We start from the raw sequence: 57,671 nt of genomic DNA on the forward strand, positions 1-57,671 counted from the left end.
GTAGATTCGAATGTAGATTCGAATGTAGATTTAACTTTCACTTCAAACTCTAAGCATCTAAGCATCTAAGCATCGAAAATCGAATCGAGTTAGAACAAGTCGAAGATAGTGGCAGCACGTTGCTGAATAAACTCAATAAACAATTTTACTTTTAAGGGTTGCTGGCGACGTTGATGATACAAAATACTGATCCGCCGATGCTCACCAGCCCAATCTGCTAACACAGGCACTAGCTCTTGATTCAATAGTTGTGGTTTAACAAATAATTCTGGTCCGTATAAAATCCCGCCATCACCGACAGTTGCCCGAATTGCGCCGTGTAAATCCCCTAGGGTTAATTTAGCGGGTCCATCGTAATAATACTGCTCACCACTGTGATGTTTTAAGGTCCAGTTAAATAGCGGCCACACTTTAATTAACTGATAATCAACTAGCTGCTGCGGGTGGCGAAGCTCAATGAGTTGCTTGGCATACTCAGGTGATGCATACAGGCCGTAATTTAATACTCCCAACGATGTTGATACCCAAGATGAGTCTGGTTGTGCGCCACCGACAATGGCGACATCGACTCCTTCATCTATCAAATCAATGGTGCTGTTATTTTGGGTGATGTGCAGTTGAATGTGCGGATGTTGTTTGGAAAAGTCATTGATGGCCTCAATTAATATCATCGAGGTTATCGAAACGGGTGTCGATATCCGTAAGGTACTTTGCGGCTCATTAATAGTTTGACCACAAATACGATCAAATTGCGCCACCACATTATAGTAACGGTCAAATAATGCCCCACCTTCTTCAGTTAATCGAAGTTTACGGGTGCTGCGCATTATCAACTGAGTATTGAGGCTTTGTTCTAATTTGCTAATTTTGCGGCTAACAGTGGCAATGGGCAACTTTAACTCTTGTGCTGCAGATGAAAAACCACCGGCATTAACGACATGGACAAACAAATGGATCAATTCAAGTTGGCAGGCTAAATGTTGGCTCATCAAGAGACCCTTATTGTATTTATTGCTCTATTTATTGTTGGATTAATCGATGTCTCAATCACTTTATAAAGAGGAGTGTAACCCAACATAGTGTGTACAGATAGCTGAGTAATCATCGAACCACAAAGGCGTGATGAGTTATACCGTGGTGGCTAATATTAGCATGGGCTGACTTAAGGTTTATTGAGTGGTGTCATAAATTGGTAATAGCTAACGCTTTATGATGAATTGGATTAATTGTCGACAAAAAGTGCATTTTGGGGTTGTTATACGATTTAAAGGTGCTATATTGTCGACAACTTGTTTTGTGTAGCTGTTTTTTAATGTCAGTTTTTATTATCCAAGGTATGAATATGATCCAGCCGATTACTTCTGCAGATAAGACCTTTGTAGCCCTTAGAGACGATATAGTCGAAGGTCGTATTCAGGCCGGCTCTAAATTGAGCGAAACTGAATTGTCGACAAAGTATGCAGTGAGTAGAGCCGTGATCCGTGAAGCCATTAACCGCTTAGAGTCGTGTCATATTGTTGAGCGTAAAGCCAACGTAGGCGCTCGTGTGGTGGCGTTATCTCCACAAGGGTTGATAGAACTGTATCAAGTGCGTGAATCACTCGAAGGCATGGCGGCACGTTTAGCGGCAAAGAACATGACCGATGACGAAATTGCCGATTTAAACCGTTTATTACAATCTCACTTTGACGAGGTCAAAGGGGGCGAGTCTTATTATCAAGAAGCCGGTGATGTTGATTTTCATTATCGAATTATTTTAGGCAGTAAAAACAAACACCTAATTTCAATGCTGTTTGATGGCATTTATCATTTAGTGCGCATGTATCGCGTACAACTTGGCATGGCGGGTCCGCGTGTGACCACCGCTTATGATGAACACAAACACATTGTTCAGGCCATTTTAAACCGTGATGCAGAATTGGCTGAAATGCTGATGCGTCGCCATATTATGTATTCTAAAAATAATATCGAACACAAATTATCGTAATGTCTTGCGTGTGGCGTGTTACGCCCACGGTCATAATTGCATATAAGGAAAATATCATGAGCGCAGGTAAAAAATTTCGTCAAGCATTAGCTAACAACAAACCACTGCAAATTGTCGGTACCATTAATGCTTATGCCGCCATGATGGCAAAGCAAATTGGTCATCAAGCCATTTACTTGTCTGGTGGCGGAGTGGCTAACGCCTCTTATGGTTTACCCGACTTAGGCATGACATCGTTAAATGATGTGTTGGTTGATGTGCAACGTATTACGTCAGCCTGTGATTTACCTTTGTTGGTGGACATTGATACGGGTTGGGGCGGGGCATTTAACATTGCCAAAACCATTCGTGATATGGAAAAGGCTGGCGCAGCAGCGGTACACATGGAAGACCAAGTGGCGCAAAAGCGTTGTGGTCATCGTCCAAATAAAGAAATAGTGCCAGTAGAAGAAATGGTCGACCGTATTAAAGCGGCGGTTGATGCCCGTACTGACCCAGACTTTTTCATTATGGCGCGCACAGACTCGTTTGCTCAAGAAGGGTTAGAAGCCGCTATCGAACGTGCTAAAGCGTACGTGGCAGCGGGTGCTGACGGTATTTTTGCTGAAGCAATTAAAACTGAAGAGCATTACCGCGCCTTTGCTGAAGCATTAGATGTGCCTATTTTGGCTAACATTACTGAGTTTGGCCAAACTGAATTATGGAATAAGCAACAATTAGGCGAGTGGGGCGCGGCAATGGTGTTATACCCATTGAGTGCATTCCGTGCGATGAACAAAGCAGCTGAAAATGTTTACAGTGCTATTTTAACCGATGGCGACCAAAAAGCAGTGGTAGATACCATGCAAACTCGTATGGATTTATACGACTATTTGGGTTATCACGATTATGAACAAAAATTAGACAGTTTGTTTGCCGAAGGCAAAAATAAATAACGGCCTCAGTACGACAGCAAGACTCGATTACAACTAAAATAACAATACCCTACAATCGCGATTTAGCATGGTTAAATCGCGAAAAGCATAAGAAGGAAGATATCATGGTAGACAAGAAATTATCAGGCGCAGGATTACGCGGTCAGAGTGCTGGCGAAACAAAATTATGTACTGTCGGTAAATCAGGTTCAGGCCTAACGTACTGCGGTTACGATGTATCTGATTTAGCTGATAACGCTACCTTTGAAGAAGTCGCTTATTTATTATTTAACGGCGAGTTACCAAACCAGGCTCAGCTAACTGCATATAAAGCAGAATTAAAAGCGCAGCGTGATTTACCCGATGCACTAAAAGCGGTATTAAAATTAATTCCTGCTGATGCTCATCCAATGGATGTTATGCGAACTGGTTGCTCGTTTTTAGGTAACCTTGAGCCAGAAGTCGATTTCACTCAGCAACACAAAGCGTCGAACCGCTTATTAGCCGCATTTCCGGCCATCATGTGTTATTGGTACCGTTACACTCATGACGGTGTTGAGATTGATTGCACCACAGATGAAGATTCTCTGGGTGGACATTTTCTTAAACTGCTTCGCGGTGAAACGCCGTCAGCGCAACATCGCCGTGTAATGGATGTGTCGTTGATTTTGTATGCAGAGCATGAGTTCAACGCATCAACCTTTACCGCGCGTGTATGTGCCTCAACTTTATCGGATATGTATTCTTGTGTTACTGGTGCGATTGGTTCATTACGTGGTCCACTGCACGGTGGTGCTAATGAAGCGGCGATGGACATGATCCAAAAGTTCAGCTCGCCAGCCGATGCTAAAGTGCAGATGGCATTAATGTTAGAACGCAAAGAAAAAATCATGGGCTTTGGTCATGCTATTTATAGCGAGTCTGATCCTCGTAATGTGATTATCAAAAAGTGGTCTGAAAAGCTGGCCCATGAAAACGGTGACACCTCTTTATATGACATTTCTGTCGCGTGTGAAGAGTTTATGTGGGACACCAAAAAGTTATTCTGCAATGCAGATTTCTTCCATGCCTCTGCTTATCATTTTATGGGCATTCCAACTAAGTTATTTACGCCAATCTTCGTTTGTTCACGTTTAACCGGTTGGGCTGCACATGTAATGGAGCAGCGATCGAACAACCGCATTATTCGTCCAAGTGCAGATTATGTGGGCAGTGAGCCTCGTAAAGTGGCGCCTATTAGCCAACGTTAATCAGCATGCCGAGTCTCGTTATGATGACTCGGCTTTTTTCGATATAGATTAGCGCTTATTCCTTTCATATTTATTGTGGATGAAGTTATGAATACTCAATACCGTAAAGCCTTACCTGGCACCCAATTAGATTATTTTGACACCCAAGAGGCTGTAGATGCGATTGAAGCTGGAGCCTACGCCAAACTACCTTATTGTTCTCGTGTGTTTGCCGAGAACTTAGTCCGTCGCTGCTCACCTGACATGCTTACTGATTCGTTAAAGCAGCTGATTGAACGTAAAAATGACCTTGATTTTCCGTGGTATCCAGCCCGTGTGGTTTGTCATGATATTTTAGGCCAAACCGCATTAGTCGACTTAGCGGGTCTGCGTGATGCGATTGCTGAAAAAGGCGGTGACCCCTCAAAAGTGAACCCAGTAGTACCGACTCAATTGATTGTCGATCACTCGCTGGCGGTTGAGCATGCCGGTTTTGAAAAAGACGCGTTTGAGAAAAACCGCGCCATTGAAGACCGCCGTAATGAAGACCGTTTCCATTTCATCAATTGGACCAAAACGGCATTTAAAAACGTTGATGTTATCCAACCGGGTAACGGCATCATGCATCAAATTAACTTAGAGCGTATGTCGCCAGTGGTGCATGCTCAAAATGGTGTGGCGTTTCCTGACACCTTAGTCGGCACCGACAGTCATACACCTCATGTTGATGCGTTAGGCGTTATAGCCATTGGTGTGGGCGGTTTAGAAGCCGAAAGCGTCATGCTCGGCCGTGCCTCATACATGCGTTTACCGGAAATTGTTGGTGTTGAAGTAACGGGTAAGCCACAACCTGGCATTACTGCTACCGATATTGTTCTGGCGTTAACTGAATACTTGCGAGCGCAAAAAGTTGTGTCATCGTATCTTGAGTTTTATGGCGAAGGGACCACCCATTTAACCCTTGGCGATCGCGCTACTATTACTAACATGACGCCTGAATACGGCGCCACCGCGGCGATGTTTTATATCGATAAACAAACTATCGATTATCTAACGTTAACCGGTCGTGAAGATGCACAAGTTAAACTAGTTGAAACCTATGCCAAACAAGCGGGCTTATGGGCTGATACCTTAACTAATGCTGTGTATGAGCGAGTATTGCACTTTGACTTGTCATCTGTTGGCCGTAACATTGCAGGCCCGTCTAATCCACACAGTCGGGTGCCGACATCTGAATTAGCGGCGCGTGGCATTAGTGGTGTGGTTGAAAACGAACCCGGTAAAATGCCCGGTGGTGCAGTGATTATTGCCGCTATTACCAGTTGTACTAACACCAGTAACCCGCGCAACATGATTGCTGCCGGTTTATTGGCTCGCAATGCCAATGCCCGTGGATTATTACGTAAACCTTGGGTGAAATCATCGCTTGCGCCTGGCTCTAAAGCAGTGCAATTGTATTTAGAAGAAGCAGGCTTATTACCTGAGCTTGAAAACTTAGGCTTTGGCATTGTCGGCTTTGCCTGTACCACGTGTAACGGCATGAGCGGCGCGCTTGATCCGGTTATTCAACAAGAAGTGATTGATCGCGACTTATACGCTACCGCAGTGTTGTCGGGCAATCGTAACTTTGATGGCCGTATTCATCCTTATGCGAAACAAGCCTTTTTAGCATCACCACCTTTGGTCATTGCTTATGCCATTGCCGGTACGATTCGTTTTGATATTGAAAAAGATATCTTAGGTATCGATAACCAAGGTCAAGCTGTCACGTTAAAAGATATTTGGCCAACCGATGAAGAAATCGATGCAGTTGTTAAAGCAAGCGTTAAGCCTGAGCAATTCCGTAAAGTCTATGAGCCAATGTTCGACATTAAAGTCGAGTATGGTAGCCACGTAAATCCGCAATATGATTGGCGTCCACAAAGTACTTATATTCGCCGACCACCTTATTGGGACGGAGCTTTGGCGAGTGAGCGCACCATGAAAGGTATGCGTCCATTAGCCGTACTCGGTGACAATATCACTACCGATCATTTATCGCCGTCAAATGCGATTATGCTCGACAGTGCGGCAGGGGCATACCTAGATAAAATGGGCTTGCCAGAAGCTGATTTTAACTCTTATGCCACTCATCGTGGCGATCACTTAACTGCGCAGCGTGCCACCTTTGCTAACCCTAAACTGTTTAACGAAATGGTGCAGGAAAACGGCAAGGTTAAGCAAGGATCATTGGCGCGCATAGAGCCTGAAGGCCAAGTCACTCGCATGTGGGAAGCGATTGAAACCTATATGGAACGTAAGCAACCACTGATTATTATTGCTGGTGCAGACTATGGCCAAGGTTCGTCACGTGACTGGGCGGCAAAAGGTGTGCGTCTTGCTGGGGTTGAAGTGATTGTTGCTGAAGGCTTTGAGCGTATTCACCGTACTAACTTAGTCGGTATGGGCGTGCTACCGCTAGAGTTCACTGCAGGCCATAATCGACATACTTATCATATCGATGGCACGGAAACCTATGATGTTGTAGGTGATCGTAATCCGGGCGCAATGTTAAATGTGATCATGACCCGCAAAAACGGTGAACAAGTGACCATTCCGGTTAAGTGTCGTGTAGACACTGGCGAAGAGTTGTCAATTTATGAAGCGGGCGGTGTATTACAACGTTTTGCTCAGGACTTTTTAGCCAACGAAACTAATTAACCATAATTCGGGGTAATAAGTGAGTGTTGGTTTGGCAATAACCTAGTGTTAGTGCCTTACTTAATCGGCAGTTTATAAGCTTATTGATGGGCTGCCGCTTTGGTCTTTTGTTATTTTAGGAATATGTGATGGCTCATTTACCACAAATGAAAATTCCAGCGACTTATATGCGCGGCGGCACCAGTAAAGGGGTGTTTTTCAGCCTGACTGACTTGCCTGCAGCCGCTCAAGTGGCTGGTGCAGCTCGTGATGCAATATTATTGCGTGTTATTGGCAGTCCCGATCCTTACGGTAAACACACCGATGGTATGGGTGGAGCAACGTCAAGTACCAGTAAAACGGTTATCTTATCTAAAAGTACTCAAGCTGATCACGATGTTGATTATTTATTTGGTCAAGTATCGATTGATAAGCCGTTTGTTGATTGGAGCGGAAACTGCGGTAATTTAACCGCGGCGGTCGGTTCATTTGCCATTAGTAATGGTTTAATCGATCCAAGCCGAGTGCCTGAAAATGGCACCGCAATTGTGCGTATTTGGCAAGCCAATATTCATAAAACCATTATTGCTCATGTCCCTATTACCAACGGTGAAGTACAAGAAACCGGTGATTTTGAACTTGATGGTGTGACGTTTCCCGCAGCTGAAGTGCAAGTGGAGTTTTTAGATCCTGCCGACGGTAATGGCGCTATGTTTCCTACAGGTAACGTGGTCGATGCACTTGACGTACCAGGCGTCGGGACCTTTAACGCCACCATGATTAATGCGGGCATTCCAACCATTTTTATTAATGCAGCCGATATTCAGTATCAAGGTACTGAGTTGCAAGATGACATTAATAATGACGATAAAGCCTTAGCCATGTTTGAAACTATTCGGGCTTATGGTGCGGTAAAAATGGGCTTAATCAACCATATTGATGAAGCGGCGGCTCGTCAACATACCCCTAAAGTGGCTTTTGTTGCGCCTGCTGCGGGTTATATTTCATCCAGTGGCAAAGCGGTTAATACTGACGATATCGATCTGGTCGTGCGGGCCCTTTCTATGGGTAAACTGCATCATGCGATGATGGGCACAGCAGCAGTGGCCATTGGCACTGCCGCGGCGATTCCTGGCACATTAGTTAATTTGGCTGCTGGCGGTGGTGAGCTGAGTGCGGTTCGTTTTGGTCATCCATCTGGCACGCTACGCGTGGGTGCTCAAGCGGTGTTAGTGCAAGGTCAATGGCAAGTTAAAAAGGCTATTATGAGCCGAAGTGCGCGAGTATTAATGGAAGGTAAGGTGAGCATTCCACAATAATCACGTTATGTATATGTTATAAATAAAACCTCAGCTTTTGCTGAGGTTTTTGTTTATACGGGATTAATAGATAAAAAAAACAATTGATTAGCGTTTAAACTTATATTGTCTTTTGCTTATGTAAATCAGATGTTTATCCCAAAAATATCCAAAAGATATAAAATGTGATATTGGTCAAAAAAAGCCTTGATCCTATTGTTAAATTAGTATGTTATATGCTGAATTTTGTCAGCTGCTTTTTACGGGTTCAGACATATAAGCATCATGTAATTATGATGTAATAAAAGGAAATATCAGTAGGTTTTATCGATTAATAGAAGATTGATTAATCACAATAGATTAATCATCAATTGATGATTTGGCTGATTAAGTTGTTATAAAACAGTCGAGTTGAATGCATTTAGAGCACGATATTAACGTGAGTCGCATTGCTTATTTTAAGTTAGTCATTGGCAATGATAGCAATACAAAAGGAAACAATTATGGTTGAACACATTACAGGCATGCTGGCATTAATCGGTGTGTTATCGCTTTTGTGTCAATGGGTTGGTTGGAAGTTACGTCTGCCAGCAATTTTACCACTTTTATTATGTGGTTTACTGTTAGGGCCAGGATTAGGAATATTAGACCCAGATGAAATCTTTGGTGATTTATTGTTTCCTATTATTTCGTTAGGTGTTGCGGTCATCCTGTTTGAAGGTGCGCTGACACTTAACTTTAAAGAAATTAAAGAACATGGACGAATGGTGACCCACCTTGTCACTATCGGCGCATTTATTACCTGGGCGTGCATTGCACCTGCAGCGCATTATTTGCTTGGCTTTGACTGGGCAATTGCCATGTTATTTGGCGCATTAGTGGTGGTGACAGGTCCAACCGTTATTGTGCCTATGTTGCGTACGGTGCAACCTAAATCAAATTTAGCCAGTATATTACGCTGGGAAGGCATCGTTATTGATCCTATCGGTGCGTTACTTGCTGTATTGGTATTTGAATATATCGCCGTTACAGCCGACCCAACCACACACGTATTGAATGCATTAGGCTTAACCTTAGTGCTTGGTTTTGGCTTAGGTGCAGCAGGCGGTTACTTAACGGGTTTAGCTATCCGTAAAAACTTGTTCCCGCATTACTTACGCAACACCGCAGTATTAACCATTATGCTGGGTATTTTTGTTGGTTCGAACATTTTACAAGAAGAGTCTGGCCTGTTAACGGTAACGGTAATGGGTATTTGGTTAGCAAACATGCGCGGCGTTGATATTGCTGACATTTTAGAATTTAAAGAAACCCTAACTGTACTACTGATTTCTGCGTTGTTTATTTTGTTGGCGGCACGTCTGGATTCTGGCGCCATGCTTGATCTAGGACTTGGTGGTGTCGGGGTGCTTTTAGTAGCGATGTTTATTGCTCGTCCACTCAGTATTTGGATTTCAGGCTTAGGCACCAATTTGTCGTCTAATGACAAGTGGTTTTTAAGTTGGGTTGCGCCTCGCGGTATTGTTGCAGCGGCTATTTCATCATTATTTGCCATAAAACTTGAAACAGTTGGCTTAGAAGGTGCCAGTTCAATTGTACCGTTAGTATTCTTAATTATTATTGGTACGGTGGTGATTCAAAGCTTAACTGCCGGTCGTTGGGCTAAGTTTTTAGGCGTGAAAGAGGGCTCTAATCAAGGAGTGTTAATCTTTGGTGCGTCTAAATTCTCGCGTGAATTAGCTTCTATTTTAATTTCGAAAAATATTAAGGTGATTCTAGCGGATAACAACTGGGATAGCATTCGCCAAGCGCGCATGGACAATATTCCGGTGTATTTTGGTAACCCAGCGTCAGAGCATGCATCTAATTTCATGGACTTAAGTGGTATTGGTCGAGTGCTTGTGATGTCGCCATACCGTCAATTAAATCCGTTGGTGACGTTTCACTTTCAAGATTTAATGGGCACCGAAAAAGTCTATGGTTTAAACAACGCTGACAGCGCCAGTGCTCGTCATCAGTTGTCTGAATCTTATCTCAAGCGCTTATGTTTATTTGGTGAGAATATATCTTACGCCAAAATTGCCAGTTTAATGGCTAAAGGCGCAGTATTGAAAATTACCAATATTACTGAAAACTTTACCTATGACCATTTCAAAAAACGTTATGGTGATACAGCTATGCCATTGGTTTATTTAACTAAAGAAGGCAAGGTTAAAGTCATATCTGGTGTTGAAACGATAGTGTTACCAGTGGGTATAGAGTTAATAAGCTTATTGCCACAAGAAGCGCAAGACCAAGCTGTTATTCAGCGAGCATTAGATGACGAAGCCGACCGCCAAGCTAAAATAGCCGCCGAAGCAGAAGCAAAAGTGGCCGCTGAAGCAAGAGCTGTTCGCGAAGCACAAGAAGCCGAGCAACGCACTATTGAAAAAGCACGCCGTAAAGAAGAAGAGCTAGCGCTATTTGAACAACAAGAAAAAGCCCGCTTATTAGCTGATGAAGAGGCTGCATTAGTGAAGCAAGAAACAGCTATTCTAGCCAAAGAGTTAGCCGCACAAGAGAAGGCTAAACAAGCTGCAAGCGCTGCAAGTGAGCCGAGTGATGCAGAGACTGCAGCCGACGAAGAAAAGCCACAGCAATCGAGCGATACTAAAACGGTATAGATACTAAAATGATATAGATATTAAAACAGTATAGATGCTAAAACGGTGTAAATGTTAGCGCTTAGGCGTTAACGGTTTGGTGTCGATATTTGAAATAGCAGTCACTAAAAAGGGCTTAGCAATTTATTGCTAAGCCCTTTTTTATTACTTCATGAAGCGTAAAACTTATCGGAGGAAGAAACCTCTAGTAAATTACTTAACCTGAACTCGGGATAAGGAATGAACTTAGCTATTTAAAATCAGCATGTTAACCAAGCTCACTTTCAAGCTTGTCATTTGTTATGCTAGCAAGGCGAATTGACGCGTCAATAGCTAGCCTATAGTAAGTCGATTCAACACAGTTAGCAGGACAAAGGGCTGTTTGAAAGGCGTTTATTATCCCGAGCTCAGGTTACTTAGCTAACGTGGCCAGAACCACTTCATGGTGATCTTTAGTTTTGAATTTATTCAACACATGGCTGATTTTGCCATCAGTACCGACGATAAAACTTAAGCGATGAATGCCATCGTAAATTTTACCCATAAATTTTTTCTCTCCCCATACGCCAAAACCATCAGCAACCGCATGGTCTTCATCACTGAGTAACGTGAAGTTGAGTTGTTGTTTGTCGGCAAATTTGGCCAGTTTAGCCACAGGATCTGGGCTAATGCCGAATACTGTTACCTTCAAACCATCAAGTTGTGTTTTGATATCGCGCAGGCCTTGTGCTTGCACTGTGCAACCAGGAGTTGATGCTTTAGGGTAGAAATACACTAGCACAGGACCTTTAGACAAGGTGTCTTGCAGTGATACCGCTTCACCTGCTTGATTTTGCAGAGTAAAATTTGGTGCAGTATCACCAACGTTTAATGTGTTCATGATTGATCCTTTATCAGATAAATACAGATATTACGTTATCAGCACGTACAAGGTTCACATCAACGAGAGGTGAACTGAGTCGTTATGGCGCGGCAATACCCTGCATGCGCTTGATGCTGCACTCTAGAGACATAGACTCGGCCAGTTCATGAATACCTTGTTCAAGCTTCAATAGGTTGATTTTATCAGGGATATTGATTGCTAATAAAATAGACTGAGTTTTAAGACTATCATTGTCATCCGCATGGGAGCGCACAGCTGCTAAGTCGAGGCCTCTTTCGGCCAAAAACTGGGTAATGCTCTTCATAGTTCCGCGTTGGTCTTCACCATTGAATATCACTTCAATACGAGACACAAAGTTTTTTGGGGTATGTTTGGACGTTCGCTTCATGACCGTCATGAGTTCAAGTTCTACACTCAGCACAGGCAATAAGCTTTCAATTTTTGTTATAGCTGACCAGGAGCCAGATATCATCATAATTAGGGTAAATTCATTACCAAATAATGCCATACGACTGTCGACTATATCGCAATCACAATCACTTGCTAAACGCGCTAAACGACTCACTAATCCTGGGCGGTCTGCGCCCATTGCCGTAACGACCAGATAATTGGTCATGGATTTTCCTCACTTTTTGATATCTTAGAGCGAAAACTTATGCCGAAGCATGTCAGTTTTGGTGCGGGTGCTAATGCTATCATTTTTCACTAAAACACCTCAATATAGTAACCTATATCACTCACATAAATGTGATTATTTTTTAGCGCTATGGCTTCAAAGATGCTAGGTTACGCTGCATTAAATAGCATAAATGACTTATTTCAGATTATGGTTACCGTAGAGCTTGTCATTAGTGGTTGGCATCAGTAACATAGCGAATCCTGAAACCGTGGGGAAGATAGATGATAAACGGAAGCATCGTAGCCTTAATCACACCAATGAATAGTGATGGCACAGTAGATTATGCAAGTCTTGAAAGACTTGTTGAGTTCCATATTGAACAAGGTACTGATGCCATTGTCGCGGTCGGTACTACAGGCGAGTCTGCAACTCTGCCTATGACAGAGCATGCGGCTGTTGTCAGCCAAACTGTTAAGTTTGCATCAGGTCGTATTCCTGTGATTGGTGGTAATGGCGCCAATGCCACTGCAGAAGCGATTGAGTTAACCAAATCAATGCAAAAATCGGGTGTTGTTGCCATGCTTGGCGTGACTCCTTATTACAATAAACCGTCGCCTAAGGGATTAATTGCCCATTATACGGCGGTTGCTGCAAGTACTGATATTCCTCAAATTCTTTATAATGTACCAGGCCGTACTGCTGTTGATATGAAACCAGAAACAGTGGCTGAATTATCAAGTGTCAGTAATATTATTGGTGTAAAAGAAGCCACCGGTGATTTAAGCCGTGTTGCGCGTTTACGTGAACTTTGTGGTGAAGACTTTTTACTTTATAGCGGCGATGATGCCACAGCACGTGAGTTTTTATTGCTGGGCGGTAATGGCGTGATTTCAGTGGCAAATAATATTGTTCCACATGCGTTTAAAGCCATGTGTGATGCTGCATTAGCCAAAAATGCACAATTAGCTGAATCAATCGATCAACCATTAACGGGTATTTATCGCTCGTTATTTTGTGAAGCCAACCCAATTCCAGTGAAATGGGCTGTTCATCGAATGGGTTTGATAGCTAATGGTCATATTCGTTTACCTTTAACTGAACTTTCTGAGCAGTTTCATGGTCTGTTAATAGAAACAATGAAACAAGCTCATATTGAGGTAAAATAAATTCATGTTAAAGAAAGTCACTCCGTTACTCCTTGTTGCAGCTGTATCAGCTTGCAGTACGCCATTAGATCGCCGTCAGGCCAATGGTAATGATGATTTCGTTAATGCTGAAACTACGCCATTATTGACGATCCCACAGGGCTTGAATACGCCTACTTATAGCAAAGAATATGACATACCTGCTGTTGGTAATAACGTTAACAAGCAGCTTGTAGGCAAGAATCTTGATATCCGTGCGCCATTGCAAGTATTGCCAATGGCTGAAGGCACACACATCGAAGAAAGCAGTGATAGTATTCGTGTGGTGATTGAATCGATTGAAAGTACTACTGATTTAAAACAAGAAATTTTTGATGTCATTGATGGTTATCTAAGCAAAAATAACATCGCTGTTCGTAGCGAAGACCTTAGCGCTGGTTTTATTGAAACAGATTGGATTGAAAATGATGAAATCATTGAATCTAATTGGTGGGGCAGTGACAAGGTTTATCAACTGCGTCAGCGTTATCGTTACCAAGTTGATGTGAAACCACATGGCCGTTCTGGTTCTGTGTCGATTGATTTGGTTGAGCATCAAGAGTTTTACGATGATAAAGATCAGAAAATTTTATTAAGCGGTGAAGACAAACGTCGTTATACCACTGATATGCTAAATAATGCTATTGCTTATATGAGCATTAAACGTGATCAATCTATCCGTGCTGCACGAATTGAGCAAAGCCTTGGTATTAAAGTTGATTTAGTCACTAACGCTACTGAATCTGCTTATTGGTTAGCCGAAGCAAACTATAAGTCGGTATGGGATCGTTTACGCCTAGTATTACCGGAAATGGGTTTTGATGTTGTTGATACTGATAACAGCAAAGGCCTGTTTTATATTAATTTAGAAGAAAGCGGTGGTTTCTGGAGCTCTTTGTGGAGCGAAGAAAAATTGTCATTGAAAAAAGGCAATTATCGTTTACTGCTTAAAGAAACTGATGATGCTAATCAGACTAAAATATTACTGCATGATGTAGAAGACAAACCGTTATCGGATGAGTCTATTACCGAAGTGTACAAAATTATCTCTGATCTAATGCAAGAAGACCGTAAAGTCCGTTAAGGTTTATGGTTTGGTAATTAAGCAGGAAAGAGACGCATCGAGCGTCTCTTTTTATTTTGTTCATTTGTAAGTTACCATTTTTATTCGATTCAATAGGACGCTATTCAGCACCTATCAACCCAGTTTGAATTATCCATTTCAAGTAGTATCCCTAACATACAGGCTTTATTGTTGAGCAATAACAATATTAGGCAGTACAAATTTATAGCCGTTATCCCTGGCAACATATGCCCCGATTGAATCTGAAGCCAAACTCGATTTGTCACAGCATGTGTCGAACAGTTTGGATTTTCATTGTTTAAATATTCAAATAATGCGTATAAATAACCAAACATGCATAAATTACGCTAAAAATGTGAATAAAATGCATATTTACCAAGGGTGAACTATTTGTTTAATCTGTTCGTAATTTGTAAGCAAAAGTAAAACAACTTGATGTGGATTTATTGCTAAGTACAATCACATTAAATAGAAAATCATATATATAATTCATGCAACCTTTGATGGTTACGGACTCGAAATGAAAAAGATAATCGTACTGATCGCCATAGTGCTAGCTGCACTGTCGGCTTACTATTTACTGTCTCCTAAAGAAGCGATAGTTCAACGTCCAAGACCCATACCTAATGTTGTGGTTGCCAAGGTGGCGATTATGCCTATTCGTGATGAAGTCGAAGCATTGGGTACGGGTAAAGCCTATGAGTCTATTATCGTTACATCCAAAATCACTGAAATTGTCACTAGTATTAATTTCAACGATGGCGATTTAGTTGAAAAAGGGACGTTATTAGTACAACTGAGAAATGATGAACATAAAGCAAAAGTAGCCGTAACCGAAATTAAGTTAGTTGAAAATCTACGTGAATTAGATCGTATTCGTACATTGGTCACCAGCAAAACGATTGCTGAATTAGAGCGTGACCGCTTACAAAGTTTAATTGATACCACTCGTGCAGAAGTTGCGCAGGCTAAAGCTGCGCTAGAAGACCGCGCAATTAAAGCACCATTTTCAGGTAAATTAGGTTTACGCCAAGTGAGTGTGGGTAGCTTAGTGACCCCAGGTGAGCAAATTAGTACCTTAGACGATGTGAGTAAAATTAAATTAGATTTTTCTGTGCCAGAGCGTTTTATTCAAGAATTACAACCAGGCAAACTCGTTGAAGCCAAAGCGGTTGCGTATCCCGACCAGATATTTAAAGGCGTTGTTACTTCGATTGATAGCCGCGTTAACCCAGATACTCGAGCGGTAGTGGTACGCGCGGTAATGCCTAATGATGATTTTAAGATACTGCCCGGCATGTTGATGAAAGTGCGCCTTATTAAGCAAAGTCGTGAAGCATTACTATTACCTGAAGCCGCAATTATTCCTATTCAAAATAAGCATTTTGTTTATGTAGTAAATGCTGAAAATGTTGTTGAACAGCAGCAGGTAACTTTAGGCAGCCGGACTCGTGGCTGGGTTGAAATAACCGACGGGCTTAAGGTTGATCAACAAGTGATTATTCGCGGTATTTTAAAAGTTCGACCAGGAGATAAAGTTCAAGTTGAGCAAGCAGAAAACTTTAAGTTTGCGCAAGTAGAAGGCATGGAGACGTCAGCATGATATTAACTGACTTATCGGTTAAACGGCCTGTTTTTGCATCTGTTATTAGTATCTTATTGATTGTTTTAGGCTTGGTATCATTCGATAAATTACCCTTGCGGGAATATCCAAATATCGATCCGCCAATTGTGTCGGTCGAGACCAGTTACCGTGGCGCCAGTGCTTCTGTGGTTGAAAGTCGAATCACTCAACTTATCGAAGATAGGATAAGTGGTGTTGAAGGCATCCGTCATATAAGTTCGTCAAGCAGTGATGGCCGTTCAAGCGTTACCATTGAATTTGATATTAATCGAGATATCGAAGCGGCAACCAATGATGTTCGTGATCGTATTTCAGGTTTATTAGAACAGCTTCCTGAAGAAGCTGATGCTCCCTCAATTTACAAAGCTAACGGCAGTGATGAAGTCATTATGTGGCTCAATTTGGTGTCCGACCAAATGGATATCTTGCAGCTGACTGATTACGCAAATCGTTATTTAGTGGATAGATTCTCAGTTATCGATGGCGTGTCAACGTTACGTTTAGGTGGCGGCAAAGTGTATGCGCTGCGAATTTGGATCGATCGCCAAGCATTAGCATCGCGCAACCTAACGGTATCTGATGTCGAAGCTGCATTACGTTCTGAAAACGTTGAGTTACCAGCGGGTTCTATTGAATCCAAAGAACGTCATTTTACCGTGCGTCTGGACAGGGTATTTAAAACGGCGGAAGATTTTTCTAACTTGGTGATCATGCAGGGCGATGATGGTTATTTAGTTAAATTAAGCGATGTTGCCAAGGTAGAAATCGGCTCCGAGGAAGAGCGGATTATTTTCCGAGGTAACAAAGAGGCAATGATTGGTTTAGGGGTCAGTAAGCAATCTACCGCTAACACCCTTGAAGTGGCACGCGCTGCTAATGCGTTGGTAGACAAACTTAACCCCACATTGCCAGCAGGCATGGAGATTAAACGCTCATACGACAGCTCGGTGTTTATTGAAGCTTCTATTGATGAGGTTTATCAAACACTGTTTATCGCCATGGTGTTAGTGATTATTGTTATTTACTTGTTTTTAGGCTCGGTGAGGGCGATGTTAATTCCAGCCATCACTGTGCCCGTATCCTTAATGGGGACGTTTATAGTGCTATATGCACTAGGGTATACCATCAACTTACTGACCCTATTAGCGATGATCCTGGCGATTGGTATGGTGGTTGATGATGCCATTGTGATGTTAGAGAATATTCATCGACGGATTGAAGAAGGTGATTCTCCGCTTAAAGCAGCCTTTCTAGGTGCGCGTGAAGTGGGTTTTGCCATCGTGGCAACGACTTTGGTACTGGTAGCTGTATTTATGCCTATTACCTTCTTAGAGGGCGATTTAGGCAAGCTGTTTAAAGAATTTGCGGTCACCATGAGTGCGGCTGTGATTTTTTCCAGTATTGTGGCGTTAACATTAAGCCCGATGATGTGCTCAAAGTTATTAAAGCCTGCAACACAAGATCCTTGGCTGGTTAAACAAATCGATAAAATGATGAGCAAGATATCGGGCTGGTATTTGATAAGCTTGCAAGCAGGGGTTAAGCGACCTGTATTAGTGTCATTAATCGTATTAATCTCGTTTGCATTAAGTGGTTTTTTATTGAATAAAATCCCTCAAGAATTTGCTCCACAAGAAGACCGTGGCTCGATGTTTTTAATGGTCAATGGACCTCAAGGTGCCAGCTTTGAATACATTGAAAAATACATGGATGAAGTTGAAGGCCGCTTAATGCCTTTGGTTGAAAGTGGCGATATTAAGCGCTTATTGATCCGCGCTCCTCGTGGCTTTGGCACCGCATCAGACTTTTCTAACGGTATGGCTATTATCGTTTTGGAAGATTGGGCTGAACGTCGCAGTGCCAATGAAATTATTGTCGATATCCGTAATCGTCTATCAGATTTAGCCGGTATTCGTGCATTCCCGATAATGCGCCAAGCCTTTGGTCGCGGTGTGGGTAAACCTGTGCAGTTTGTGATTGGTGGCCCAAGCTACGAAGAACTGGCTGATTGGCGTGACATTATGCTCGAGAAAGCCAAAGAAAATCATAAACTCATTGGTTTAGATCACGATTACCAAGAAACCAAGCCTCAGTTAAGAGTGGTGATTGACCGTGAACGTGCAGCAGATTTAGGGGTATCAATTGCGCATATTGGCCGAACATTAGAGTCGATGCTTGGATCGCGCTTGGTGACAACCTTTATGCGCGATGGTGAAGAGTATGATGTGATTGTCGAAGGTAATCGTGACAATCAAAGTACTGCTACGGATATGCAGAATCTTTACGTTCGTTCGGATCGTTCGCAAGAACTGATCCCGTTATCGAACTTAGTCTCGATTGAAGAGTTTGCCGATGCCAGCTCGTTAAATCGTTACAATCGTATGCGTGCTATTACCTTAGAGGCCAATTTGGCCGATGATTATACTCTGGGTGAAGCGTTAGATTATCTCAATGATCTTGCTACAACTTATTTGCCTGCAGAAGCGGTGATAAGTTATAAAGGGCCATCGTTAGATTACCAAGAGTCGGGTAACTCGATGAACTTTGTGTTCTTACTCGCATTAGGTATTGTATTTTTAGTGCTCGCAGCTCAGTTTGAAAGCTATATTCATCCCATGGTGATCATGTTAACCGTTCCGTTAGCAACGTTAGGGGCGTTAATTGGGTTATGGTTTACCGGCCAGAGTATTAATATTTACAGTCAAATTGGCATTATCATGCTGGTTGGTTTGGCGGCTAAAAACGGTATTTTAATCGTTGAGTTTGCCAATCAATTACGAGACCGTGGTGTTGAATTTCAACAAGCGATTTTGCAGGCTTCGACTCAACGATTACGACCTATTCTAATGACCGGTATTACGACTGCGGCAGGGGCTATTCCATTAGTGTTATCCAGTGGTGCAGGGGCTGAAACTCGTTTTGTTATTGGAGTCGTGGTGTTATCAGGCATTTTACTGGCAACCTTCTTTACCTTAATCGTTATTCCTGTTGCTTATAGCTTGTTTGCTCGTAATAGTAGCTCACCAGAAGCGGTCGCTAAGCAGTTAGAGATAGAGTTAAAAGAAGGCTAATCACGTTCAACATTGATTCGTTATCCTTGATTCGTAATCACTGATACAACCTGAAATCAGGATATATAAAAAAGCCAGTCATTGAAGTGACTGGCTTTTTTGTTTCAATTATTTACGAGGAGCAAACTTGGCTTTATCGAGGCATTTAAACTGAAAACGGAATGGCAGCGCTGGAGTTAATTACTAATGGAATACGTATTATTATGCCGTTTCATCTAGCAGTGCAAAGTTCAAAGTGCAAAGTACCGTTTAGCCAACTACCTAAGGGCGCAGAATAAGGCAGGTCGCTGTAGCGGTAGCGAGTAACTTACCTGCTTCAGTGGTTAAGGTGCCTTCAGATATGCCTAACGATTTTGATAAGTTCATTAAGCTTCCCTTTGCGATTAGTCGCTGGTTTTGTGGCACAGGCCGAACCATTTTAATGTTCAAATCAATGGTTGAATAACTGACACCTGCAGGGAGTGATGAATGAACCGCGCAGGCTGTTACTGTGTCCATGACTGTCGCTGCAAAGCCACCGTGTACGCCGCCCATCGGGTTTAAATGACGATCATCTGCATGGGCTTCAAACGTTACTGCTCCTTCACTGACCTCGATAGCTTTCATCGGTATGGTTTGCGTTATTGACGGGGCAGGTATGTCGCCATTAAGCATGGCTTGCATCAGTTGTAATCCGGTGAGTTGTTTCATTATTATCCTTGAGCGATAGCATCAATTTTTAGCGATAAAAAAGGGTAAAGCTTGCGCTTTACCCTTTTTTTTTTAGGTTTTAACCTAGCAGCTAGGCTGCTTTTTCTTGCTTAGCTTTAGGTGCTAGTTGCGCACGAAGCTCATCGGTATCGAAATCATCAACGTTAATTGATTTTAAGCGACCAATTTCAGCTCGTTCAAGTAAAGCGATTTCGCTGTCGCTTAACACACCAAGCGCTTTACCTTCAGCAGCAACTTTATCTAACCACATAAATGGCAGACGCTTACCCGCAGCTTTACAGACTTTGTCGTACAGTGGCTCTGCGGCAAGGATATCTTTAAACGTTTGTTCTTGGATACCTACAGCATTGAACTCAGATGCAGTCCAGAACTGGCCTTTACCTAAACGGTCACGACTAGCACAAGGAGTTTGCATTATCTTAGCCACTTTGTGATCTAATACATCACTAGGGCGCTTAATTGGACGACCGAATGGGAAGATAACGGCGCGAAGTGCAATGCCTAAACCCATTGGGAAGTTGTTCAGTAAGTCATCTAACGAATCTTGTAACTTGTACAACGAATCTTCAACAGCCCATTGAACTAAAGGTAAATCTTCAGTTAAACGACCATCATCTTCATAACGTTTTAGCGTTGCAGAAGTCAGGTATAGCTGGCTCAATAAATCACCTAAACGAGCAGAAATACGTTCTTTACGTTTTAGGTTTCCACCCAGTGTAGCCATCGCTAAGTCAGATAATAATGCTAAGTTAGCACTGAAACGGTTCATCTGTTGATAGTAACGCTTGGTTTTATCTGAGTAAGGGCTATTCGAGAAACGAGATGAGGTTATGCCCATCCAGAAGCTACGAATGAAGTTAGACGTTGCAAAGCCAATATGACCAAAGATAGCCGCGTCGAAGTTAGCTAAACCACGATTTGCATCAGTATCAAAAGCTGACTCCATTTCGGCCAATACATACGGATGACAGCGAATTGCGCCTTGTCCATAAATGATCATTGAGCGAGTTAGAATATTTGCACCTTCTACAGTAATCGCAATCGGTGCAGCTTGATAGCCACGGCCTAAGTAGTTATTCGGCCCTAGACACACACCTTTACCACCGTGTATGTCCATTGCATCAATGATACATTTTTGCATTCTATCGGTTAAATGGAATTTAACGATAGCTGAAACAACCGATGGCTTTTCGCCTAAATCGATAGCTGTAGTGGTTAACGTCGCCACCGCATCCATAAGGTAAGCATTACCGCCTATACGTGCCATTGGCTCTTCGATGCCTTCTAACTTACCGATAGGTAATTTAAATTGACGACGAATACGTGCATAAGCACCCGTAGCAATAGCGGCAGTTTTCACGCCACCAGCTGAGTTTGACGGTAATGTAATACCACGACCTACAGATAGACACTCAACCAACATTCTCCAACCTTGGCCAGCCATTTCTGGGCCACCAATAATGAAGCTTAGTGGTACGAACACTTCGTTACCGCGTGTTGGACCATTTTGGAACATACAGTTCAATGGGAAATGACGACGTCCGGTTTCAACACCTGGAATGTCAGTAGGGATAAGTGCACAAGTAATGCCTAGTTCTTCTTTATCACCTAATAAGTGTTCAGGGTCGCGTAGTTTAAACGCTAGACCAAGTACAGTAGCAACAGGTGCTAAAGTAATGTAGCGCTTGTTCCACGTTAGCTTCATACCAAGAACTTCTTCGCCTTGGAATTCACCTTTACATACCACGCCGAAATCTGGGATTGAGCCAGCATCACTGCCTGCTTCAGGGCTAGTGAGTGCAAAACATGGCACTTCTAAACCTTGAGCTAAACGGGGTAGATAATGATCTTGCTGCTCTTTAGTACCATAGTGCTGTAATAACTCACCAGGGCCTAACGAGTTAGGAACACCCACTGTTGAGGCAAGTTCGCTACTCACACCAGCAAGTTTTTGTAATACACAAGATTGAGCATAAGCAGAATATTCTAAACCGCCATACTTCTTCTTAATGATCATCGCGAAGAAACCGTTATCTTTTAAGAATTGCCATACATCTTGTGGCAAGTCACCTAGCACATGCGACACTTCGTGTTGATTGAGCATTTTACATACTTCTTCAACCGGTCCGTCTATGAATGCTTGCTCATCAGCAGTTAAACGCGCTTTAGGATAGTTGTGTAATTTGCTCCAGTTAGGGTTACCTGCAAATAAATCTGCTTCCCACCACGTTGTACCTGCTTCAATGGCTTCTTTTTCAGTAGAAGACATCTCTGGCATGATACCGCGATACACTTTTATCAGTGGACGACTGATAAAATTCTGTCTGAATGATTTGATGTTTAGTGGCAGTGCAATGACAAGGAAAACAATCCATGTTATTACACTAATAATGTCCAAAGTGCTACCGACAACTAACACAATCGCCGCAGCAATTGTTGTAGATAATAACGATACCCGCAGGTATGCCATGGCGCCGAGCACAAAGATCATCGCGATGATCCAAAGTAGGGTGGTCAATGTACTTCTCCTTAAAGCTATTTATGTAGACAAAATAGCTTATTTATTATTGATCTCATTCACAAGAATGAACGTGGTCAGACCTGTGTCACGTAAAAGTTAACCTTATGGGGCCTCGAATACAAGTGTTTTTCAAACAATTGTTTAAATATTTGTGTGTCTGAAATGTTCCACTCAATTAGCTTAGTAGTTACAATACGTTCTTCAAAAGTGTTTAGCTCAATATAGCAACATAAAAGGCAAGGCTAATGTGTGAATTACTGGCGATGAGTGCCAATGTGCCAACGGATATTGTTTTTAGTTTTACCGGCTTAGCTGAACGCGGTGGCGTTACTGGTCCTCATGTTGATGGCTGGGGAATTACTTTCTATGAAGGTAAAGGTAACCGTACTTTTAAAGATGCTTGTCCTAGCAGTAAGTCACATATTGCCGAACTTATTAAGTCATATCCGATTAAAAGTGAAATCGTGATAAGTCATATTCGCCAAGCTAATCGAGGTTGTGTGTCCTTGGTCAATACTCACCCATTTAGTCGTGAGCTATGGGGCCGTTATTGGACTTATGCGCACAATGGCCAATTAACCGATTATCAATCCACTTTTTCAGTGTCACGTTTTCAGCCTGTTGGCGATACTGACAGTGAACTGGCTTTTTGCTGGATATTGGAATCAGTGGTTAATAAGTTTGGAGAGTATGAACCTGAAAACATGAATGAAGTGTTTCAGTATATAAGCCTGCTCGCAGATGAAATAAGACAATTAGGTGTTTTTAATATGTTGTTGAGCAATGGCATAGACTTAATGACCTATTGCACTAACAACCTATGTCACATCACTCGCCGTGCTCCATTTGGACAAGCTACCTTGATTGATACCAATGTAGTTATCGATTTTAGTCAAGAAACCACGCCAAATGACGTGGTGACTGTGATTGCGACTAGACCATTAACCAATAATGAAAATTGGGTTGTTTTGCAACCAGGTGAGTGGAAGTTATTCCGTAAAGGCGAGTTAATCAACAGCTAGCTGTTTTATTTCATCTAATTCAGACTCACTAATGCCAGCTTGATTTTCAGCTTCAGAGACTAGTTCATCCACAGTCGTTGAAGCTTCAGGCTTAGGACCGTCGATGACGACGGGCGTCATGGGAGGCAATGGTTTTTCGAATTGGTAGCTGGCTAGCTGAATATCGAGCTGTTTGCTGCCTTTTGAAAAGTGGCTTAAACGAACGGGTAGATAAGCTAAATCAGGCGCCATCCAGAAAAATGTTTGTCTTTTGGTACTGTCACGCACCACTTCAACTTTGACGGTATCGTAAGTACCACTTTTTATGGTGACTTTTTCTTTGCCTATGACTCTAAATTGATAGTCATCGACTTCTTTTTCTTTAACCATTTTATAATCTAATGGTCGTATGTTGGCTGCTAGATCCATTCTGAATTGTAATTGAACCATTAACGGATCAAACACCTTTTCTTCATATGGTAGCTTTAATGCTTCTTGCTTATAAATGGTATGAATAAATTTCTGTGCTTTAGCAAAAGCAGTCTGTTCAGTGTAATCACTGCCAGTACCAGTGCGTTCTTGTATGTATCGAAATGGCACTAATTTACCATTTTCAAGGGTGAATTCGCTGGTAAGATGACGTTGATCAGACAGCATTAATAAACTGACATCGCTGTCGAAATGATAGCTGTAAAAACCGCTGTCGGTAGCGGGTAAACGATAATTTGCTTCACCTAGTTCGAAGCTGCCATAAAACACATTATATTTAGCACTGTGGGCTGTTAATGGCGATAAGATAGCAGCTTGTTGGATTGCATCTAATGAAGCCGGGACATTAATTTGCTCGAGTTTTTCTGCAATCACAGCCGTTTCTGACACAGCCAATTTAGCCGTAGACTCAGTATCTGCAGTGAGTTGTTGAATGTCAGTTGCCTGTGCGAAAAACACCGGACAGGTGGACAACATCAGAGTGAATAAGCGAGTTAATTTATTGACCAATGTATAATTACCTTAAAGTTTAGAATTCTGAATAAGCTAAGATTAAAATGGTAATGTCATTACCAGGGTGGCTAGATCGGGTTTCCATTGATATTGAGACAACGAAACCTTGCCTATGTTCACTGTGATACCTTCTAATCTTAATAATTCTTGCTGTGTTTGAAAAGGTTCGGTATTTTTTGCAAAGGAAATCTTACCTTGACTATTGATAACCCTATGCCATGGGAGCCCAAGTGTTTCAGGCGCTAATTTCAATGCTCTAGAGACATAACGAGCTCGACCAGGTAACCCTGCTAAATCAGCAACAATTCCATAAGGTAGCACAGTGCCTTGAGGGATAATATTTACAATAAACCATATTCGCTCCATTGGCGTCAGTTTAGTCATGTGCTCCCATATAACGTCTTCAAGCAGAGTTTAGTGGTGTATTAGCAACAGATAATAGAAAAATTGCGGCCATAGTACAACCGTAATTTTATGAGATATGATTTTACGTTTAACAGTTATAAAACGGTGAGATAAATACATAAAAAATGGCTGAATGCGCCACCAAGTACAAAAAAATGCCAAATGGCATGATTAAACGGAATGCGTTTTCCAACATAAAAAATCACCCCTAGACTATAAAATAAACCGCCAGCAAGCAGTAAGCTTAAGCCTAAATCGCTCATGTGAGTTTTTAAATCGCCCATTACAGTGACGCATAACCAACCCATTACTAAATAAAGCACTACGCTAAATGCTTTAAAGCGACCGATAAACAATGTTTTAAAGATAACCCCGCCCAAAGCTAAAGACCAAATAGCAGTAAGTACCACCGTGGCTTGTGTGCTTTGTAAACTGATTAGCATCATTGGCGTGTAGGTGCCGGCAATTAACGTGTAAATAGCACAGTGATCTGCCATTTTATAGCGTTTACGCCACAGTGCACTTTTACTTGAGTGATATAATGTAGAGGCAAGAAACAATGCGATTATGCTAATGCCATAAATTGCCACACCAGTAATTTGCACTAAGGTTAAATGATCGGGGGCTTTTATCAGCATTAACATTAAGCCGATGATGCCAGCAATAACACCTAATGCATGTGAAAGGGCATTAGCTTTTTCTTCTGCTTGGCAGTAATCTGATCCGCTCGATACCGCAACTGTTTGCTGAGATGCCAAAGTGTTTGATAATGAATTCATAATATCCTGTAAATCACGCTGATTGGATTTTGAGCAAGGTTAGTCTATCAGCCTCAAAACCAAATAGCTATATTCAGGTGAACACGTGTAAGCTGAAAATATTGTCCATATTTGGGTTACTGATAATTTTATTTTAACGTTTGATTGGGTAAACGTTTATTAATCCAATTCAAACATTAACAGCACAAATAAGGTGCTACTCAATGACGTTGTTGACGTTATACTTAGCCCATCATTCTTGGTGAATTAGTCTTTATGTCTGAAAAAAAACCACAGTCCAGTTCGCTTCAATCTGCGATAACCAATAGCGCTGATCCACGTTGGGATAACAAACTATCACAGCAAGTTGATAGTGCGAGTATTGACAGTGCGAGTATTGAATTTGATAAAGGCGTGACACCTTTTGTTGAGACAGAAGATGAAGTGGTAGATGAAAAACAATTACAACATCATCAACAACAAGTCGCTGATGAAATTCAGTTGCAGTTAACTGGCGCGATGGGATCCGTATCAGATAATAGTGAATTTTTATTGCAGCCCAATCAACCAATCATTAGTGGCAATGCTTGGCAACGTTTTGTGGCTTCAGTGAGTAACAGTCGTTACACCACATTGGTCGTGATTTTAATACATGTGTTCGTTATCACTATCGCGTTGATATTTGGTCGAGTTGATATCAGTGGTATGACAGAAGTCACGGTGACTGATGAACAGACAACAAAACCATTACCTCCGTTAAAAAGTTATCTTATTACTCAAGCTGAATACGATAAGTTAGTTGAACGAGCTCAATCAAATACAGCAATCCAAGATATTGAATCTGAATCAGAAAAAGTTCCTGAAACAGGGATGTCTAAGGAAATGGATGGGCCAGAGATTGAGTCTGAGTCAGCAGAGCCTATAATAAATTAATTCCACATACTGTTTGTCCAGTATGTACAATCAGTATGTGCAATCAGCGTTAAAATAAACACCGTTTGCGTGTAGCGTTAAGGTAAATTGTGGTATTTAAAGCGGTGGGCAATCGTTGACCAGCATAACGCACACAAGATGCCACAAATGAGACCCACCAGATGTGATTCAGTGGCAACTCTGGCATTAATTAACTGGGTGATACTGTTTGTCGCGCCAAATATCTGCTCGTATCCAACCTTAATGATAACACCAAGCAGCAGTAAATAACCTGAACGGTAACCCTTGTGGATATCCATTACTGCACCAAAAGCAAATAATCCATGCAACAAACCACTTAACCCAACATAGGCTTTTAAACTAGGATAAAACAAATATAAACCAATACCTTCCAAAATACACAAACTGATAAACAGCAATGTAAATTTGCCTGGATGACGCTTGTAATGGACTTCATGTAAAAACACAATTACCCATAATCCTGCCAAATTCATCAGTAAATGCCATAAATTAGTATGTAACAGGTTACCGGTGATTAATCGCCATATTTGTCCATCAGTAATGGCGTCATATTGATAACTTAAATACTGATCAATGGGCAAAAATGCAGGCGTTGGTATATCTGCCGCAAAAAGCCCAATACAAATAAGACTTATGGCAACGACAAAGTGATAAAGCCCAACAGTGTTTGATTTATGATTTAGCAAAATATCCTCTTTTCGCACCGTCAAAACAAGCCAATTTAATTTATCTAAAGACACTAAACTTAACTGTAGCGCAAAATTAACGCATGGCGTTAACCTGTGTGTATGTTGGTGTCGTCATCAAAATAGCGCTGCCGCCGAGTTGCATTAATCCGTTGCCGTTAGTGACAGCAAGTTATCGATACTATTATAGCTTACTGTTTAATGAGTCCATCACTGATTGACTATTTTGCAAGTAATCATCTAGGCCACGTTGACGTAATACACAAGCGGGGCAATCACCACAACCTTTACCAATAATGCCGTTATAGCAAGTTAACGTTTGATGTTGCACTAAAGCTAATTGCTGATATTTATCAGCCAGCGCCCAGGTTTCAGCTTTATTAAGCCACATTAATGGAGTAATTATCTTGAGGGGTTTATCCATTCCTAGCGCTAATGAGTTTTGCATTGATTGAACAAATTCATTACGACAATCTGGATAGCCAGAAAAGTCGGTCTCACACACGCCGGTAATAATAGCATCGCAACCCAATTGATAAGCGTAGATGCCTGCTAAGGTTAAAAATAAAATATTACGTCCAGGCACAAAAGTATTCGGCAAGCCATTATTCATCAACTCATGTGATACCGGTATAGCATCACGTGTTAATGCTGAAATGGCTAACTCGTTTAATAAGGTGGTGTCCATGACTTTATGGCTAGCTAGTTTCAACTCTGTTGCTAAAGATTTTGCCACTTCGATTTCTTGACGATGGCGTTGACCATAATCAAATGTGATCCCATGCACTTCATCATATTGAGATAAAGCCTGGATAAGGCAAGTAGTTGAATCTTGACCGCCACTGAAAACAACAAGGGCTTTAGTTGGGGTATTTTGCTTTGCATCTGACATGGATATACTCTTAACGTACTGAACTGACTCGCAAGATCGGTGTGATCAACGCCTAGTGGTTCAGGTAAATAGAATTGATATGTTACCTAAGCCAGGCCCAACTGCAAAGCTGTAGGTGTAAATACTTGCAGCTAACGCTAAAATACTCTATAAATGCCGCCCCGTTATAAGCCAGGTAGCCAATACTTGTCAGCAGAAGTAAGGTAAACAATGAAATATCCCGTTAACGAAGTATTTGAAACAATACAAGGTGAGGGCACATATACTGGTGTTCCTGCACTGTTCGTTCGCTTGCAGGGTTGTCCTGTAGGTTGTGCATGGTGTGATACTAAGCAAACGTGGGATGTGTTACCCGAAAATAAAGTGACTGCCGAGCAAGTGATTCAAGTTGATGGCACTATCGGCAGATGGGCTGATCATACTGGTCACACATTAGTGCAAGCATTCCAAGATAAAGGCTTTACTGCTAAGCACATTGTGCTAACCGGTGGTGAGCCGTGTTTGTACGATTTAACAGAATTAACCACGATTTTTATTGAGGCTGGTTATCAGGTACAAATAGAAACCAGTGGTACTTTTGAGGTGAAATGTCATACAGATGTTTGGGTGACTGTATCACCTAAAATCAATATGAAAGGTGGCTATAAGGTACTCGAACAAGCATTAAATCGTGCTAATGAAATTAAGCATCCGATCGCCACTGAACACCATATTGAAGAGTTAGATGAATTATTGCTGAATATTGATGTCACTGATAAAACCATTTGCTTACAACCTATTAGCCAAAAGGCGCGCGCAACAGAACTTGCCATGAAGGTGTGTATTAGCCGTAACTGGCGTTTATCGATTCAAACCCATAAGTATTTGAATATAGACTAAAGTGTTTCTTAGTGAAAATTAAGATTATATCCAGTGGTGAAACGAAAAAGCCGTTGAATCTATATTCAACGGCTTTTTAATTTCACCAGGTTAACGTAGTAAACCAGATTGATTAAACGCGATGAGTTTTTCTCGGTAGTGTTCGAAACAGCCTATATTGTCTTCTATCCATTGCGGGTTGTAATAGGTATCGAGATAGCGCTCACCCGCATCACAAATTAAGGTCACAATAGAGCCTGTTTGACCTTCATTACGCATTTGTGTTGCCAGCAACAACGCCCCATATAAGTTGGTGCCAGTAGATGCACCCGTTTTACGCCCTATGAGTTGTTCTAACCACTGAATCGTTGCGATAGAGGCGGCATCAGGGATCTTAATCATGCAGTCAACAACACCAGCAATAAATGACGGTTCAACACGTGGCCGGCCAATTCCTTCTATTTTACTGCTCTTATCGCTAATAATGCTCGCATCACCACTGTGAAAGTAATCGTAGAATACCGAGTTTTCCGGATCGACTACGCACAGTTGCGTCTGTTGTTGTTGATAACGAATATAGCGACCAATAGTTGCGCTAGTGCCACCGGTACCTGGGCTCATGACAATCCAACTTGGAATAGGATGAGGCTCTTTTTCCATTTGGTTAAAGATTGAATCAGCAATATTGTTATTACCCCGCCAATCGGTGGCGCGTTCAGCATAAGTGAATTGGTCCATATAATGGCCTTGCAACTCAGCGGCTAATCTTTCTGATTCAGCATACATTTGACTGCCATTATCGACAAAGTGACATCGTGCACCGTAAAACTCTATTTGTTGAATCTTCTTTTTTGCGGTCGTTTTTGGCATGACAGCGAAAAACGGTAATCCGAGTAATCTTGCAAAATAGGCTTCAGAAACAGCGGTACTGCCAGATGAAGATTCAATAATGGGCGTGTCTTTTTTTATCCAGCCATTACATAACGCATATAGAAACAGTGATCGAGCTAAGCGATGTTTCAAGCTACCTGTTGGATGAGTACTTTCATCTTTTAAATAAATGTCTATTCCAACAAGTAGTGGAAGATCTAATTTTATTAGATGGGTGTCTGCAGACCGTTGAAAATCGGCTTCTATTTTTGCGATGGCCTGATTGACCCAAGTAGATGACATGCAATGATACTCGTTATTCCAAAAAGGAATAAATAATAACTAAAATATAAAGTTAAGAGTAGTGTTTATCGACATAAGCAAACATATTTAATTAAAAATAGCAGACGAAAGACAGTACCGGAGAATCAACAGATGACAGCACGAGGTAATACAGAAAGTAATTAGGTAAGGAATATCAATAAATTGTAACACTGAGATAGGGTAAAACAGAAAGTATTAACGAGACAAAAAATGACAGGAGGAATGATTCTAGCACTTGAACTGATGGTGTTTTTATTGTTATCTGGATTAAAATACAATTAACAATCGCAAAATGTAAAATGGTGGAGGGAGAAGGATTCGAACCTTCGAAGGCTGAGCCGTCAGATTTACAGTCTGATCCCTTTGGCCACTCGGGAACCCCTCCACAGCAAGATAAATAGGAATAAAAGAAAGATGGTGGAGGGAGAAGGATTCGAACCTTCGAAGGCTGAGCCGTCAGATTTACAGTCTGATCCCTTTGGCCACTCGGGAACCCCTCCACATATTTTCTTTTTTTCTTACTCTCTTTTTACATTCTAACTCTTTACATCTTTAACACTTTTAGATTTGAACTTTGAAGCAACGCAAATGGTGGAGGGAGAAGGATTCGAACCTTCGAAGGCTGAGCCGTCAGATTTACAGTCTGATCCCTTTGGCCACTCGGGAACCCCTCCTCAATTGCGGTCGCCATAGTAGTCAGAAACCTTTTATATGTAAAGTGGATAATTGAATATTTTACTAAAGTTTATGACTGTTTGGTCGATAAAATAGCATCGAGCAGTGGTAGTGATGTTTTTATATGCAAATTGAGTCAACATTAGTCAATGAGTTACAAATAGGGAGCCGATTAAACGTTGCGATTGAAAACAATCGTCGCGGTGAATTTGGTTTGCTATTGGCTATGTTGTCAGTTGATGCTCGCGATATGGCTCAATTTCAGTTAGATAATGATGTAGAAAGCACACAAAAACTGCGACAACAATTTTCTGTACCTCAACCCCAGTTATTAGTAGATGATATTTCTATTCACCCAGACACTATTGATAACGCGATGTTATTTCAGCAGCAAGGCGCACGGCAGTTTCAACTACAACAAGCATTGACACCTGAAGCGCTAGTGATAAGAGGCGCTCAATCTGATGCGATGGTTGAAGTATTAAGTAACTGTGATTACTTAACTAAGCATAAAGCGATTAATGCTTACCAACAACACACCCCATTAGAAGATATGCATTTTTTAGAACAACTCAGCACGCAACGTAAAATATCTAATACGTTATCTTTACAACTGGCTTAACTGCTGAGATTTCAGGCTAAAATCCTGAGACTATGATTTAATTTTGATAATTGTGAGCATGGCAAATAAAAGCTTGCCAAAACTCAGTTATATTTGCCATTTGACGTGATTCAAACAGATGGGGTGACATAATGATTAAGCAAATTAAACAGCAGCAAGGAAATGTCAGTGACAGTTGTACTGAATGCGGCAGTTATGTAGATATTGGCGCGGTTGTGGAAGCAGAAGATACGTTATTACTGCTTAGCTTTGTAGGAGACGATGCCTTATTGCAAGCTCAATCTATGCTGCAAGTGGCTCAAGAGCGTTTTCCTGATACTAAAGCGGACATTATTGATGAAGATAGCACTATTTCATTGAAGCTTGATTTTGCGTTCAGCGTAGAGAAAATGATTTTTCAACTTGAAAATCAACTGTAGATTTCAGTCGTTTGTATTAGAAATATACATTGTCATATAATTGATGTTAAACACATTTTGTGGGAGTGGGTTTAGCGTGTCAACAATCCAAATAAAGCGTAACAATATATTAGTAAAGGATTGCTGTTTTTTAGTATCGCGTGTAATCTGCTTTACATAACAAAAAGGTATAGTAGCGTATGGTAATGTAACGTTATTCATACCTTTAACGCGAACTTCACTCCCTATGTATTATTGTAACATTATCACTCAAATTCTGATTTTCAGAACTAATAATAACAAGTGTACTGATTAATAATGTAAAAATTTAGGGTTATGAAGCCATTTTTCGGGATGTAAATGAATCGAAAAGAGCAACAGCACTTATTGGAATTAATTGTAAATTCCAGTGCTAAACAACAAGGTGATTTCTCAAAAACTGCAGAGTTAGTGTGTCAACTGCTGCGTGAGTATTTTGCTGCGTCATTTGTATCCGTGTGGACTCTCGTAAGTCAATCTGCGAATGATGATTTTACTGCTGATGATGAAGACAATTTTACTTGTCAGCATACTCTAGTAGCCAGTAAGATTGATGAATCATTGAGTCATTTATCTCACCTGAGACACATCACAATAGATCCTCAATATTTTAATGAATTACGATCTCACCGTTATATTTTATCCTCTGATAACTCGCACATAAATCTCGTTGAAACATTTTCAGATTACTACCAACATCATAACATTGTCACCAGTATCGATATTGCCATCCGAATTAATGGACATATTGAAGGTGTGTTATCGGTTGAAAGCTGTGAAAAGGTTAATTGGATAAAATCTGATATTCAGTTTGCTATTCAATGTGCTGACCAATTAGCTTTGACGCTAGCGACTCGTTATACCTATGATAGCAATGAACAAATTTACTTATTGCGCAATGCAACCGAGCAATCCGAACATGTCGTGATGCTGGTGAATACCGATAGTCTAATCATCGAGTATGTTAATAGTGCCCATGAGAAAATGACTGGGTTGCCACGGGAAACTGTTGAGCACCATAGTGCATCGAGTCTTGATATTTTTAGAAATACCCCACAATTACTTGACGATCTAATCAATAAATTACGTAATAGTGAGATTGTTAAAGGTAACCTTAAGCTCGCGCGGATTGATGGCAGTGAATATTGGCTAAATTATCATATTACCCCGTTTGTAACGGAGCAGGGTAAGCATTATGCGTTAGTGTCTAGTTATGATAATTCGGCAGAATATTTTCACAAAGCGGAATTAGAGCGTTTAGCATGGCATTGTTCTTTGACAGGCTTGCACAATCGTAGTCATTTTACTCCTCAATTAGATCGTGCCACTGCTGGGATACTGATTCTGATTGATTTATTAGGCTTCAAGCGCTTTAACGATACCCATGGTCATGTTCAAGGCGATAGCCTTTTAATCGAAATCGCACGGCGCTTAAAACACTTTGCTGTATCTGTTAATGCTATTGATGTTGCCAGAATAGGTAGCGATGAATTTGCTGTGTTATTGCCACCCATGCACTCTGAGACCGATGTCGAACAAATGATCAGCCGGTTATATATGAACCTAGCTGCGCCATCGGTTATCTCGCGTGAGAAAGTTGAGCCAAAACCGGCGCTTGCAGTGGTTGATATTAAGTCTGTTGTTGGGATGTTTGCCCCGTTATCTTGTGCCGATATTACCTTACAACATGCTAAAAAGAAAAATGGTGCACATTACCAGTTTTTTAATGAAGCACTACTTGAAACGTTTACCACCAACGCTGAAATAGAGCGTGATTTACATAGTGCTATTCGTGGTCGAGAATTTGAGTTGTATTATCAACCCTTAATGGACTTACAACATAATCAGTATATTGGCGCTGAAGCATTAATTCGTTGGAATCACCCTAAAAAAGGCGTGTTATATCCAGGTGCGTTTATCGAAATCGCAGAACAAACCGGGTTGATTAACCAAATTGGCGAATGGGTATTAGAAACGGCCTGTAAGCAACTGAATTTATGGCAGCATAAAAACGTCAATATTACGATGCATGTGAATGTTGCTGCGAGGCAATTTTTTAGTGGCAACTTGTACGAACAAGTTTGGCGCTTAATCACCCGTTATCGTATCAAGCCTAAAACGTTAATTCTTGAAATCACTGAAACTGAACTCATGGGTGACATTCGATATGCTATCAATCTATGCCATGAGTTGGCAGAGTTAGGCGTCGGTTTAGCGATTGATGACTTTGGGACGGGTTACAGTTCAATGAAGTACTTAAAGCAATTTCCGATATCTAAATTAAAAATTGATCGCTCGTTTATCATGGATATATCTTCTAGCCACGAAAGTCGTGAGATTGTCAGTGCGATTATCGCGATGGCAAAAGCATTGAATATTTCGTTAACTGCTGAAGGGGTTGAAACTAAAGAGCAAGAGGAGTTTTTAACATTAAGTGCTTGTCATCATGCACAAGGATTTTTGTATAGCCCTGCAATCCGTGTTAATGATTTTGCTTTGTTTATTCATGCCCATGAGTCTAAACCGCAGAAATTAGTATTAATGAGCAATTCATTGGTTTAGTCAGCGTATTCCTTGTTGTGCGAATCGGACTTTACTGATGACGATTAAGATTGTGCAACTCGCATCTATTGCTATTTCGTCGCTATTGTTAATTAGTGCCCATTTAAATAATGGTTTTACGATTGCTTAGTATCTACATAGTCACTCTGCACCAGTATTTATTATCAATAAGAAGGGCTAAGCATTATTTATTGATGTTAACTCATACGTTTAGCACAACATTGTTTAAACTTTTTTCCGCTGTAACAGATACAAGCATCATTTCTGCCGGGTAAACGAGTTTGCATTTGCTGTCCATCGGTGTAAAACCATAAGCCATCTTTTTTGATAAATGACGAACATTCATAAACCGCATCAATATGCTTATTTTCAATAAACCACGCTTTAAATGTCACTTCACCACAGTCAGCCTGTTGATTCGATGATAATACCTGTAAACCTAACCACTGAGTTTTACCTTGGGCAAGCTGTTGTTCAGTCAAACCGTGTAAATAGTCTGGATGATGCGTGGCAATCAAGTAGCTAAACTGACGTAATACAAAAGCACTATAGCGAGAGCGCATTAAACGCTCTGGCATCTCTGCTACAACAAGACCGGCATGATAGGCTTCACAGCACTGGTAGTAGGGCAAACTACTGCCACACGGACAAGATGCCTGCTTTATCGCGGATAAATCACTATTGTTCATCAGGTAATTCTTTTGACGTGGCAGCGATAAATTGTCGGCCGTAATAAAGATTCGGTACTGGTTTAGCGTCATAGTAAAAATGTGGCGCGGCGTGAGTGTTAGAGTCGACACTAATTTTCCACTGTTGTTTACTGTCTTTGGTAAACACAGTCACAAATTTACCGGCAAACTCACTGACCGGTTCGCCAGATTCTTTTCCTGGGTGAAAACGGACTAAATAATAACCGATGTCAGTTGCGCTATTTGGCTCGCTATAACGTACAAGTACACGAAAATCGACTTCAAGTTTAGCGTTCTTACGTTTAATTTTATTAAAAAATCGGCTATACAGATTGAGGATATTTTCTTTACCGCTAATAATTCCTCTGTCTTGTGTTTCAGAAATATAAACTGCATCGTCAGTATATATGTTTTCCATAGCGGCTAAATCGAGTTGTTCAAAAGCGTTAGTCAATTTTGTAAAATTGGCATTCAAAACCTGGTGAGGGATCGATTCAGTGGCATAAACATTCGAACTGCTAACGCACAGGCTCACTGCAAGAAGCAGTGAAGATAGCCATGGCGTATTCAAAATGGTCAATATTCTTATCAAGGAATTATTCTCTTTTTATCTAATGTAAATCAATAATGGCAAGCGATACCGTTAGCACAACTATAAATTATTGAGCAACTTTGCTAAAGGATAGAATCTTTACAAAGTATGTAGGAGGTGACATATGTCGTTAAGTGATGACGAATTATTTTTGCAAGAAATGGCCGATGTGACCCCTCTTAAATATGAACATCAACCACAAACCACCCAAATATGGCTTAATCCATTAAGTTTAACAGATGCGCAACTGGCAAAGCGAGCGGCAGCTGAGCAACATGAGTTGTTACAGTTATTACCCACTGAGGCTTATTTATTTGCACCCCTTAAGCCAGACGATGTGGTGAGTTATAAAATGGATGGCATCCAAGACCAAGTATTTAAACAACTTAGTCTTGGAAAATACCGTTTTCAAACCGTATTAGACTTACATGAATATCGGCTTTTACAGGCTCGTGAAAGCTTACTTAATTGTGTGTTAAGTGCTTATGAGCGCGGCGAACGTAACATACTGGTTATCCATGGAAAGGGGTATAAAAGTAAACCTTATCCAGGATTGCTTAAATCCGCAGTCTGTCATTGGTTACGCTTTATTGACCCCGTAATCGCATACCATTCGGCTACTAAACAGAGTGGTGGCGTTGGCGCTGTATTTGTGATGCTAAAAAAATCACAGCAAAAAAGGATTGAAAATAGTGAGCTGAATAGAAAAGGTCGCGGTTTTAGATAGGTTTTAAGCTAATTAATTATCGGTATAAATAAAAAGGACGCCAATTTATATTGGCGTCCTTTTCAAGAGTGAATTAATTAGATGATAAAATGCGAGTTTCTGAGTGACCATTTATTTGAGTCAGCTACTGATTCAGCCCTATTATTTATTAATTCAACTAATTGCTATAACCCTTTAGTACAGATCATTAGTACAGTTCATTAGTACAATTGGTCATCACTAGCGTTACCAGCCACACTGACGATTAGCTTGGGTATTTTGCTCATCTAACCACACTTGCAAAGGTGCAAAGTAATCTAATACTGCCTTGGCATCCATTTTATCGGAACCCGTCACTACACTCAGTGCTTCCGGCCAAGGTTTGCTGGCGCCCATTTCGAGCATTTCATTCAACTTAGCCCCCGCTTCTTTATTTCCATAAATGCTACAGCGATGAACTGGGCCGGTATCACCTGCAATATCACACAGTGCTTTGTGGAATTGGAACTGCAAAACATGCGCTAAGAAATAACGCGTATAGGGAACATTACCAGGAACATGGTATTTAGCACCAGGGTCGAAGTCGGCTTCAGTACGTTCAATTGGCGCTTTAACACCTTGGTACTTTTCACGTAAGTCCCACCAGGCTTGGTTATATTGCTCCGGTTTAATGGTGCCGTTAAATACTTGCCAGCGCCATTGGTCGATCATCAAACCGAAAGGCATAAAGGCAATTTTATCTAATGCTTGCTTTAACAATAAGCCGATGTCTTTTGACGCATCGGGTACGGTTTCGAGCAAGCCAATTTTTTGCAAATATTTAGGCGTAATCGATAAGGCAATCGTGTCACCAATGGCTTCATGGAAACCATCGTTGGCAGAGTTTTTAAAGATAAACGGCTGATTTTTATAAGCACGTTGATAAAAGTTATGGCCTAATTCGTGATGAATAACGCTAAAGTCTTCAGCATTTTTCTGAATGCACATCTTTATCCGAAGATCATCTTGGTCGTCTAAATCCCATGCAGATGCATGACACACCACATCACGGTCTTGAGGCTGAACAAACATTGAGCGAGTCCAGAATGTTTCTGGTAATGCACCAAAGCCAAGTGAAGTGAAAAAGCCTTCAGCTTGTTTGACCATTTTTGTTTCATCGTAGCCATTCTGGGCTAACAATTCGGTAACGTTGTAACCTGGGTCTGCATCTTTAGGTGCGACACTATTATAAATCGTGCCCCATTGCTGAGCCCACATATTGCCCAATAAATGTGCAGGGATAGGGCCTGTTTTAGGTGCAACGTCGTCACCGTATTGCTCATTTAGTTCACCACGAACATAACAATGTAATGAATCATATAGAGGCTTAATTTGTGCCCATAGACGATCTAATTCGGCAGAGAATGCTTCTGGCTCCATGTCATACTGACTTCGCCATAATTCAGATAAGTCGGCGTAGCCTAAATCTTGTGCACCTTGATTAGCTAATTCGACTTCTCGTTCAAATAGTGGACGCATTGGTTTGGCTATTTCACGCCAACCTTTCCAAGCTTCTAAAAGCACTGCAGGGTCTTTCGACTCTGCCATTATATTGGAAAGCTCTGGTTGAGTGAGGCAGCGACCGTCGGCAAAGCAGTATTTGCCTTTACCATATAAACCGTTAAGTTCAGACGCGATGCTGGCAAGTTCTGCGTTTTTAGCTGGGTCTAGAGGGGCTGGTAAAACAAGGCTACTGCGTAAGCTGTTAAGTTTTCTTGCATTAACAGCATCAAGCTCTACATTGGCATATTTCGCCGCTTCAGTTGCATAGCGCACAGATGTTGAGGTGACTTTTTCACCCATAGCGGCAGACAACGCCGCGGTGTCATCAGTGATAAAATTGGAATAAATCCATTCAGCCCGATTAGCTTCAATTGATAAATTGGCTAAATCGGCTTCAGCTCTATTGACAAAATCGATAGCCGCAGCAGTATCTATCTTTTCAGTAGGTATCTGAGTGGTCGCAGTCGTGTCGCTACAGGCACTTAAGCCTAATGCTATTGAAACAATAAGTGCAATTTGAGACGGTCGTTTTAAAGGCAAGTTCATGTTGTGTGCATCCTTGTTTTTATTATCGGCATCAGTGTACCGAAAAACAGCATGTATTGCATATTAGTTAACAATCTGGTGTGGTTGTTACGATTTTTGTTATTTGTCTTAATAAAGAAAGCTGACAATTTCGATTGACATCTGTGCGCTCAATGATTAATTTAAACAGGTGTTTAAATTAACTTGGGTCTGGGAATGGCAAGCCGTACTGATACAAAAACAAGAATACTCGATGCAGCTGAAAAGTTGTTTGCTGAAAGAGGTTTTTCTGAAACGTCGTTACGACTGATCACCAGCAAAGCTGAAGTCAATTTGGCATCTGTTAATTACCATTTTGGTTCAAAAAAAGAATTAATTCGAGCTGTGTTAGCAAGATACTTAGATGTCTTTATGCCCAGCGCCGCGGTAGAGATTAAACGTATACATCATGCGCCTGAGAATGCGTCACTAAACGAGATTTTTTCTGCTTTAATTAAACCGTTACTTGAACTCAATAAAGTACGCAACGGTGGCACGATTATTTTCTTGCAGCTGTTAGGTCGCGGTTATATTGAAAGCCAAGGTCATTTGCGCTGGTTTATTACCACGCATTATGGTGAGCATTTAGCGACGTTTGTACAAGCGGTATCCGCCAGTGCACCTCACATACCTGCAGCAGAAATGTTTTGGCGTTTGCACTTCACTTTAGGGACTATTGTGTTCACTATGGCTTCTGCAGATGCATTAAATGAAATTGCCACAGCAGATTATGGTGAACATAACAATATTGAAGCCATTATCCGTAAAGTAATCCCCTACATGGCAGCAGGCGTTGCTGTCCCTGTGTTAACAAACTAAGAAGGTATAAAATGAGTATCGTCATATTGCTAGTTATAGCGATCATTGTCCTCTTTGGCGTGCGTAATATCAGGATGCAATTTATTACGCGTCCAGTATTTTCGTTTTTCAAAAAAGTATTGCCTCCTTTGTCGAGTACCGAGAAAGAAGCAATGGAAGCGGGTGATGTTTGGTGGGAAGGTGAGTTATTCCGCGGAAAGCCAAACTGGAATACCTTACACAGCTACGGTAAACCAACGTTAAGCGCTGAAGAACAAGACTTTATTGATAATCAAGTTCAAACCGCATTAACCATGATCGACGATTTTGATATCGTCCACAATCGCAAAGATCTTCCGCCAGAGTTATGGCAATACTTTAAAGAACAAGGTTTCTTTGCGTTAATCATTCCTAAAAAGTACGGTGGACGCGAGTTTTCTGCTTATGCAAACTCAACGATTGTAGCCAAGATAGCCACGCGTAGTGTCAGTGCTGCCGTGACCGTAATGGTACCTAACTCTTTAGGCCCTGGAGAGTTGTTGACCCATTATGGTACTCAAGAGCAAAAGGAGCGTTGGTTACCTTCACTTGCTGTTGGTAAAGACATTCCCTGTTTCGCGCTCACGGGCCCAGAAGCGGGCAGTGATGCTGGTGCGATACCCGATATCGGTGTTGTTTGCCTGCGCGAATTTGAAGGCGAAGAGACATTAGGTTTAAGCCTAACGTGGAACAAACGCTATATTACCTTAGCACCAGTTGCTACCGTGCTCGGTTTAGCGTTCCAAATGCGCGATCCGGACGGTTTACTCGGTGACGTTAAAAACATAGGCATTACGTGTGCGTTGATCCCAACTGACCATAAAGGTGTTGAGATTGGTCGTCGACATAACCCATTAATGATGGCGTTTATGAACGGTACAACAAGTGGTGAAGATGTATTTATTCCATTAGATTGGATTATTGGTGGACCACAGTTTGCCGGTAAAGGCTGGCGTATGCTGGTTGAATGCTTATCTGCAGGACGTGGTATCTCATTACCTGCTCTGGCAACCGCATCTGGCCATGTCTGTACCAAAACGACCACAGCCTACAGTTATGTTCGTCAGCAGTTTGGTATGCCTATTGGTCTTTTTGAAGGCGTACAAGAAGCGATGGCGCGTATTATCGCCAATACTTACCAGCTGGAAGCTGCACGACGTTTAACCACACAAGGTATCGACTTAAAAGTTAAACCTTCAGTGGTGACTGCAATTGCAAAATACCACATGACAGAGCTAGGCCGTGATGTGTTAGAAGATGCGATGGACATTCAATCAGGTAAAGGTATTCAATTAGGGCCTAAAAACTATTTAGGTCATGCTTATATGGCAACACCTATTTCAATTACGGTAGAAGGTGCAAACATTCTTACTCGTTCATTGATGATTTTTGGTCAAGGTGCAACCCGTTGTCATCCATATGTTTTGGCTGAAATGGAAGCCGCAGCAATGGAAGATGAAACTTCTGCATTAGATCGTTTTGATTCTTTGTTGCTAGGTCACATTGGTTATGCGATGGGTAATGCATTACGTTCATTTGGTAGTGCATTAACAGGCAGCCGTTTTGCCAGTGCACCAGTGAGTGGCCCAACGCAGCAGTATTATCGTGACATGACGCGTATCTCTTCGTCACTGGCCATTATGACTGATTTATCGATGTTAATTATGGGCGGGGACCTTAAGCGTAAAGAAATGCTTTCTGCGCGTATGGGGGATGTACTAAGTCAGTTATATCTTGCATCTGCAACGTTAAAACTGTTTGAAGACAATGGTCGTCAGCAAGATGATTTACCGGCAGTACATTATGTTATGACTGAGCGTTTACATTTAGCGGCTAAAGCGCTTAATGACGCGATTCGTAATTTCCCGAGTAAAATTACTGCGGTATTACTACGAGTGTTGATTTTCCCATTAGGTAACCACTTCAATGCACCAAGTGATAAATATGCAGTTGATTTAGTCAAAGGTATGCTTAAGCCTGGACCTGCTCGTGATCGCATTACTTTCCTTTGTGGAGAGTTTGAAGGTGACACTAGTGGTATTGCTGAAGTTGAAAATGCGTTCTTAGCTAAATATGCAGCGAAAGATTTGTATAAGAAACTTAAGAAGGCACAACGTAGTGGCCATATAAAATCTAAGCTTCCTATGCTTGAGTTATTTGACGTGGCGTTAGAGAAAGACATTATCACTGAAGCTGAGCATAAACAGCTTGTTGAGGCGGACGTATTACGTTTAGCTGCTATCAACGTGAATGACTTTGAGAAACTATAATCTCAGTTGATTAATTTGATATAGATCTTTGAAACAAATTGGCCCTGACTTTGTCGGGGCTTTTTTTATCCATCACGTTCTGGGGGGAAGCTGTTAAGCGAACAAGCGAACAAGCGAATAAGCGAATAAGCGAATAAGCGGTTGCAACGTTTAACGTCACTTTATTGCGCTATGTCGCAAGAGCTCAAAAATAACGGATAAAAAAGCCAATCCGAAGATTGGCTTTATTATTAACGAGTGTATATCACTGCATGTACGTTAGTGAATGTTACTCGTTATGCTCGGCTTGATTAAGCAACGATCAACACTTTGCAAGTGTTAGTGCCACCGATGGTTTCCATCGCGTCACCTTTAGTCATCAGTACCATATCACCACTGACTAAATAACCTCTGTTCACCATGCAATTTAATGCTTCTTTAGCTAGCTCATCGGCAGGGTACGCAGTTGAGTCAAACTCAATTGGTTGTACACCACGGTACATTGCCATGCTGGCTAATGTCTTTTGATGACGAGATAATGCAAAAATAGGTAAACCAGAGCTAATACGTGACATTAATTTAGCTGTCGCGCCAGATTCTGTTAACGAAATAATCGCTTTAACGCCAGGTAAATGGTTAGCCGCATACATGGTTGAAAGGGCAATTGTTTCTTCAACAGAAGAGAAGCGTTGATCCATGCGGTGCTTAGACACATTGACACTTGGGTGTAATTCAGCGCCTAAACAAACGTTAGCCATTGCCATAACGGTTTCTTCAGGGAAGTCACCAGCGGCAGTTTCTGCTGAAAGCATTACCGCATCAGTACCGTCTAACACTGCGTTAGCCACGTCCATTACTTCTGCACGTGTTGGCATTGGGCTGGTAATCATCGACTCCATCATTTGGGTCGCAGTGATCACAGCTTTGTTGAGTTGACGCGAGCGTTCAATTAGGCGTTTTTGTACGGCAACAAGTGCAGCATCACCAATTTCGACACCCAAATCACCACGAGCAACCATGACTACATCTGATGCGCGGATAACATCATCCATTGCTTCATCGCTTTCAACGGCTTCAGCACGTTCAACTTTAGCGACAATTAGCGCTTTACTGCCGGCTTCAAGTGCTAACGCACGTGCTAGATCAAGATCAGCACCAGTACGTGGGAATGATACGGCTAAGAAATCAACATCAATTAAGGCTGCAGTTTTAATATCTGCCATGTCTTTTTCAGTTAGGGCCGGAGCGGTTAAGCCGCCACCTTTCTTATTGATGCCTTTGTTATTAGATAACGGGCCTGCTACAGTAACCGTTGTGAAGACTTTGTGGCCTTCAACACGGTCAACTCTTAACTGCACTCGACCATCATCAAGCATTAGTATATCGCCAATGACTACATCATTAGGCAATTGCTTGTAATCAATACCAACTTGTTTATCATCGCCTTCGCCTTTTGCTAAGTCAGCATCAAGAATAAAGCTATCACCTAAGTTAAGTTTGATTTTTTGGTTATCTTTGAAGGTAGAAATACGTATTTTAGGACCTTGTAAGTCACCTAAAATAGCGACATGCTTGCCCAATTCTTTAGCGATTCTACGTGTATCTGTAGCACGTTTTAAATGATCTTCTGGTGAACCATGTGAGAAGTTAAGTCTAACAACGTTAGCTCCTGCGGCGATAATTTTACGCAAATTGTCATCGCGGTCAGTTGCTGGTCCAAGTGTAGTAACGATTTTAGTTCTGCGGAACATAAGATACTCCGTTAATGATAAGAAAGATTTTTTGTTAAATTGAATTTGGTTATTTAAAGTACTTAAACAATCTTAGCACTTAAATGATGTAACTATATTAACAGACATTCTGGGAAAATGTAGTAAAGTTACCAACAAAATGATCGTTTTTAATATGTAATTTATGTGACAGATTAGCGATTTTTATAATAAAAAAGGCCAAACAGACTAAACCGTTTGGCCTTAAGAACAATATTTGATAGCTGTCGATGAGATTTTACGCGATCAAACATAACTGAATTGTGTAATTATTTACCAGTTATCTTGAAAGCTTCATGCAAAATTATCACTTTATAGAGTATAGACTCTATCTTTATGCAGCCTAAAACAAACAATTTACGCAGTTAAATAATCCATAAGATATGTTTATTTAACCGCCCATCAATTTAGATGGTTAAATCCTTGTTCACACGAGATTCTTTCAACACTTCTTTTACACGTTTTAAATTATCACGGAAACGAGGGCCGCGGCGTAAGGTAAAGCCTGTTGCCAACACATCTATAGTAACCAATTGCGCTAAGCGCGATGCCATCGGTAAATACATGTCGGTGTCTTCGGGCACTTCCATCGTTACAGGCAATGTACACTCATAAGACAATGGTGAGTTACGGGCGGTAATACCAATCACAGCAGCGCCGTTTTCACGTGCAATACGAGCTATTTCAATCAGTGATTTAGTCCGGCCAGTATGCGAAATCAATACGACTACGTCGCCTTCATTACAGTTAATACAGCTCATTCGCTGCATTAACACGTCATCGAAGCATATTACTGGTACATTAAAACGAAAGAACTTGTTTTGCGCATCGTGGGCTACAGACGCTGATGCACCAAGGCCAAAAAACGAAATAGTCTTGGCTTGAGTGAGAATATCGACTGCTTTATTTATCGCTGATGTATCTAAACTTTGACGGGCAGTATCGAGCGATGCCATTGAAGATTCGAAGATTTTTGTTGTGTACGACTCAGGCGTATCATCTTCTTCAACATGTCGACTAACATAAGGTGTACCGTTAGCAAGACTTTGAGCCAAATGTAACTTAAAATCAGGGAACCCTTTTGTGTCTAATCGACGACAAAATCGGTTAACAGTTGGTTCACTAACATCAGCCATTTTGGCTAATGTGGCAATACTTGAATGTATAGCTGTTTGCGGTGAGGCTAATATGACTTCGGCAACTTTACGTTCCGATTTACTAAATTGGGTAAGGCTTTTTTGAACCTTTTCAAGGGTATTCATAAGCAAGCATCCGCTAAAAAGTAGCTAAAAGTAGGTAATGTAATTTTATATCATAACTTACAGGAATTACGTGATTTAAGTTATTTATTTACCTTTGACAGTAATCTGTAGTTATTTTTCAAGACATAGATCACGGTTGAATGGTTCTCAAGCCTTGTAATTGGTAGAAAATCATAGCAGATAATAGATACACATGACTAGATTAACAACAATAGAATAAATGCAAATTAAAGATGCAATATTTAAATTCTGTTGTTATATTACAACAAAAGTGTGTTTTTATTCATCGACCGAATTCGAACATGACACACACATATTATTAGGAGAGCTTTCAGCAATGGGCAAATCAATTGGAGCCAAGGCTTGCGACTTCGTACTTTTCGGTACAAAAGGCGATTTAGCTAGGCGTAAATTATTACCTTCTCTATATCAGCTAGATAAAGCAGAATTACTTGATAAAGAAACCAAGGTAATCGGTGTAGCAAAAGACGCATTCACTCAAGAAGAGTTTATCGCCCTCGTTACTAAAGCACTAAATACATTTGTTAAAGACGAACTTTGCCCAACAACGTTAGCGCGCTTCCTCAGTCGTTGTCATTATATCGGTACTAATTTTACAGATCCTGAAGGCTACAGTGCCTTCCACGATTTACTTGAACCAAGTAAACGCGTCATGGTGAACTACTTCGCGACACCTCCTTCGATTTTCGGTGCCATCTGCCGTTGTTTACATGCACAAGACCTTATTCAATCTGATACCCGTGTTGTGCTGGAAAAGCCAATTGGTACCGATTTAGAATCATCGCATGTGATTAATGACCAAGTTGCCGAGTTCTTTAATGAGAACCAGGTTTACCGCATAGACCATTACTTAGGTAAAGAAACAGTACAAAACTTGATTGCTTTGCGTTTTGCTAACTCATTGTTTGCCTCTAAGTGGGATAATCGCACGATTGATCATGTCCAGATTACTGTAGCTGAAGAAGTGGGTATTGAAGGGCGCTGGGGCTACTTTGATGGCGCAGGCCAAATGCGTGACATGATCCAAAACCATTTACTACAAGTGTTAACTTTGGTTGCGATGGATCCTCCAGTCAATTTAGACGCTGACAGTATTCGTGATGAAAAAGTAAAAGTACTCAAGTCACTGCGTCCAATTAACCAAGACAATGTGTATGAAAATACCGTTCGTGGTCAATACAGTGCGGGTTTCTTAAAAGGCTCGCCTGTTCCTGGTTATCTCGAAGAAGAAGATGCCAATACACAATCAAACACCGAAACCTTTGTGGCACTTCGTGTTGATATTGATAATTGGCGTTGGGCTGGTGTGCCATTCTATTTACGTAGTGGCAAGCGTATGCCGTTCAAGAGCAGTGAAATTGTGGTGTATTTTAAAAACCCACCGCATAACTTGTACCGAGCAAGCTTACGTAATCTGCCACCAAACAAATTGACCATCCGCTTACAACCTCATGAAGGGGTTGAAATTCAGATGATGAACAAAGTTCCTGGTCTTGAGCAAAAGCAACGTCTACAAACGACCAAGCTTGATTTAAGTTTCAGTGACACTTTTAAAAACGAACGTATTGCAGATGCATATGAACGTTTGTTATTAGAAGCCATGCTCGGTAATCAAGCGCTGTTTGTGCGTCGTGATGAAGTTGAGCAAGCGTGGAAATGGGTCGATGGCATCATTCAGTCTTGGGAACAAAGTGGCGAAAGGCCTAAGCCTTATCCTTGTGGAACATGGGGACCTGTGGCATCGGTTGCATTGATAACCAAAGATGGTCGTTCTTGGGACGAGTAGGGAGCTTACATGATTAAAGATACTGTATTTAAATCGTTCGACACTCCAGCTGATTTAGAAGCTAAATTAGCCGACAAAATTGCGAAGCAATTACAAGATGCTGTCGACACTCGTGGCAAAGCCAGCTTAGTGGTATCGGGTGGTTCAACACCGTTGAAATTATTTGAGCTATTAAGCCATAAGCTCGTCGACTGGAGTGATGTTTATATCACTTTGGCTGATGAGCGTTGGGTTGGCGCTGATGAAAAAGATTCAAATGAAAGATTGGTTCGCGAGCATTTATTGCAAAACCGCGCTGCCAGTGGAAAGTTTCGTGGTTTAAAAAATATGTTCGCAACCCCTGAAGCCGGTTGCGATATGACCAGCGAATCATTGGCTAATTTTCCGCGACCTTTTGATGTGGTGATATTGGGGATGGGTACTGATGGGCATACTTGTTCGTGGTTCCCTTGCAGCGCAGAACTTGATAATACATTAACCACTAAAGCTTTGTGTGTTGCGGTCAATCCGACTACGGCTCCACATGCACGTATCACTTTGTCTAAAGATGCCATTTTAAATAGTCGTCAGATTTATTTGCATCTTGTCGGAGAACCAAAATTAACTGTTTATCATCAGGCTCTTGAGAATGATGATGTTACCCAAATGCCCATTAGAGCCGTATTAGCGCAGCGTAAAACGCCCGTTGATGTGTTCTATAGCGCGTAAGGAGTTTTACCATGCACTCAGTAGTACAAGCCGTCACCGATAGAATTATCGCACGCAGTAAACAGTCTCGTTCAACGTATTTAACGGCCTTAAACGATGCCAAAGCCAAAGGTGTTCATCGTAGCGCCCTAAGTTGTGGCAATTTGGCTCATGGATTCGCGGCCTGTCAGCCAGCGGACAAAGACTCTTTACGTCAACTGACGAAAGCCAATATTGGTATCGTAACCGCATTTAACGACATGTTGTCAGCGCATCAGCCCTACGAAACCTATCCAAATATGCTTAAGCAAGCATGTGTTGACGTAGGCAGTGTGGCGCAGGTTGCTGCCGGTGTTCCTGCTATGTGTGACGGCGTGACTCAAGGTCAGCCGGGCATGGAGTTAAGTCTACTGAGTCGTGAAGTCATTGCGATGTCTACTGCGATAGGTTTATCGCACAACATGTTTGATGGCGCGTTACTGCTGGGTATTTGCGACAAAATCGTCCCGGGTTTATTAATTGGCGCGTTAAGTTTTGGTCATTTGCCGATGCTATTTGTGCCTGCTGGGCCAATGAAGTCGGGTATTCCAAACAAAGAAAAAGCACGTATTCGTCAACAATTTGCTCAAGGGCAAGTTGATCGTGCTGTACTGCTTGAAGCTGAAGCTAAGTCATATCATAGCGCTGGCACTTGTACTTTCTATGGTACGGCTAACTCTAACCAGTTAATGCTTGAAATTATGGGCTTACAATTACCTGGTTCATCGTTTGTTAATCCTGACGATCCATTACGTGATGAATTGAGCAAAATGGCTGCTAAACAAGTTTGTCGTTTAACGTCAATGGGCACTCAGTACACACCAATTGGTGAAGTGGTATCTGAAAAGTCAGTAGTGAACGGCATTGTGGGTATTCTTGCGACAGGTGGTTCAACTAACTTAACCATGCACATTGTCGCAGCAGCTCGCGCCGCAGGCATTATCGTTAATTGGGATGATTTTTCAGATTTATCTGATGCAGTACCATTATTAGCCCGCGTATATCCAAATGGTCATGCCGATATTAATCACTTCCACGCTGCTGGCGGCATGGCATTGTTGATTAAAGAGTTACTTGATGGCGGTTTATTGCATGAAGATGTCAATACCGTTGCTGGTTACGGCTTGCGTCGTTATACCCAAGAACCTCGTTTGCTTGATGGCGAACTTAAGTGGGTTGATGGTGTGACAGAAAGCTTAGACAAAGAAGTATTAACCCACCTTGCTACACCGTTCCAAAGCAATGGCGGCTTGAAATTATTGAAAGGTAATTTAGGTCGTGCGGTGATTAAAGTGTCTGCAGTACCTGATAATAATCGTGTGATTGAAGGTCCTGCGATTGTGATTGATGATCAAAACAAACTCGACGCACTATTTCAGGCAGGCGAGCTTGACAGAGATTGTGTTGTGGTTGTTCGAGGTCAAGGCCCTAAAGCTAATGGTATGCCTGAGCTTCACAAGCTCACACCTTATTTAGGCACCTTACAAGACAAAGGTTTCAAAGTGGCGTTGGTCACCGATGGCCGTATGTCTGGAGCCTCTGGTAAGGTTCCTGCTGCAATTCATTTAACCCCAGAAGCACTTGATGGTGGTCTGATTGCCAAAGTTGAAAACGGCGATGTGATTCGTGTTGATGCGACAACGGGTGAATTAACCCTGTTTGTAGACGAGAAAACACTTGCAAGTCGAACTGCAGGTAAAGTGGATTTGCATCATTCAAGTTATGGCATGGGCCGTGAATTGTTTGGCGCGCTTCGACGTAGTTTAAGCAGCCCTGAAACAGGTGCTCGCAGTACTAACGCTATTGATGAATTATATTAAAAATAAAAGGAAGTCGGTAATATGATTGAGCCTAATAACTGGTTGCTTCAACCACATGACGTGTTTAAACGCAGCCCGGTAGTTCCGGTCATGGTCATTAATAAAATTGAACATGCTGTGCCTTTAGCAAAAGCCTTAGTGGCTGGCGGAATTAGTGTTTTAGAAGTTACTTTACGTACTCCTTGTGCGTTAGAAGCGATTGCTAAAATTGCTAAAGAAGTGCCTGAAGCATTGGTAGGCGCAGGGACTATTTTAAATGAAGCTCAGCTAAACCAAGCGGTTGCTGCTGGTTCACAGTTTATTATCACTCCTGGTGCAACGATTGATTTACTAAAAGCCGCCAAGAAAGGTACTGTGCCATTGATTCCCGGTGTGGCTAGTATTTCTGAGATCATGGTGGGTATGGAGTTGGGTTACACTCACTTCAAGTTTTTCCCAGCAGAAGCTTCTGGTGGCGTCAATGCACTGAAATCATTCTCTGGCCCATTGTCTGATATTCGTTTCTGTCCAACAGGCGGTATTAGCCCTGCGACTTATAAAGATTACTTAGCACTATCAAATGTTGATTGTATTGGCGGTAGCTGGATAGCACCGACTGATGCAGTAGACAACGAAGAGTGGGATCGCATTACCCAACTGTGTAAAGAAGCGCTTGCTGCACTGTAATCTCTTTATTGTGTGATGATTCAAAAACCAGCATCTGCTGGTTTTTTTATATGCATTTACTGGTGTTTTATTAGAAACCGTATAATGTTTAGCACATTGATGCAGCTTACTAAAATACTCATTAATCATTAATCATTAATGATTAATCACTAATCACTATGATATGTGAGATAAACTTTGCCTAGCAGCACCATTCATCGCGATTCCATAAAATGATGATGAATGATTTAACACAAATTTATTGATGGTTTAAGTCGATAACAAAGCAAGTTCATTCATATTAAGAGGTATTCTCCATGCTTTATGATTTAACGGTTGTACAATTTAGTAAAATGCTTAATAACCTAAGTGCAATCCTTGTCAAAGGTGAAGGCTTTGCAGAAGCTAAAAAAATTGAAATGTCGGTGTTACTTAATTCACGTTTAGCGCCTGATCAATTTAACTTAACTCGCCAAGTGCAAATTGCGTGCGATACAGCCAAATTAGCCGTCGCGCGTTTAACTGGCCAAGAAGATAGTGCGCCAAAACATGAAGATAATGAGACGACATTAGCGGAGTTACAAGCTCGTATCGCTTCTGTTGTCGATTATTTAGCCACGTTTACAGCCGAAGACTTTGCTGGTGCAGAAACGCGTAAAATTACTCATCGTCGTTGGGAAGATAAATATCTTACTGGGCGTGATTTCGCTTTTGAACATGCCATTCCTAATATTTATTTCCATGTGACAACTACCTATGCAATTTTGCGTCATAATGGTGTTGAAGTGGGCAAAAAAGACTACTTAGGTGCAATGCCATTTAAGTCGTAACCGACAAAACACTTATCCATTGATAGCACCATTTTATATGGCTAGAATAAAACCAGCATTAGCTGGTTTTTTGTTATCTACCTAAAAATGAATCTACCACAGTCAAGTAATCAATGTCAGTCATGACACCTTAGATCCACAAAGCGGTTAATCGACCTAAGCCTGAAATAGACAATATCGATCCGCCATTAAGCTTGTTATCCCACATTATGTTTCTATCATGATAATAATGTCTTTATAGACCTACAGCATTCAATGACCGGAGTGAGTATGAAAACAATCGGTATGATAGGTGGTATGAGTTGGGAGTCGACACTCAATTACTACAAAGCCATTAATCAAGGCGTGAAGTCTGCTCTTGGCGGACTGCATTCAGCCAAGATTTGTTTATACAGTGTTGATTTTGCTGAAATAGAAACCCTACAACATAAAGGGTTGTGGAATGACACTGCTATTCACTTATCGACTGCAGCGAAAGCGGTTGAAGCTGGCGGGGCAGATTTTTTGTTGATTTGTACCAATACCATGCACAAAGTGGCTGATGAGATCCAAGCACAAATCTCTATACCCATTTTGCATATTGCTGATGCCACTGCTGAGGTGTTGTTAGCCGATGGGATCAGTAAAGTTGGCCTACTCGGCACGCGCTTTACCATGGAACAGGACTTTTATAAGCAGCGGATAAGCGATAACTATCCCATTGAAGTACTAGTACCTTCATCAGACGAGCAAACATTAATCCATGACGTGATATATCAAGAGTTATGTCTGGGCACGATTAATCCGCAATCACGGCAATGCTATCTTGGTATTATTGATAAATTATATGCACAAGGAGCTGAGGCGGTAATTTTAGGTTGTACTGAAATAGCCTTACTAGTGCAGCAGCAACATACCCATGTTCCTTTGTATGATACGACTCAAATACATGCCAATAAGGCCGTTATGCTGGCATTAGCTCAGTAGACAGTTTTCGAGATAATCAACAGATTGTAAATGACACTTTGCTCCGCTAGCCGTGTTGATTTGAAACAGACTCGTTTTCGGATGCATGTTTAAGACATAAAAACGCCTTACAATATGGTAAGGCGTAATGTTAAAAGCTTACTGCTTATTATCGAATCGACTAGTCTTTATAAGCTCGGCCATAGAAGCTGTCTAATAACACTTGTTTTAGCTCTTTAATCAACGGGTAACGTGGATTGGCGCCAGTACACTGATCATCAAATGCATCTTCAGCCAGTTCATCCAGTTTGGCGATAAAATCTGCTTCATTAACGCCAGCATCTTGAATTGATGCAGGAATACCAATAGTTGTTTTTAGCTGTTCGATTTTCTCAATCAGTTTTTCAACTTTTTGAGCATCCGTTTTACCGCCTAGCTTTAAATAATCTGCAATGGCCGCATAACGACACAACGCTTTAGGGCGGTCGTATTGACTAAATGCTGCTTGCTTGGTTGGCATATCTGTCGCGTTAAAGCGGATCACGTTAGAGATTAATAATGCATTAGCCAAACCATGAGCTAAGTGAAACTCAGCACCTAATTTGTGCGCCATTGAGTGACAAACGCCTAAGAATGCATTGGCAAAAGCAATACCGGCTATGGTGGCACCATTATGGACTTTTTCACGAGCAACGGGTGCTTTAGCACCAAATTCATAAGAGTCCGGAAGGTACTTAAACAATAGGTCTAATGCCTGCAGTGCTTGGCCATCACTGTATTCGTTCGCCATCACACTCACATAAGCTTCTAACGCATGTGTGACAGCATCAATACCACCAAAAGCGGTCAGTGATTTTGGCATGTCCATGACTAAGTTAGGATCGACAATCGCCATATTTGGGGTTAATTGATAGTCCGCAATAGGGTATTTCTTTCCGGTTACTTCATCGGTTACCACGGCAAAAGGAGTCACTTCTGATCCAGTACCTGAGGTTGTCGGAATGGCAACCATTTGAGCTTTAACGCCCATCTTAGGAAATTTATAAATACGTTTACGAATGTCCATGAAACGCAGCGCTAGATCGGCAAAATCAACTTCAGGATGTTCGTACATAACCCAAATTATTTTAGCAGCATCCATTGGCGAACCACCGCCTAATGCAATAATCACATCAGGTTGGAAGCTTTGCGCAACTTTAGCGCCTTGGCGCACAATGGCTAAGGTTGGGTCAGCTTCTACTTCATAAAAAATTTCGGTTTCAAGCCCCTGTGCTTTCAGAATTTTTAAGGTTTCATTACAGTAACCGTTATTAAATAAAAACTTGTCAGTAATGATCAGCGCGCGTTTTTTATCACTTAACTCTTCAAGTGCTATTGGTAAGCTACCGCGACGGAAATAAATAGATGATGGAAGCTTATGCCACAACATGTTTTCAGCCCTCTTAGCGACCATTTTTTTATTGATTAAGTGACTTGGTCCGACGTTCTCAGAAATTGAATTACCGCCCCATGAACCACAACCTAGTGTTAATGATGGGGCTAACTTGAAGTTATATAAGTCACCAATACCACCTTGAGAAGCAGGAGTGTTAATCAAAATACGGGCTGTTTTCATTCTAAAACCAAAGGCTTTAACGCGCTCATCCTGGGTGTCTTGATTGGTATATAAACCAGATGTATGACCAATACCGCCCAAGGTAACTAAGGCTTCCGCTTTGTCCATTGCCTCATTAAAGTCTTTTGCTTTATACATCCCTAATAACGGAGATAATTTCTCGTGAGCAAAGGCTTCAGCATCATCAATATCAGTCACTTCACCAATAAGCACTTTGGTGGTACTAGGCACTTCAAAACCTGCCATTGCGGCTATCGCAACAGCACTCTGGCCTACGATATCGGCATTAAGGCCACCGTTTTTAAGGATGACACTTTGCATTGCCGCAGTTTCCGCTTTAGACAGAATATGACCACCGTGACTAATAAAACGCTCTTTAACTTGCTTATAAATGCTGTCGACTACAATCACCGCTTGTTCAGAAGCACATACCACACCATTGTCAAAGGTCTTTGACATTAATATAGAGCTTACCGCGCGTTTGATGTCTGCTGTTTCATCGATAACAATAGGTGTATTGCCTGCGCCAACACCAATGGCTGGTTTACCTGATGAATATGCTGCTTTAACCATGCCTGGTCCACCGGTGGCTAAAATGAGGTTAACTTTTGCATGAGTCATTAACTGATTAGACAATGCAACACTAGGTTGGTCAATCCAGCCAATAATATCTTTAGGTGCACCTGCTGCAACTGCCGCATCTAATACAATTTTAGCCGCTGTAGTCGTTGAATTTTTAGCTCTTGGGTGTGGTGAGAAAATAATGCCATTACGGGTTTTTAAGCTAATAAGCGCTTTAAAAATAGCAGTAGAAGTAGGGTTAGTTGTGGGGACAATACCGCAAATAATTCCGACCGGCTCTGCAATAGTAATGGTACCGAAGGTTAAGTCTTCAGATAAAATACCGCAGGTTTTTTCATCTTTGTATTTGTTATAAATGTATTCAGATGCGAAGTGGTTTTTAATCACTTTATCTTCTAATACACCCATGCCGGTTTCGGTTACGGCCATTTTTGCTAGAGATATGCGTGCATCTGCTGCAGCTAAAGCAGCCGCTCTAAAGATAGTATCGACTTTTTCTTGGCTAAAGTTTGCAAACTCGGCTTGAGCTTTGGCAACGCGCTCAACTAATAAATCAAGCTCTTGTGTATTGGTAACTGTCATAGTGGTTTCCTTTAAAAATATTCAACAAATCAGTTTTGCAAAATATTCTTTGTAAATAAAATTACAACTTTAATGCGCTATTTGCTGTGATGATGACCACAAATGCATAACGGAATGTAATTTTATTACAGTAATAGCTTGTTTTATGAACGCTATATTTTGTTGAATATGTAACTTCCGTTTGTCTAGGCATGTAAACATCACCCAAATTGGCATTAATTCATAACTAAGACCTGTTTTTAGCACCAAAGTAATGCATATATTGCGTGTTCATTCTTTATCTTGTTGCTTACCTTTAGTACGATTTTCAACTAAAAAAGCGATAATTTACAATTGTTTTACAATAGGAATAGTCTGTTTTTTGAACTTTTACATTGATGAAATAACAAATTGAATCAACTATGTTGAAAATATTCTATTGAATTTAAATAATATTTTATAATTGGGTTGCATGTATAAGCAATCGCTAAAGCTTGTTTTGCTTATTTAATTAGAGAATTGTGATTGACATCAATATTTATAAAAGGGAATATGCTCACTGTTAGGGCATATGCTCACTCGTGGTGCGAATGTTTACTCTAGTTAGTGTAATGTGGTCACTTATCCACGTTATTTGAGTTTTGTAGAACGCTACAGAATGTGATGTTGGATTTATTATTGTGGTTTCAGGTTCAGCACGCTGTAAAATATGGTTAGTTATCTGACTTGATCTGGTAAGGCGAGCATATGAACATAAATACACAATTAATAATATTCGACTGCGATGGGGTTGTGATCGACAGTGAGGTGATTAGCGCTAATGTGTTAATCGAAAAACTTGCTCAATTAGGCGCCTGCATTGATATGGCTTTTGTACAACAGCATTTTCTAGGTTGTCAATTTGCTACCGTCGCCGACAAAGTAAAGCGTTTGCTGGCACTGACATTACCTGAACAATTTGAAGCAGAATATCGTCAGCAACTATTGTCTGAGTTTGAGCGTAATTTAACCGTAACAGACGGTATTAGATCGATATTGGCAGATTTGAAAGTACCGTATTGCATAGCAACCAGCAGCAGTTTACCGCGTACAACTAGCGCATTAGAAGTAGTAGGGTTAACGGATGTGTTTGGTTTGAATGTTTTTACGGCCAGCGAAGTCAAACGAGGTAAGCCGGCACCTGATTTGTTTTTGCATGCGGCTAAACGCATGGGGGTCGAGCCACAGCATTGTTTGGTGATTGAAGATAGCTTTTTTGGCGTTAGTGCAGCTGTCGCGGCCAAAATGAAAGTGATTCATTATATTGGCGGTGGTCATATAGTCGATAACGTTAGCGATGAGTTACACCCAGTGTCACAGGCTTACCCAGAGATTGCTGTACTAAGTCATTGGCAACATTTTAATCGTCTAATGCCAGCGTTAATGCGTTGATACTGAATATAAGGGACAACATGGATAACAAGTCGAATTCAGAACTCGCGCGATTAGAGCAAGCGGCAAGAGCTGCGTGGTTATATTACGTCGCGAAGAATACTCAAGATGAAATTGCCCAAAAATTAGAAGTATCAAGACAGTCAGCGCAACGTTTAGTCGCATTAGCGGTTAGTGAAGGGTTAATTAAAGTCCGTTTAGATCACCCCATTGGTAAATGTATGGAGTTGGGCCAACAGTTAACCCAAGCTTTTAATTTATTGGAATGCGAAATTGTACCCAGCGATCCTGCTGATGACAGTTCCGTGCACGGTTTAGCGCAATGTGGTGCAGGCGTGTTAGAGCGGTACTTAAAGTCTGAACAACCTAAAACTTTAGCCTTTGGTACCGGACGAGCACTCAAAGCTTGTATCGATGAGTTACCTTCTATGCAATGTCCACAGCATAAAATAGTATCGTTATTAGGCAACATGATGTTAGACGGTTCTGCATCAGCATTTGATATCGTAGTCAGCATGGCTAATCGAGTGCAGGCTAAGCATTACCCTATGCCATTACCCGTTATTGCGACTTCAGTAGCGGAAAAGCAGTTATTGCATGACTTAGCGCCGGTAAAAAGTATTTTTGAATTAGTTAAACAAGCAGATGCCACTTTTGTTGGTATTGGGCATATGGGCGCAGAGTCACCATTATTGCTCGATGGTTTCATTAATCAGTCACAGTTAACCGAGTTAATTAATGACAATGCCACTGGTGAAATCATCAGTTGGGTGTATAACCAGCAAGGGCAGTTACTCGAGCATTCAATGAATCAATTGGTGATGAGCTCACCGTTGAGAATTGATTCAAATAAACCTGTTTATGGCATTGCTGCTGGTCAACATAAAGTTGATGCAATATTTTCAGCATTGCAAGGTCGGTTAATTAATTCATTGATAACCAATGAATATACAGCTGAAAGAATATTAGCAAAGCTAAAGTAAATGATTAAATAAAATGATGTTTAACATTGAAATTAGATCAATAACGCGTGAATAATTTATAAAAATAATGTGAATATGAATGGGGTTATTATTTCAACTCAATAGAAATAATAAATAGTCAGTAAAGGAAATATAGTATCACTTTATCATCGATTTTTGGTGAGGGTTTTACTTATTCCCTAAATAGGAATATAAAAATAATGACAACAAGTCAACATGAGGCTTCATTCAAACAAATGAATGAAGAGCAGCTGCCTGTAGCTAAAAATAAATTACATGGTTGGAAACACTTTGCAGGTTTATATGCTGGGGAGCATGTTGCCGCGACGGAGTTTGTTATTGGTGCCACTTTTGTTGCTCTAGGTGCCTCAACTATTGATATATTACTTGGACTATTAATTGGTAATCTATTGGCGATGTGTTCGTGGTGGTTATTAACGGCACCTATTGCTGTTGAAACTCGACTCAGTTTATATAATTATTTAAATAAGATTGCCGGCGACTCAATGACCAAGCTCTATAACTGGGCAAATGTCGTTATCTTCTCGGTGATATCCGCAGCGATGATCACAGTATCGTCGACGGCCGTCCGTTTCTTATTCGACATTCCGGCACAATTAAATTGGTACCCTAGCAGTCTATGGTTTGTGATGATTGTATTAGCGGTAGGATCTATCGTCGTTGTCGTCGCCATGTATGGTTTCTCTACCGTGGCTGACTTTTCTAAAATTTGTGCGCCGTGGTTATTTGTTATTTTTATTGCGGGTTCATTTACCTTATTTCCAGTGTTATCAAATCATGTGATTGGCAGTACCACATTAACGGGCTGGCAAGACTTCATGACCATAGGTGACAGCTCAATTTGGACTGGATTAAATGACAAAGGTGAACCCGGTATTGGTTTACTTGAAGTGATAGGCTTTGCGTGGGCAGCTAACTCAATTACTCACTTCGGTTTGATAGACATGGCTATTTTCCGCTTCGCAAAGCGTAAAAGTTATGGTTTGATTTCAGGTGTTGGCAT

General features: G+C 41.3%; 45 protein-coding genes and 3 tRNA genes (1 of these 48 running past the window's edge). 28 read left to right on the top strand and 20 right to left on the bottom strand.

The features are described from left to right. Nucleotides 1-89 precede the first annotated feature (89 nt). Nucleotides 90-989 carry a LysR family transcriptional regulator gene (locus tag H5125_RS11800; RefSeq protein ID WP_182744319.1) on the bottom strand — a complete coding sequence of 300 codons (900 nt, stop codon included), beginning with the start codon at nt 987-989 and terminating at the stop codon, nt 90-92. A 353-nt stretch (nt 990-1,342) separates the two neighbouring features. Between H5125_RS11800 and H5125_RS11805 the strand changes: the two genes are divergently transcribed. The 6 genes from H5125_RS11805 to H5125_RS11830 all read left to right on the top strand — a co-directional run bounded on the left by H5125_RS11805 (nt 1,343) and on the right by H5125_RS11830 (nt 10,770). After that, nucleotides 1,343-1,987, top strand: coding sequence for a GntR family transcriptional regulator (locus H5125_RS11805; protein ID WP_392342035.1), 645 nt, complete (start codon nt 1,343-1,345; stop codon nt 1,985-1,987). A 56-nt stretch (nt 1,988-2,043) separates the two neighbouring features. Continuing rightward, nucleotides 2,044-2,922, top strand: a complete 879-nt coding sequence (gene prpB / locus H5125_RS11810) for a methylisocitrate lyase (RefSeq protein ID WP_011637321.1) — start codon at nt 2,044-2,046, stop codon at nt 2,920-2,922. Nucleotides 2,923-3,026: 104 nt separating this feature from the next. Further along, on the top strand, nt 3,027-4,151 hold the full coding sequence (prpC, locus tag H5125_RS11815; protein WP_101088421.1) for a 2-methylcitrate synthase: 1,125 nt from the start codon (nt 3,027-3,029) through the stop codon (nt 4,149-4,151). Between the two features lie 87 nt (nt 4,152-4,238). Then, nucleotides 4,239-6,830: a Fe/S-dependent 2-methylisocitrate dehydratase AcnD gene (acnD, locus tag H5125_RS11820; RefSeq protein WP_182744320.1), complete on the top strand. Its 2,592-nt coding sequence runs from the start codon at nt 4,239-4,241 to the stop codon at nt 6,828-6,830. A gap of 128 nt (nt 6,831-6,958) precedes the next feature. Beyond that, a complete protein-coding gene (prpF, locus tag H5125_RS11825) occupies nt 6,959-8,128 on the top strand; it encodes a 2-methylaconitate cis-trans isomerase PrpF (RefSeq protein ID WP_182744321.1) in 1,170 nt (389 codons plus the stop codon). 482 nt (nt 8,129-8,610) lie between these two features. Continuing rightward, the gene (locus tag H5125_RS11830; protein ID WP_182744322.1) at nt 8,611-10,770 is read left to right on the top strand and encodes a cation:proton antiporter; all 2,160 of its coding nucleotides are present in this window, start codon (nt 8,611-8,613) and stop codon (nt 10,768-10,770) included. Between the two features lie 391 nt (nt 10,771-11,161). On the opposite strand, the gene bcp is transcribed toward H5125_RS11830, so the two are convergent. Both bcp and H5125_RS11840 read right to left on the bottom strand, forming a co-directional pair. Continuing rightward, nucleotides 11,162-11,629: a thioredoxin-dependent thiol peroxidase gene (gene bcp / locus H5125_RS11835; RefSeq protein ID WP_101088417.1), complete on the bottom strand. Its 468-nt coding sequence runs from the start codon at nt 11,627-11,629 to the stop codon at nt 11,162-11,164. An 82-nt stretch (nt 11,630-11,711) separates the two neighbouring features. Beyond that, nucleotides 11,712-12,248: a glycine cleavage system protein R gene (locus H5125_RS11840; RefSeq protein WP_101088416.1), complete on the bottom strand. Its 537-nt coding sequence runs from the start codon at nt 12,246-12,248 to the stop codon at nt 11,712-11,714. Between the two features lie 284 nt (nt 12,249-12,532). Between H5125_RS11840 and dapA the strand changes: the two genes are divergently transcribed. The 4 genes from dapA (at nt 12,533) to H5125_RS11860 (ending at nt 19,214) form a co-directional block, all read left to right on the top strand. Then, on the top strand, nt 12,533-13,417 hold the full coding sequence (gene dapA, locus H5125_RS11845) for a 4-hydroxy-tetrahydrodipicolinate synthase (RefSeq protein ID WP_101088415.1): 885 nt from the start codon (nt 12,533-12,535) through the stop codon (nt 13,415-13,417). Between the two features lie 4 nt (nt 13,418-13,421). Then, nucleotides 13,422-14,519, top strand: a complete 1,098-nt coding sequence (gene bamC, locus H5125_RS11850; protein ID WP_101088414.1) for an outer membrane protein assembly factor BamC — start codon at nt 13,422-13,424, stop codon at nt 14,517-14,519. 520 nt (nt 14,520-15,039) lie between these two features. Then, nucleotides 15,040-16,122, top strand: a complete 1,083-nt coding sequence (locus H5125_RS11855) for an efflux RND transporter periplasmic adaptor subunit (RefSeq protein WP_182744323.1) — start codon at nt 15,040-15,042, stop codon at nt 16,120-16,122. Continuing rightward, entirely contained in the window at nt 16,119-19,214 is a 3,096-nt protein-coding gene (locus H5125_RS11860; protein ID WP_162023019.1) for an efflux RND transporter permease subunit, read from the top strand. Before H5125_RS11855 ends, H5125_RS11860 begins: the two co-directional genes overlap by 4 nt. A gap of 261 nt (nt 19,215-19,475) precedes the next feature. Here the strand turns inward: H5125_RS11860 and H5125_RS11865 are convergent, their stop codons facing one another. Beyond that, nucleotides 19,476-19,910 (bottom strand): PaaI family thioesterase, encoded by a 435-nt coding sequence (locus H5125_RS11865; RefSeq protein WP_208062823.1) that lies wholly within the window; start codon nt 19,908-19,910, stop codon nt 19,476-19,478. Nucleotides 19,911-19,995: 85 nt separating this feature from the next. Beyond that, on the bottom strand, nt 19,996-22,443 hold the full coding sequence (gene fadE / locus H5125_RS11870) for an acyl-CoA dehydrogenase FadE (protein WP_182744324.1): 2,448 nt from the start codon (nt 22,441-22,443) through the stop codon (nt 19,996-19,998). A 248-nt stretch (nt 22,444-22,691) separates the two neighbouring features. Here fadE and H5125_RS11875 point away from each other — a divergent pair, with 248 nt between their 5' ends. Further along, nucleotides 22,692-23,468 carry a class II glutamine amidotransferase gene (locus H5125_RS11875; RefSeq protein ID WP_101088409.1) on the top strand — a complete coding sequence of 259 codons (777 nt, stop codon included), beginning with the start codon at nt 22,692-22,694 and terminating at the stop codon, nt 23,466-23,468. Here the strand turns inward: H5125_RS11875 and H5125_RS11880 are convergent. From H5125_RS11880 to trhA, 3 genes are all read right to left on the bottom strand, one after another. Continuing rightward, nucleotides 23,454-24,413, bottom strand: coding sequence for a DUF3108 domain-containing protein (locus H5125_RS11880; protein WP_182744338.1), 960 nt, complete (start codon nt 24,411-24,413; stop codon nt 23,454-23,456). The genes H5125_RS11875 and H5125_RS11880 overlap by 15 nt on opposite strands. A 75-nt stretch (nt 24,414-24,488) precedes the next feature. After that, nucleotides 24,489-24,833, bottom strand: a complete 345-nt coding sequence (locus tag H5125_RS11885; RefSeq protein ID WP_101088408.1) for an MGMT family protein — start codon at nt 24,831-24,833, stop codon at nt 24,489-24,491. 116 nt (nt 24,834-24,949) lie between these two features. After that, nucleotides 24,950-25,633, bottom strand: a complete 684-nt coding sequence (gene trhA / locus H5125_RS11890) for a PAQR family membrane homeostasis protein TrhA (RefSeq protein ID WP_101088407.1) — start codon at nt 25,631-25,633, stop codon at nt 24,950-24,952. A 255-nt stretch (nt 25,634-25,888) separates the two neighbouring features. Here trhA and H5125_RS11895 point away from each other — a divergent pair, with 255 nt between their 5' ends. Further along, complete coding sequence (locus H5125_RS11895; RefSeq protein WP_182744325.1) at nt 25,889-26,545, top strand: hypothetical protein; 657 nt, start codon at nt 25,889-25,891, stop codon at nt 26,543-26,545. Between the two features lie 77 nt (nt 26,546-26,622). On the opposite strand, the gene rrtA is transcribed toward H5125_RS11895, so the two are convergent. Then, nucleotides 26,623-27,252: a rhombosortase gene (gene rrtA / locus H5125_RS11900; protein ID WP_101088405.1), complete on the bottom strand. Its 630-nt coding sequence runs from the start codon at nt 27,250-27,252 to the stop codon at nt 26,623-26,625. Between the two features lie 184 nt (nt 27,253-27,436). Then, entirely contained in the window at nt 27,437-28,144 is a 708-nt protein-coding gene (gene queC / locus H5125_RS11905) for a 7-cyano-7-deazaguanine synthase QueC (protein ID WP_162023023.1), read from the bottom strand. A gap of 210 nt (nt 28,145-28,354) precedes the next feature. Here queC and queE point away from each other — a divergent pair, with 210 nt between their 5' ends. Continuing rightward, nucleotides 28,355-29,023 (top strand): 7-carboxy-7-deazaguanine synthase QueE, encoded by a 669-nt coding sequence (gene queE, locus H5125_RS11910; protein WP_101088403.1) that lies wholly within the window; start codon nt 28,355-28,357, stop codon nt 29,021-29,023. A gap of 90 nt (nt 29,024-29,113) precedes the next feature. Here queE and H5125_RS11915 read toward each other — a convergent pair whose 3' ends face one another. The 4 genes from H5125_RS11915 to H5125_RS11930 all read right to left on the bottom strand — a co-directional run bounded on the left by H5125_RS11915 (nt 29,114) and on the right by H5125_RS11930 (nt 30,870). Beyond that, complete coding sequence (locus tag H5125_RS11915) at nt 29,114-30,175, bottom strand: PLP-dependent cysteine synthase family protein (RefSeq protein ID WP_182744326.1); 1,062 nt, start codon at nt 30,173-30,175, stop codon at nt 29,114-29,116. Nucleotides 30,176-30,496: 321 nt separating this feature from the next. Then, nucleotides 30,497-30,581 (bottom strand) — tRNA-Tyr (locus H5125_RS11920). 30 nt (nt 30,582-30,611) lie between these two features. Next, nucleotides 30,612-30,696: transfer RNA gene (locus H5125_RS11925), tRNA-Tyr, on the bottom strand. A gap of 89 nt (nt 30,697-30,785) precedes the next feature. Next, a tRNA-Tyr gene (locus H5125_RS11930) sits at nt 30,786-30,870 on the bottom strand. A gap of 125 nt (nt 30,871-30,995) precedes the next feature. Here H5125_RS11930 and H5125_RS11935 point away from each other — a divergent pair. The 3 genes from H5125_RS11935 to H5125_RS11945 all read left to right on the top strand — a co-directional run bounded on the left by H5125_RS11935 (nt 30,996) and on the right by H5125_RS11945 (nt 34,492). Continuing rightward, entirely contained in the window at nt 30,996-31,493 is a 498-nt protein-coding gene (locus tag H5125_RS11935) for a VC2046/SO_2500 family protein (protein WP_101088401.1), read from the top strand. A 131-nt stretch (nt 31,494-31,624) separates the two neighbouring features. Continuing rightward, a complete protein-coding gene (locus tag H5125_RS11940; protein WP_101088400.1) occupies nt 31,625-31,912 on the top strand; it encodes a DUF406 family protein in 288 nt (95 codons plus the stop codon). A 339-nt stretch (nt 31,913-32,251) separates the two neighbouring features. Beyond that, a complete protein-coding gene (locus H5125_RS11945; RefSeq protein ID WP_101088399.1) occupies nt 32,252-34,492 on the top strand; it encodes an EAL domain-containing protein in 2,241 nt (746 codons plus the stop codon). Between the two features lie 197 nt (nt 34,493-34,689). Here the strand turns inward: H5125_RS11945 and H5125_RS11950 are convergent, their stop codons facing one another. Together H5125_RS11950 and H5125_RS11955 are read right to left on the bottom strand one after the other, a co-directional pair. Next, nucleotides 34,690-35,181: a YchJ family protein gene (locus H5125_RS11950; protein ID WP_101088398.1), complete on the bottom strand. Its 492-nt coding sequence runs from the start codon at nt 35,179-35,181 to the stop codon at nt 34,690-34,692. Next, complete coding sequence (locus H5125_RS11955; protein ID WP_242445209.1) at nt 35,171-35,773, bottom strand: DUF4440 domain-containing protein; 603 nt, start codon at nt 35,771-35,773, stop codon at nt 35,171-35,173. The genes H5125_RS11950 and H5125_RS11955 overlap by 11 nt, the downstream gene beginning before the upstream one ends. Before the next feature lie 124 nt (nt 35,774-35,897). Between H5125_RS11955 and smrA the strand changes: the two genes are divergently transcribed. Further along, a complete protein-coding gene (smrA, locus tag H5125_RS11960) occupies nt 35,898-36,500 on the top strand; it encodes a DNA endonuclease SmrA (protein WP_101088397.1) in 603 nt (200 codons plus the stop codon). Nucleotides 36,501-36,725: 225 nt separating this feature from the next. On the opposite strand, the gene H5125_RS11965 is transcribed toward smrA, so the two are convergent. Further along, nucleotides 36,726-38,567: a M2 family metallopeptidase gene (locus tag H5125_RS11965; RefSeq protein WP_101088396.1), complete on the bottom strand. Its 1,842-nt coding sequence runs from the start codon at nt 38,565-38,567 to the stop codon at nt 36,726-36,728. A 195-nt stretch (nt 38,568-38,762) separates the two neighbouring features. Here H5125_RS11965 and H5125_RS11970 point away from each other — a divergent pair, with 195 nt between their 5' ends. Both H5125_RS11970 and H5125_RS11975 read left to right on the top strand, forming a co-directional pair. Continuing rightward, nucleotides 38,763-39,404, top strand: a complete 642-nt coding sequence (locus H5125_RS11970; protein WP_101088395.1) for a TetR/AcrR family transcriptional regulator — start codon at nt 38,763-38,765, stop codon at nt 39,402-39,404. 11 nt (nt 39,405-39,415) lie between these two features. Beyond that, nucleotides 39,416-41,692, top strand: a complete 2,277-nt coding sequence (locus tag H5125_RS11975) for an acyl-CoA dehydrogenase (protein WP_101088394.1) — start codon at nt 39,416-39,418, stop codon at nt 41,690-41,692. A 290-nt stretch (nt 41,693-41,982) separates the two neighbouring features. Here H5125_RS11975 and pyk read toward each other — a convergent pair whose 3' ends face one another. Continuing rightward, nucleotides 41,983-43,422: a pyruvate kinase gene (gene pyk, locus H5125_RS11980; RefSeq protein WP_101088393.1), complete on the bottom strand. Its 1,440-nt coding sequence runs from the start codon at nt 43,420-43,422 to the stop codon at nt 41,983-41,985. A gap of 425 nt (nt 43,423-43,847) precedes the next feature. After that, nucleotides 43,848-44,702 carry a MurR/RpiR family transcriptional regulator gene (locus tag H5125_RS11985; RefSeq protein ID WP_011637353.1) on the bottom strand — a complete coding sequence of 285 codons (855 nt, stop codon included), beginning with the start codon at nt 44,700-44,702 and terminating at the stop codon, nt 43,848-43,850. Between the two features lie 337 nt (nt 44,703-45,039). Between H5125_RS11985 and zwf the strand changes: the two genes are divergently transcribed. The 6 genes from zwf to H5125_RS12015 all read left to right on the top strand — a co-directional run bounded on the left by zwf (nt 45,040) and on the right by H5125_RS12015 (nt 51,496). Further along, entirely contained in the window at nt 45,040-46,509 is a 1,470-nt protein-coding gene (gene zwf, locus H5125_RS11990) for a glucose-6-phosphate dehydrogenase (protein WP_101088392.1), read from the top strand. A 9-nt stretch (nt 46,510-46,518) separates the two neighbouring features. Continuing rightward, nucleotides 46,519-47,217 (top strand): 6-phosphogluconolactonase, encoded by a 699-nt coding sequence (gene pgl, locus H5125_RS11995; RefSeq protein WP_182744327.1) that lies wholly within the window; start codon nt 46,519-46,521, stop codon nt 47,215-47,217. Nucleotides 47,218-47,228: 11 nt separating this feature from the next. Beyond that, nucleotides 47,229-49,055 carry a phosphogluconate dehydratase gene (gene edd / locus H5125_RS12000; RefSeq protein ID WP_162023032.1) on the top strand — a complete coding sequence of 609 codons (1,827 nt, stop codon included), beginning with the start codon at nt 47,229-47,231 and terminating at the stop codon, nt 49,053-49,055. Nucleotides 49,056-49,076: 21 nt separating this feature from the next. Then, on the top strand, nt 49,077-49,721 hold the full coding sequence (locus tag H5125_RS12005; RefSeq protein WP_182744328.1) for a bifunctional 4-hydroxy-2-oxoglutarate aldolase/2-dehydro-3-deoxy-phosphogluconate aldolase: 645 nt from the start codon (nt 49,077-49,079) through the stop codon (nt 49,719-49,721). 296 nt (nt 49,722-50,017) lie between these two features. Beyond that, nucleotides 50,018-50,530: a DUF1993 family protein gene (locus tag H5125_RS12010; RefSeq protein WP_101088388.1), complete on the top strand. Its 513-nt coding sequence runs from the start codon at nt 50,018-50,020 to the stop codon at nt 50,528-50,530. 270 nt (nt 50,531-50,800) lie between these two features. Next, nucleotides 50,801-51,496 (top strand): aspartate/glutamate racemase family protein, encoded by a 696-nt coding sequence (locus tag H5125_RS12015; RefSeq protein ID WP_182744329.1) that lies wholly within the window; start codon nt 50,801-50,803, stop codon nt 51,494-51,496. Nucleotides 51,497-51,656: 160 nt separating this feature from the next. Here the strand turns inward: H5125_RS12015 and adhE are convergent, their stop codons facing one another. Further along, a complete protein-coding gene (gene adhE / locus H5125_RS12020; RefSeq protein ID WP_101088386.1) occupies nt 51,657-54,254 on the bottom strand; it encodes a bifunctional acetaldehyde-CoA/alcohol dehydrogenase in 2,598 nt (865 codons plus the stop codon). A gap of 726 nt (nt 54,255-54,980) precedes the next feature. On the opposite strand from adhE, the gene H5125_RS12025 reads away from it, so the two are divergent. The 3 genes from H5125_RS12025 to H5125_RS12035 form a co-directional block, all read left to right on the top strand. Next, entirely contained in the window at nt 54,981-55,664 is a 684-nt protein-coding gene (locus tag H5125_RS12025) for an HAD family phosphatase (protein ID WP_182744330.1), read from the top strand. Nucleotides 55,665-55,684: 20 nt separating this feature from the next. Next, nucleotides 55,685-56,647 (top strand): sugar-binding transcriptional regulator, encoded by a 963-nt coding sequence (locus tag H5125_RS12030; RefSeq protein ID WP_101088384.1) that lies wholly within the window; start codon nt 55,685-55,687, stop codon nt 56,645-56,647. Nucleotides 56,648-56,847: 200 nt separating this feature from the next. Then, nucleotides 56,848-57,671 carry the 5' portion of a cytosine permease gene (locus H5125_RS12035; RefSeq protein ID WP_101088383.1) on the top strand. 892 nt of this gene lie beyond the right edge of the window, so 824 of the gene's 1,716 nt are visible here — the first part of the coding sequence; the start codon lies at nt 56,848-56,850; its stop codon lies beyond the right edge, outside the window.

The sequence above is a fragment of the Shewanella sp. SR44-4 genome, assembly GCF_014163715.1.
Classification (GTDB): Bacteria; Pseudomonadota; Gammaproteobacteria; order Enterobacterales; family Shewanellaceae; genus Shewanella.

Bases quoted from the DNA above. Each gene is read 5' to 3' on its own strand.
- H5125_RS11800 (WP_182744319.1), bottom strand. From the start codon at position 989: ATGAGCCAACATTTAGCCTGCCAACTTGAATTGATCCATTTGTTTGTC.
- H5125_RS11805 (WP_392342035.1), top strand. From the start codon at position 1,343: ATGATCCAGCCGATTACTTCTGCAGATAAGACCTTTGTAGCCCTTAGA.
- prpB (WP_011637321.1), top strand. From the start codon at position 2,044: ATGAGCGCAGGTAAAAAATTTCGTCAAGCATTAGCTAACAACAAACCA.
- prpC (WP_101088421.1), top strand. From the start codon at position 3,027: ATGGTAGACAAGAAATTATCAGGCGCAGGATTACGCGGTCAGAGTGCT.
- acnD (WP_182744320.1), top strand. From the start codon at position 4,239: ATGAATACTCAATACCGTAAAGCCTTACCTGGCACCCAATTAGATTAT.
- prpF (WP_182744321.1), top strand. From the start codon at position 6,959: ATGGCTCATTTACCACAAATGAAAATTCCAGCGACTTATATGCGCGGC.
- H5125_RS11830 (WP_182744322.1), top strand. From the start codon at position 8,611: ATGGTTGAACACATTACAGGCATGCTGGCATTAATCGGTGTGTTATCG.
- bcp (WP_101088417.1), bottom strand. From the start codon at position 11,629: ATGAACACATTAAACGTTGGTGATACTGCACCAAATTTTACTCTGCAA.
- H5125_RS11840 (WP_101088416.1), bottom strand. From the start codon at position 12,248: ATGACCAATTATCTGGTCGTTACGGCAATGGGCGCAGACCGCCCAGGA.
- dapA (WP_101088415.1), top strand. From the start codon at position 12,533: ATGATAAACGGAAGCATCGTAGCCTTAATCACACCAATGAATAGTGAT.
- bamC (WP_101088414.1), top strand. From the start codon at position 13,422: ATGTTAAAGAAAGTCACTCCGTTACTCCTTGTTGCAGCTGTATCAGCT.
- H5125_RS11855 (WP_182744323.1), top strand. From the start codon at position 15,040: ATGAAAAAGATAATCGTACTGATCGCCATAGTGCTAGCTGCACTGTCG.
- H5125_RS11860 (WP_162023019.1), top strand. From the start codon at position 16,119: ATGATATTAACTGACTTATCGGTTAAACGGCCTGTTTTTGCATCTGTT.
- H5125_RS11875 (WP_101088409.1), top strand. From the start codon at position 22,692: ATGTGTGAATTACTGGCGATGAGTGCCAATGTGCCAACGGATATTGTT.
- H5125_RS11880 (WP_182744338.1), bottom strand. From the start codon at position 24,413: ATGTTGTCCACCTGTCCGGTGTTTTTCGCACAGGCAACTGACATTCAA.
- H5125_RS11885 (WP_101088408.1), bottom strand. From the start codon at position 24,833: ATGACTAAACTGACGCCAATGGAGCGAATATGGTTTATTGTAAATATT.
- trhA (WP_101088407.1), bottom strand. From the start codon at position 25,633: ATGAATTCATTATCAAACACTTTGGCATCTCAGCAAACAGTTGCGGTA.
- H5125_RS11895 (WP_182744325.1), top strand. From the start codon at position 25,889: ATGTCTGAAAAAAAACCACAGTCCAGTTCGCTTCAATCTGCGATAACC.
- queC (WP_162023023.1), bottom strand. From the start codon at position 28,144: ATGTCAGATGCAAAGCAAAATACCCCAACTAAAGCCCTTGTTGTTTTC.
- queE (WP_101088403.1), top strand. From the start codon at position 28,355: ATGAAATATCCCGTTAACGAAGTATTTGAAACAATACAAGGTGAGGGC.
- H5125_RS11915 (WP_182744326.1), bottom strand. From the start codon at position 30,175: ATGTCATCTACTTGGGTCAATCAGGCCATCGCAAAAATAGAAGCCGAT.
- H5125_RS11935 (WP_101088401.1), top strand. From the start codon at position 30,996: ATGCAAATTGAGTCAACATTAGTCAATGAGTTACAAATAGGGAGCCGA.
- H5125_RS11940 (WP_101088400.1), top strand. From the start codon at position 31,625: ATGATTAAGCAAATTAAACAGCAGCAAGGAAATGTCAGTGACAGTTGT.
- H5125_RS11945 (WP_101088399.1), top strand. From the start codon at position 32,252: ATGAATCGAAAAGAGCAACAGCACTTATTGGAATTAATTGTAAATTCC.
- H5125_RS11950 (WP_101088398.1), bottom strand. From the start codon at position 35,181: ATGAACAATAGTGATTTATCCGCGATAAAGCAGGCATCTTGTCCGTGT.
- smrA (WP_101088397.1), top strand. From the start codon at position 35,898: ATGTCGTTAAGTGATGACGAATTATTTTTGCAAGAAATGGCCGATGTG.
- H5125_RS11965 (WP_101088396.1), bottom strand. From the start codon at position 38,567: ATGAACTTGCCTTTAAAACGACCGTCTCAAATTGCACTTATTGTTTCA.
- H5125_RS11970 (WP_101088395.1), top strand. From the start codon at position 38,763: ATGGCAAGCCGTACTGATACAAAAACAAGAATACTCGATGCAGCTGAA.
- H5125_RS11975 (WP_101088394.1), top strand. From the start codon at position 39,416: ATGAGTATCGTCATATTGCTAGTTATAGCGATCATTGTCCTCTTTGGC.
- pyk (WP_101088393.1), bottom strand. From the start codon at position 43,422: ATGTTCCGCAGAACTAAAATCGTTACTACACTTGGACCAGCAACTGAC.
- H5125_RS11985 (WP_011637353.1), bottom strand. From the start codon at position 44,702: ATGAATACCCTTGAAAAGGTTCAAAAAAGCCTTACCCAATTTAGTAAA.
- zwf (WP_101088392.1), top strand. From the start codon at position 45,040: ATGGGCAAATCAATTGGAGCCAAGGCTTGCGACTTCGTACTTTTCGGT.
- pgl (WP_182744327.1), top strand. From the start codon at position 46,519: ATGATTAAAGATACTGTATTTAAATCGTTCGACACTCCAGCTGATTTA.
- edd (WP_162023032.1), top strand. From the start codon at position 47,229: ATGCACTCAGTAGTACAAGCCGTCACCGATAGAATTATCGCACGCAGT.
- H5125_RS12005 (WP_182744328.1), top strand. From the start codon at position 49,077: ATGATTGAGCCTAATAACTGGTTGCTTCAACCACATGACGTGTTTAAA.
- H5125_RS12010 (WP_101088388.1), top strand. From the start codon at position 50,018: ATGCTTTATGATTTAACGGTTGTACAATTTAGTAAAATGCTTAATAAC.
- H5125_RS12015 (WP_182744329.1), top strand. From the start codon at position 50,801: ATGAAAACAATCGGTATGATAGGTGGTATGAGTTGGGAGTCGACACTC.
- adhE (WP_101088386.1), bottom strand. From the start codon at position 54,254: ATGACAGTTACCAATACACAAGAGCTTGATTTATTAGTTGAGCGCGTT.
- H5125_RS12025 (WP_182744330.1), top strand. From the start codon at position 54,981: ATGAACATAAATACACAATTAATAATATTCGACTGCGATGGGGTTGTG.
- H5125_RS12030 (WP_101088384.1), top strand. From the start codon at position 55,685: ATGGATAACAAGTCGAATTCAGAACTCGCGCGATTAGAGCAAGCGGCA.